Below are 57,007 nucleotides of genomic sequence, written 5' to 3'. Positions count from 1 at the left end.
TTCGCCAGCGCCGCGGTGGCGTCGCCCGGAGCCCAGGCCGCCTTGGTGGCGGCGCCGACCCGTTGGAGCGCCTTCGCGAGCGCGTTCGCGTGTTCCGCCAGGTGCGGCCGGTGCAGCGCCGCCTCGATCGTCGCGTTGATGCGGCCGGCCAGCAGCTGCAGGCCGCGGCCACCTTCCATCACCACCTTGCGCCCCAGCAGGTCGGCGGCCTGGATGCCGTGCGTGCCCTCGTGGATCATGTTCAGCCGCTGGTCGCGCCAGTACTGCTCCACCGGGAAGTCGCGGGTGTAGCCGTAGCCGCCGTGGACCTGGATGGCCAGCGAGTTGGCTTCGAGGCAGTTCTCGCTGGGCCAGCTCTTGGCGATGGGCGTCAGCACCTCCAGCAGCAGGCGCGCCTCGTCGGCCGCCTCGGGCGAACCGGTGTGCTGCTCGTCCACCAGCCGGGCGCAGTACAGCATCAGGGCCAGCGCGCCCTCCCCGTACGACTTCTGCGCGAGCAGCATGCGCTTGACGTCGGCGTGTTCGATGATGCGCACCTGGGGCTGCGCCGGGTCCTTGCCCGCGGGTCCGACCGGCCGGCCCTGGGGACGCTGCTTCGCGTAGTCCAGGGAGGCGTAGTAGCCGGCCAGGCCCAGCGCCGTGGCGGCCATGCCGATGCCGATGCGGGCCTCGTTCATCATGTGGAACATGCAGCGCAGGCCCTGGCCCGGCTGCCCCACGAGGTAGCCGATGGCGCCCGCGCCACCGCGAACCGGGAACTTGCCTTCGCCGAAATTCAGCAGCGTGTTGGTGGTGCCGCGCCAGCCCAGCTTGTGGTTCAGGCCGGCCAGCGCGATGTCGTTGCGCTCACCCGTGAGCTGGCCGTCCGGGCCGACCAGCTTCTTGGGCACGACGAAGAGCGAGATGCCGCGCGTGCCGGGCACCAGCTTGCCGTCCTCGCCCGGGATCTTGGCCAGCACCAGGTGGACGATGTTCTCGGTGAGCTCGTGCTCGCCGGCCGAGATCCACATCTTGTTGCCGCGCAGCCTGTACCGCGGCCCCAGCGGGTCGCTCTCGAAGTCCGCACCGTCGGGCGTCGCCCGCGTGGCCACGTCCGAGAGCGAGGAGCCGGCCTGCGGCTCGGACAGGCACATGGTCCCGGAGAAGCGGCCGTTGAACTCGTTGAGCGCGAAGACTTCCTTCTGCAGGTCCGTGCCGTGCGCCATCAGCAGGTTGGCGTTGCCCACCGTGAGCAGGCCGCCGCCGATGCTGACCGAGGCCACGGCGAAGAAGGCGCCTGCCGCCGCTTCCACGGTGTAGGGCAGCTGCATGCCGCCCACGTCGTAGTCCTGCGCGGCGCTGAGCATGCCGGACCCGGCATAGGCCTGCCACGCGGCCTTCGTTGCGGCCGGCAGGACCACCTTCTCGCCGTCCAAGCGCGGCTCCTCGGTGTCCACCAGCCGGTTGTGCGGCGCGTACTTCTCGCGGGCGATGCGCTCGCAGGTGTCGAGCACCGCGTCGAAGGTCTCTCGCGTGTGCTCGGAAAAGCGCGGGCGCTGCGAGAGCTGGTCGACCTGGAGCCAGTCGTACAGCAGGAAGTCGAGGGTGGGACGGAGCGAGGACATGTCTCTTTCTTCGTCATCCCCGCGGAGGCGGGGATCCAGGGCTTCCCTTCGACGCGGCCGGAAGGCGGGAGCCCTGGATTCCCGCCTTCGCGGGAATGACGGGTTGGGGCGTGGTTGGCGGTTGGCGTCAGAGGACTTCGAACACGCCGGCCGCGCCCATGCCGCCGCCGATGCACATGGTCACCACGACCTTCTTCGCGCCGCGGCGCTTGCCCTCGATCAGGGCATGGCCGGTGAGTCGCTGGCCCGAGACGCCATAGGGGTGGCCCACGGCGATGGCGCCGCCGTTGACGTTCAGGCGGTCGGCCGGGATGCCCAGCTTGTCGCGGCAGTAGAGCACCTGCACCGCGAAGGCTTCGTTCAGCTCCCACAGGTCGATGTCGTCCACCTTCAGGCCCAGCTTCTTGAGCACCTTGGGGACGGCGAACACCGGGCCGATGCCCATCTCGTCGGGCTCGCAACCGGCCACCGCGAAGCCGAGGAAGCGGCCGATGGGCTTGAGGTTGTGGCGGCTGGCGTACTCCTCGCTCACCACCACGCAGGCGCCGGCGCCGTCGGAGAACTGGCTGGCGTTGCCGGCAGTGATCACGCCGCCCGGCAGGGCCGGCTTGATGCCGGCGATGCTTTCCTGGGTGGTGCCGGGGCGCAGGCCTTCGTCCTGGCTGACCGTGACCTCCTTGGTGCGCAGGCCCATCTGCGGGTCGGCCACGCCGGCCTTGACGGTGATCGGCGCGATCTCGTCCTTGAACTTGCCGGCCTCCTGGGCCGCGCAGGCCCTCTGCTGGCTGGCCGCGCCGTACTCGTCCATGCGGTCGCGGCCGATGTTGTAGCGCTTGGCCACCTGTTCGGCGGTCTGCAGCATGGACCAGTAGATCTCGGGCTTCTTCCTGTCCAGCTCGAGGTCGCGCAGCATGTGCTGGTTCATCTCCTGCTGCACGCAGGAGATGCTCTCCACGCCGCCGGCCACGTAGACGTCACCCTCCCCCGCGATCACGCGCTGGCTGGCCATGGCGATGGTCTGCAGGCCCGAGGAGCAGAAGCGGTTGACGGTGGCGCCCGACACCGTGATCGGCAGGTCGGCCATCAGCGCGATCTGGCGGGCGATGTTGGCGCCGGTGGCGCCCTCGGGGTTGGCGCAGCCCATCAGCACGTCCTCGATGGCGCCGGGTTCGATGCCGGCGCGCTGCACGGCGTTCTTGACGGCGTGGCCGCCCAGCGTGGCGCCGTGCGTCATGTTGAACGCGCCCTTCCAGCTCTTGGTCAGGGGCGTGCGGGCGGTGGAGACGATGACAGCGTTGGTCATGGTGGGCCTTTCGTGGGAGGAATCAGGTGGGCTGCGCGTTCAGGTTGCGCAGGAGCTGGTGATAAAAGCGCACCAGCTCGGCCAGGTTGGCGGTGGAGATGCGTTCGTTGATGCCGTGCAGGCGGCTCAGGTCGTCGGACTTCACGCGCACCGGCGCAAAGCGGTAGATGTGGTCGGCCACGGGCTCGTAGTGGTGCGAATCGGTGCCGGTGAGCACGAGGCTGGGCGACACCACGATGCCGGGGAACTGCGAGCGCAGCGTCCGCGCGAGCGCCTGGAAGGCCGGCGTGTCGGTGCGCGAGATGCGCGAGGGGTTCCCGGCGCCGGGCAGCAGCGTCACCTGCACGTCGGGGCCGGCCTTGCTTCGCACGTGCTCCACCATACCGGCGGTGGTGTCACCGGGCAGCAGCCGGAAATTGACCACCGCCTCGGCCTGGCCGGGCAGCACGTTGTCCTTGTTGCCGGCGTTCACGATGGTCAGGGCCGTGGTCGTGCGCAGCAGGGCGTTGGTGGAATGCGCCTTCTCCAGCTGCCGCCGCACGACCGGCTCGAACAGCCAGAGGTTGGACAGGGCCACGCGCTGGAAGCCGGCGAACTCCGGGGCCAATGTCTCGAACATCTCGCGGCCCACGCCCTTGAGCGCGGCGGGCCGCTGCTCGGTGTCCAGCCGGTGCAGCGCGGCGGCGAGCTGGCCGATGGCGCTGGTGCCGCCCACCGGCGGCATCGACGAGTGGCCGGGCGTGCCGCTCGACTTGAGCGCCACGGAGGCGTAGCCCTTCTCGGCCAGGCCGATCAGCGCGACCGGCCTGGTGATGCCGGGGATGATGCCCTCGGTGATCACCGAACCTTCGTCGAGCACGAACTCGAGGCGCACCTGCCGCTGCTGCAAGTGCTTGACGATGGCCAGCGCGCCGCGCAGTCCGCTGATCTCCTCGTCGTGGCCGAAAGCGAGGTAGATGCCCTGCCGCGGCTGGAAGCCATTGGCCAGCAGCATCTCGACCGCCTCGAGCTGCGCGATCACGCGGCTCTTGTCGTCCCAGGCGCCGCGGCCCCAGACGAAGCCACCCTGGATGGCGCCGGCGAAAGGCGGGGCCTGCCACTTGTCTTCGGTGCCGGGCGACACGGGCACCACGTCCTGGTGCGCCATCAGCAGCACCGGCGGGGCCTTGGGGTCCGTGCCGGTCCAGGTGTAGAGCAGGCTGTAGCCGCCCACCACTTCGAGCTTGAGCTGCTGGTGCACGCGCGGGAAGCGCTCGCGCAGGAAGGCGTGGAGCTTGCGGAACTCGTCGGCGCTGGCATTGGGGTCGTCGTGGCTGGCGATGGTCCGAAAGCGCACCGCGCCGGCCAGCTTCTCCGCGACCGCCTTCTCGTCGACCGCCAGCGCCGCGGCCGGCGGCACGTCGAGCTGGCGCGAGCCCTGGCGCCAAGTGTTCGCGGCCACGCCTGCCACGAGCAGCAGCAGCAGGCCGAGGACCGCGAGGAGGGTGCGCTTGATCATTCAGGCTTGGCGGGCCGCGCCGGCCCGCCGGGCGTCGTCAGGCGGTGAATCCCTTGCCTTCGGCCACCAGCTTCTGGATCAGCGGGGCCGGCTCCCAGAACTTGGCGTCGTCGCGCGGGTTCTGCTGGAAGCGCTTCATGGCCTGCACCACGTTGAACAGGCCCACCTGGTCGGCGTACATCATGGGACCGCCGCGGTAGACCGGGAAGCCGTAGCCGGTGAGGTAGACCATGTCGATGTCGCTGGCCTTGGAGGCGATGCCTTCCTCGAGGATGTGCGCGCCCTCGTTGACGAGCGAGAACACCAGGCGCTGGACGATCTCCTCGTCGGAGATCTTGCGCGGCTCGATGCCCAGTTCCTTGCGGTGGGCGGCGATCATGTCGTCCACCAGCTTCGAAGGGATCGCATCGCGCTTGCCTTCCTGGTAGTCGTACCAGCCGGCGCCCGTCTTCTGGCCGAAGCGGTTGAGCTGGCACAGCTTGTCGGCCGTCTTGCTGTACTTCATGTCCGGGCGTTCCTGCGAGCGGCGCTTGCGGATCGCCCAGCCGATGTCGTTGCCGGCCAGGTCGCCCATGCGGAACGGGCCCATGGCGAAGCCGAACTTCTCGATGGCGCGGTCCACCTGCTGCGGCGTGGCGCCTTCATCGAGCAGGAAGCCGGCCTGGCGGCTGTACTGCTCGATCATGCGGTTGCCGATGAAGCCGTCGCACACGCCCGAGACCACGGCGGTCTTCTTGATCTTCTTGGCGAGGGCCATCACCGTGGCCAGCACGTCCTTGGCGGTCTTCTCGCCGCGCACCACCTCCAGCAGCTTCATCACGTTGGCCGGGCTGAAGAAATGCAGCCCGACCACGTCCTGCGGCCGCTTGGTGAACGAGGCGATCTTGTCGACGTCCAGGGTGGAGGTGTTGCTGGCCAGGATGGCGCCGGGCTTCATGGTCTTGTCCAGCGCCTCGAACACCTTCTGCTTGACGCCCATCTCCTCGAACACGGCCTCGATCACCAGGTCGGCGTCCTTCAGGTCGGCGTAGTTCAGGGAGGTCGAGAGCAGGCCCATGCGCTGCTCGTACTTGTCCTGCTTCAACTTGCCCTTCTTGACCTGGGACTCGTAGTTCTTGCGGATCGTGGCCAGGCCGCGGTCCAGCGCCTCCTGCTTCATCTCGAGCATGGTCACCGGGATGCCGGCGTTCAGGAAGTTCATCGAGATGCCGCCGCCCATGGTGCCGGCGCCGATGACCGCCACCTTCCTGATCTCGCGCTTGGGCGTGTCCTCGGCGACGTCGGGGATCTTGGACGCGGCGCGCTCGGCCATGAAGATGTGCCGCAGCGCCCGGCTCTCGGGCGTGAGCATCAGGTTCATGAAGAGCTCGCGCTCGAAGACCATGCCGTCGTCGAACTTCTTCTGGGTGGCGGCCTCCACGGCATCGACGCACTTGACCGGCGCCGGGAAGTTCTTGGCCATGCCCTTGACCATGTTGCGGGCGAACTGGAAGAAGGCGTCGCCCATCGGGTGCTTGCACGGCAGGTCGCGCACGCGCGGCAGCGGCCGCTTGCCGGCCACCTCGCGGGCGAAGGCCACCGCCTCTTCCGCCAGCGACTCGGGCGACGACGCCATCTTGTCGAAGAGCTTCTGGCCAGGCACCTGGGCCAGGATCTCGCTCTTGACCGGCTCACCCGAGACGATCATGTTCAGCGCGACCTCCACACCCAGCGCGCGCGGCAGGCGCATCGTGCCGCCGGCCCCGGGGATCAGCCCCAGCTTCACCTCGGGCAGCGCGACGTTGGTGCCGGGCGCCGCGATCCGGTAGTGGCAGCCCAGCGCCAGCTCCAGGCCGCCGCCCATGGCGATGGAGTGCAACGCCGCGACCACCGGCTTGGAAGAGTTCTCGACCGCCGAGATCACCGACAGCAGGTTGGGTTCGGCGATCGCCTTGGGCGAGCCGAACTCGCGGATGTCCGCTCCGCCCGAGAACGCCTTGCCCGCGCCGGTGATCACGATGGCCTTCACGGCCGCATCGGCCTGGGCCTTCTCCAGCCCGGCGGTGATGGCCTGCCGGGTGGCCAGGCCCAGCCCGTTGACCGGCGGGTTGTTCATCGTGATCACGGCGACGTCGCCCTGCACCTTGTATTCAGCGGTCATGGATGCTTCCTTCGGAAAAGAGAAAAGAACGATCGTTCTATTTCGGAATTCTAGGGACCTCATGTTGCCCCGGAACCAGGCGCTTGTCGCGGGAGGGACAAACCCGACCGGCGCCAGCACCGATGCGCCGGACACCGTTGAGACAGAGAATGGCTGGGTGTCGGCATTCTCGGCACCTAACACACCCAAACCAGGAGAGAGAAAAATGGAATTTCGCAACAACACCCTTCGCGCAGGCTTCCCGGCTCCGTGGTCCATGGGCGACACGCCCTGGCAGGGTCCGGACGAACTGAGCGCGACGGTGTTGAGCAGCGCGGCGGACCGCCGGCTCGTGACCCACCTGCGGCAACAGGCCGACGTGCAGACCGAGTACGAGGTGGACCCCGGCATGGCCGCGCTCGAGGACGTCAAGGACGACCTGGGCGTGGTGCTGGCCATCATGCGCGGCGCCGAGCCCATCGGCACCATCCGCTTCATCCCCGCCGGCCATGGCGTGACGCTGACCGAGCGCTTCTGGTCGCACGCCAGCGCCGGCACCGTGCTGGTGGGCGCGGACAGCTGGGAGGTCGGCCGCCTGATCATGGCCCCGGAGCACCGCAACGCGGAGCTGCTCCCCCGCTGCATGACGCTGGCCTTCCTGGAACTGCTGCAGAACGCCGAAGTCCAGCACCTGCACGCTTCCTGCCACATGCGCATGACGCGGTTGTTCCGCCGCTTCGGTTTCAAGATCCACACCACCTGCACCACCGGCACCGGCAAGGATTGCGCCCTGATCCATGGCGAGGTGAATGCGGTCGCCGCCGCGCTGAAGGTCGCCTCGCCCGGCATGGTCCCGGCCCAGCGTCAGATGCTGCACGCGTGAACGAATGGCGTACGGGAACCGTAAGCTGGAACTGCTAGAGTCAACAAGCAAAGAGGAGCTCAGGCTCCCCGGGGGGGAAGGATGTACGGGCTCGTCAAGCGCCTATTCGAGCGTTACCGCTCATACCACGACATGGACCGGCCGATCCTGCAATGGATCGGCGTCATGGGCGCGATCGGCTTCCCCCTTTTCTACATGCTCCGGCGCACTTCCATGGTGCCGCCGCGCTACGACGACCTGGAACTTCGCGCCGCGGCCACCCTGCTGTGCGTCGGCCTGGCATTGCGGCGTTGGTGGCCGGCATCGTGGAAGCGCTTCTATTTCGCCTACTCGTATGGCGTCGTTTTCTACTGCCTCTCGTTCCTGCTGTCCTTCACGTCGCTGAAGAACCAGGGCGGAACGCTGTCGGTCGTCAACATGGTGATGGCGACGATCCTGATCATCCTGGTGGCCGACTGGCGCAATGCCGTGGTGATGCTGGCCGCGGGCTATGCCGGCAGCCTCGTCGCGTACATGGCCACCGAACCCCCCGGCACCCCCATCCCGTCGGGCTTCGCCGTCGCGGCGGTCACCTCCATCCTGGTCGTGGCGGCGGGCGCCTTGTCCCACTACGGCCAGCAGCGCGCCGAAATGGCACGCATGCGGCGGCTGTACTCGGGCCTGGCCGGCTCCATCGCCCACGAGATGCGCAATCCCCTGGCCCAGGTGCGACACGCCCTGGACAGCATCGCCGCTTCGCTCGCCCCGCACCAGGCGAGTGGGGGCGCCCGGCTGGCCGCGGAACAGCTGCACGCCGTGATGGCCACCGTCCAGCAGGGCCGCAATGCCGTGAGCCGCGGCCTGCAGGCCATCGAACTGACGCTCCAGCAACTGCAGCCCGCGCCCATGGACCCGGCCACCCAGCGGCCGGTCCAGGCCCTGGCCTGCGTGGAGCGGGCGGTCCAGGCCTACGCCTACCAGGATGAAGGGCAGCGCGCCCGGGTGCGGATCGAGGCCCGCGGGGACTTCAGCTTCCGGGGCGACCCGACGGCGCTGGAGCTGGTGCTGTTCAACCTGCTGAGGAACGCGCTGTACTACGTTCCACTGCATCCGGCGATGGCCGTCACGATCACCGTCGAAGGCGGTCTGGCGCCGCGCATCGTGGTCCGCGACACCGGCCCCGGCATCGAGCCGGACCTGCTCTCCCGTCTCTTCCAGGAATTCCAGACCGCGGGCAAGGCGGAAGGCACCGGACTGGGCCTGGCGTTCTGCCGCCGCGTCATGGAAGGCATGGGCGGCCGGATCGCCTGCCGCTCGCAATACGGGGAATTCACCGAATTCACGCTCGGCTTCCCGCCGGCGGAAGGCGCCGTGCAATCCGAGGCCCTGGCGCCGCAGGCCGCGCAAGCCTCGCTGGCCGGCCGCACCGTGCTCGTGGTGGACGACCAGGCGCTCAACCGCTCCATCCTCCGCGCCCTGTGCCTGACGCTGGACATGCGGGTGCTCGAGGCCGAGCACGGCCAGCAAGCGCTCGACCTGCTGGGCAGCGGCACGGTGCCCGACGCCGTGCTCATGGACGTGGACATGCCGGGCCTGGACGGCATCCAGACCACGCGGGCCCTGCGCGCCCTGCCCGGCCGCGCCGGGCGCGTGCCGGTGGTGGCCGTGACCGCCAACGACTCACCCGCCGTGCAGCAGGTGGCTTCGGCCGCCGGGCTGCAGGCCGTGCTGGGCAAGCCGGTCGACGCCGCCATGCTCGGCCGCACGCTGGGCCGGGTGCTGGCGTCCGAACACGACCCTGCCGCGCCGTTGCCGGCACCTGCGGCGGCCCCGTCGCCCGCCCCCTCCGCGCTGCTGGACCTGCCGCGCCTCGAGGATTTCCGCCGCATGGGCCTGATGGAGGAGCTCTTGCCGGAATCCCTGACCGGCATGCGGCGGCTGCTGCAGGACATCGGCGACTGCCTGGCCCGTGATGACGCCGAAGGGGCCAAGTCGGCCCTGCACACGCTGGTGGGGGTGAGCGGCGAAACGGGAGCGCAGGCGCTGCACGCCATGCTCAAGCGCAAGTACCGCGACTGGCTGGAATCACGGCCGCCCGAAGGCACCGGCTGGATCGACGAGGCCCGGGCCCTGCTCGCGGCCACCGAGGAGGCCCTGCGCCGGCAGTACGGCGTGGTCGCCGCCATCCCCGCTCAGACTTCCAGCGATTCCCTGCGCGTGTAGGTATCGCTGCGCGGTTCGGCTACGCCGATTCGCGTTTACGGGAGGCACGCGGTGCTGTAGCTCCCATCGCTGTTCACCCCGGGTTGGGTCCGGCAGACGCGAACTCGGGCCGGATTCTCCGGCGGGTTGGCTTGCAGGAGCAGCTGAAACTTCAGCCCTTGATGGGGATCCACGAAGATGGGCGACTCCGCGGTCAGTCTCTTGATCCACACGTGGTGGGCGTTGTCGGATCCCATGCCCTGTATCGTCCGCGCCACCTTGCGCACGTCCACGCCGACCTTCAGCAACTGGCCGGGAGCACCGCTCAACGATCCGTTGAACCCCGTCAAGGTGGAGTAATCCAGAACATAGGAAAACGGCGAAAAGCCGGGAGTGCCGCCCCAGAAGTCCCACGGAATGCGCGCCATCTTCGTCCCCAATCCGGGTTGATCGTTGGCGTAGAGGGAGATGACCTGGTTGGCCCCATCCGTCAGGAGCCGCTCCTGGTTTGCGGGCAGCCATCGGACCAAAAGCTTTTCGAAGGCGGAGAGATGGAGCAGATGCTCCTGGCCCATGGGCGTGTACTCGTCTCCGTAGGCGACGACGTCGCATCCGAATGCACCGTCGGCCTGGCTGCGGCCGACCTCGCCGACGCCGGGGTTCTCACCTGGCGCATTACCCGGTGGCGGGCAAAGTAGACCATCCGAGTGGTAGAGGCCGAACGCATGTCCCAACTCATGGACGAAGTTCTTGGTGAGTGACCGCACCGGTTCGCTGTCCGTGGTGCCGACGATGATCTTTCGGGGTACGCCCGTTGAACCGAAGGAAAAGCCACGATCCATCCTGTCCACGAAGATGGCCGCGATGTCCCAGGCGGTGTGGCCGGGATGGAGGGCCAGGACATCCTGGACGATGTCCTGCACGACGCAGCCGGCCCAGACGCCGTTGAGCAGGGTGCATCCGTACTGGCTGGCTGTCTGGGGAAGCCTGGTCCATCCGTACGTGGCTTCCCAGTAGAGATTGGCTCGGCCTCCCGAAACTTCCGCAAGCCAGGCCTGGGCATTGTCGGGTCCGCTGCCACTCGCATTGAAGATGGCCCGCTGCATCTTGTTCAGGTCGGTGGGTGGCCGAGGCTCGCCGTCGAAATAGACACCGACGATTCCGACCCCGCTTTGGCCTGTGGAGACACCTCCGCACTCCGGCGTGGTCACCGAGAGTGCCGGACTCGGGCTCGACAGATTGCCGGCCTTGTCGATGGCACGCGCGACGTACTGATACGGCTTGCCGGGCTCCAGCCCCGCGAAGTCGACGTGGTCGGTCCATCCTCCGATCCCCCTCGCTGAGTACCCCGCGAGCACATTGTTGCGATACCAGTAGAAGCCATCCACTTCCAGGAAGCTGCTCACGCGGGTCCTGAGGACGAGTTCATGACAACTTCTGCTTTCCTGGAGCGTGGGTCTTTCGGGCACGGCCGGCGGTGCCGTGTCCAGGCAAGCAGGGGCGTTCGATGCGAGCGTCGTGACCATCGGGAACAAGGCTTGCGGCGATTCGTTGCCGGCGAAGTCGATGGAGGTGACCGAAAACCGATACGTCTGGCTCGGATTGAGCCCGCTCACCTTGTAGCGACGAACTGACAGGCCGTCCCGAAAAGCTGCATCGGGCAAAGGCGTGCCTCGGGTGGTGGCGTGGTACACGCCATCCTTGTAGATCTTGTAGTCGCGCAATCGCGAGCCGTAGTCGTACCCTCTTTGCCAGACGAGTTCGACCGTCCTGCACAGGTCGACTTCGGCGCGGATCACCTCAGGCATCTTCGGGGGCGTGGTGTCTGCGTAGGCCCTCTCATGCCCGAAAAAGATGGCTGCGGCCAGGAGCATTGCCGTGCGCAGCCAGGGTTCTGACGCGCCCTCCCGTGCTCGCGGGGAACGCAGTGCCAGTATTTGGATCATTCGGCTCTCCTCAAGGAGCCGAGAAGCTAGCGACGTGATCGCTGCAACTGAAGCCTGTTGGTCATGAAAGCCCCAGCACCGGGGCGGCACTCATGCCAGCGCCAGCGCCAGGGGCCCCTGCTACGCCTCAGACCTCCAGCCACTCCTTGCGCGTGTAGGCGTCGGCGCGCAAGGCGTCGGGCGTGCCCTGGAACACGATGCTGCCGTGGCCCATCACGAGGGCCCGGTCGGAGATGGCCATGGCGATGGTGAGCTTCTGCTCGATCAGCAGCACCGAGATGCCACGCTCCTTGAGCTTCTTCAGGTAGCCCGCCACCAGTTCGACGATCTTGGGCGCGAGGCCCTCGGTGGGCTCGTCGATGATGATCAGGTCGGGGTCGCCCATGAGCGTGCGGCACAGCGTCAGCATCTGCTGCTCGCCGCCGGACAGCACGCCGGCCTCGGTGTGCTGGCGCTCCTTCAGGCGCGGGAACATCGCGTACATGTCGTCGAACGACCAGCGGCCCTGCTGGTTGGCGCGCTTCTGGCCGAGCATCAGATTCTGGTGCACCGTGAGCTTGGGAAAGATGTCGCGGTTCTCCGGCACGTAGCCGATGCCCAGGTGGGCGATCTCGTAGGGCTTGCGGCCCAGGGCCTGCTGGCCCTTCCACTCCACCTGGCCGGTGCAGTCCACCATGCCCATGATGGCCTTGGCGGTGGTCGAGCGGCCCGAGCCGTTGCGCCCCAGCAGCGCCACGATCTCGCCCGGCTGCACGTCGAAGTGCACGCCGTGCAGCACGTGACTCTTGCCGTAGAAGGCGTGGAGGTTCTCGACCTTCAGCATGTTCAGTGGCCCCCCACCTGCGCATCGGCCACATGGGAGCCCAGGTAGGCTTCCTGCACCCGCTGGTTGGCCCGCACCCTCTCGGGCGTGTCGAAGGCGATCACCTCCCCGTAGACCACCACCGCGATCTTGTCGGCCAGGCCGAACACCACGCCCATGTCGTGCTCCACGGTCAGCAGCGTCTTGCCCACGGTGACTTCCTTGATCAGCTCGATGAAGCGGCGGGTCTCGCTCTTGCTCATGCCGGCAGTGGGCTCGTCCAGCAGGATGACGCCGGCGCCGCCGCCGATGGTGACGCCGATCTCCAGCGCACGCTGTTCGGCGTAGGTGAGGTTGACGGCCAACACGTCCCGCTTCTTGTCCAGCCGGATCATGCGCATCAGCTCCTCGGCGCGCTCGTTGGCGTCGTCCAGGTCGGCCAGGAACTTCAGGAAGGTGTAGCGGTAGCCCAGGCTCCACAGCACGCCGCAGCGCAGGTTCTCGAAGACGCTGAGCTTGGGGAAGATGTTGGTGATCTGGAAGCTGCGCGACAGGCCCAGGCGGTTGATCTCGTACGGCTTCTTGCCGTTGATGCGGCGGCCATTGAGCAGCACGTCGCCGCTGGTGGGCTCGAAGCGGCCGCTGATGAGGTTGAACAGCGTGGACTTGCCGGCGCCGTTGGGCCCGATCACCGCCACCCGTTCGCCGGGGCTCACCGTCAGGTTGGCGCCGCGGATGATCTCGGTCTTGCCGAAGCTCTTGCGCAGGTCGCGCAGTTCGAGCGCGAAGGACGAAGCGTCGTTCATGCCAGGGCCTCCCGCCGCTTGAGCTCCTTCTCGATGTACTCCTGGATCTCGCCCCACTGGTGCACGAAGTGGCGCCGCGTGAGTTCGAACAGGCCGATGCCGGTGAGCATCACGAACGCGCAGCCGAACCAGCTGTTGAGGCCGTGCGCATCGAGCGTGGCACCCAGGAACTTCAGCTGCGGACCGAGCGCCGGATTGAGCTTGAGGTGGTAGACCATCTCGATCATCCCGGCCGCCCCCAGCAGCACGATGAGGGCGATCACCCCGAGGGCCAGGTAGCTGACCCACAGCTCCCGCAACCGCCCGAAGGCCGCCACGCGCAGGTTCATCATGATCAGGCTGGCGATGCCGCCGGGCGCGTACATCACCATGAAGAGGAACACCAGGCCCAGGTACAGCAGCCAGGCCTTGGTGAGCTCGGACAGCAGCACGAAGGCCAGCACCATCAGCACGGCGCCGATGATGGGGCCGAAGAAGAACGTGGCGCCGCCCAGGAAGGTGAACAGCAGGTACGCACCGGAGCGCGGGCCGCTCACCACCTCGGAGGTGACGATCTCGAAGTTGAGCGCCGCCAGCCCGCCCGAGATGCCGGCGAAGAACGCCGCCACCACGAAGGCGATGTAGCGCACCACCTGGGTGTTGTAGCCGACGAACTCCACCCGCTCGGGGTTGTCCCGCACCGCGTTGAGCATGCGGCCGAGCGGCGTTCGCGTGAAGGCGAACATCGCGGCCGTGCAGACGAAGGTGTAGACCGCGATCAGGTAGTACAGCTGGATCTGCGGCCCGAAGGTGATGCCCAAGGGCTTGGGACCGGTGACGCGGTTGCTGGAGATGCCGCCCTCGCCGCCGAAGAACTCCGGGAACATCAGCGCCGAAGCCCAGACCAGCTCGCCCACGCCCAGCGTGATCATGGCGAAGGGCGTGGCGGCCTTCTTGGTGGTCACCCAGCCGAACGCGACCGCGAAGACCATGCCGGCCAGTCCGCCGGCGATCGGGATCAGGCTCACCGGGATCGGCAGCTTGTTGCCTGCCACCAGGTTGAGCGTGTGGATGGCCAGGAAGGCGCCCATGCCCGAATACACGGCATGGCCGAAGCTGAGCATGCCGCCCTGCCCCAGCAGCATGTTGTAGGAGAGGCAGACGATGATGGCGATGCCCATCTGGCTCAGCATGGTGTGGGACAGCGAGCTGGTGAACAGCATCGGCGCCACCAGCAGCAGCGCAGCGAACAGGCCCCAGACGATCCAGCGGCCGATGTTGTACGGCTTGAACTCGTAGTAGCCCTCGTGCGGGCCTTGCGCCGGGATCGGCGCAGGCGCGGTGCCGGGCACCGCCATGGGCACGCCGGTGGTGGTGTTCTCGCGGCTGGCCGCCGGCGACTGGGAGTCGGTCAAGGTGGACATGGGTTCAGCCCTCCCGCGTGCCGAGCAGGCCCTTGGGCCGGAAGATCAGGATGAGGACCAGGAAGACGTAAGGCAGGATGGGCGCAATCTGGCTGATCTTGAGCTTCCACAGCGCAAAACCGAAGGTCGAGGGCGTGATGTTGACGCCGACCGAGTTGAGCGCGCCCATCAGCGAGGCGTCGATGCCGACGGCGAAGGTCTGGATGATGCCGATCAGCAGCGAGGCCACGAAGGCGCCCGAAAGCGATCCCATGCCGCCCACCACCACCACCACGAAGATGACCGAGCCGACCACGGCCGCCATGCCCGGCTCGGTGACGAAGGCGTTGCCGCCGATCACGCCCGCCAGCCCCGCCAGCGCGGCCCCGCCGCCGAAGACCAGCATGAACACGCGCGGCACGTTGTGGCCCAGGGACTCCACCGTGTCCGGATGGGTGAGCGCGGCCTGGATGACCAGGCCGATGCGGGTTCGGGTGAGCAGCAGCCAGATGGCGATGAGCATCAGCACCGCCACCAGCATCATGAAGCCCCGGTACATGGGGAAGTTGGTGCCGTACAGCGTGAAGAGCGGGCCGTCCAGCATCGCCGGCACGCGGTAGTCGACCGAGCTGGTGCCCCACACCAGCTGCACCATCTCCAGGATGATGAAGGACAGCCCGAAGGTGATGAGCAGTTCCGGCACGTGCCCGAACTTGTGCACCCGGCGCAGGCAGTACTTCTCGAACAGCGCGCCCACCAGCGCCACCACCAGCGGCGCGACGACCAGCGCCGGCCAGTAGCCCACCAGCTGGGCGACGGTGAACGCGAAGTACGCACCCAGCATGTAGAAGCTGGCGTGGGCGAAGTTGAGCACGCCCATCATGCTGAAGATCAGCGTCAGGCCGGAACTCAGCATGAACAGCAGCAGCCCGTAGCTGATGCCGTTCAGGAGCGAGATCGTGAAGAACTCCATGGACCCTCGGGAAGTGCGGGCACAAAAAAGCCGGGACCGCTGGCGGAACCCGGCTCGTGGGGATCGCCTGCGGTCAGCCCGCCGGACGCTTCATCTGGCAGCTGGTGGGCGTGCTCGACACGTACGGGTCCATCTGCTTGATGGGCACGAACGTGAAGTCGGTGTTCTCCACCTTGTACTCGCCCGGCTTGGCCTTCTGCCACTTGGTGATGAACATGCTCTGCTGGAGCTGGTGGTCGGTGGCGCGCATCTGCGCGTCGCCGGCGAAGCTCTTGAACGACAGGCCTTCCATCGCCTTGGCCACGCGCACCGGGTCCGCCGAGCCGACCTTGGCCATGGCGTGGCCGAGCAGCTGGATGCCGTTGTAGGTGGCGTAGGTGTAGTAGTCGTCGTTGAACTTCTTCTTGAATTCAGCGGCGAACTTGCCGATCTCGCCCGTCTGGTTGGCGTGGCCATACGCCACCACGTACACCTCGCTGTCGCCGCCGCTGGCCAGCGCCGTCGGCGTGCCGGTCACCCCGGCGTAGTAGGTGTACATCGGCACCTTGAGGCCGGCGTCGTTCATGGCCTTGACCAGCAGCGTCAGGTCCTGGCCCCAGTTGCCGGTGACGACGGTGTCGGCGCCGGACTGCTTGATCTTGGCGACGTACGGCGCGAAGTCCTTGACCTGGCCGATCGGGTGCAGGTCCTCGCCCACCACCTTCACGTCGGGGCGCTTGCGCGTGATCGCGTCCTTGAAGTACTTGGCGACCTGGTGGCCGTGCGAGTAGTTCTGGTTGATCAGGAAGACGTTCTTGACCTTGGGCTGGTCCTTCATGAAGGTGGTCAGCGCCTCCATCTTCATGGACGTGTCGGCGTCCAGGCGGAAGTGCCAGTAATCGCACTTCTCGTTGGTCATGGCCGGGTCGACCGCGGCGTAGTTGAGGTAGACCACCTCCTTGCCGGGGTTGCGCTCGTTGTGCTTGGCCACCGCGTCGAGGATGGCCAGGCCGGCACCCGAGCCGTTGCCCTGCGTGACGTAGCGGAAGCCCTGGTCGATGGCGGCCTTGAGCGTGTTCAGGCTTTCCTGCGGCGAGCCCTTGTTGTCGAAGCCGACCACCTCGAACTTGACGCCGGCGGGCGTCTTGCCCGACAGCTGCTCGGCGGCGAACTGCCAGCTCTTGAGCTGGTTCTGCCCGACGTTGGCGAACGGGCCGGACAGCGGGTCCATGAAAGCGATGCGGACCGACTGGCCCTTGAGCGCGCCGCCACCCGCAGGAGCCGCCGCCTGCGCGGCGGGCGCGGCCGGTGCGGCCGCCGGCTTGGCGGGAGCCGTCTGGGCGAACGCGAACCCTGCACCCGTCAGGGCCAGGACGGCGGCGACGGTGACATGCCTCAGCGCGAAATTCATCTTGCGTCTCCTGGGTGTTGGAATGCGCGCAGGGTACAAGTATTCGTCCAGTGCAATGGTCAGGGAATGCCCGTAAGCTGGAGCGCTGCTATCGCGCAGGCGACACGCGTGCTCAGGCCGTCGGCAGGCGGTAGTCCTTCAAGGTCTCGCGCAGCCTGGTCTTGAGCATCTTGCCGGTCGCGCCGAGCGGGATCGCGTCGACGAACACCACGTCGTCGGGCACCTGCCACTTGGCGATCTTGCCGTCGTAGAACTTGAGCAGCTCCTCGCGCGTCACCTCGGCGCCCGGTCTCTTCACCACGGCGATGATCGGCCGCTCGTCCCACTTGGGGTGCGGCATGCCCACGCACGCCGCCATCTGCACCGCCGGATGCGACATCGCGATGTTCTCGATGTCGATCGAGCTGATCCACTCGCCGCCGGACTTGATCACGTCCTTGCTGCGGTCGGTGATCTGCATGTAGCCCTCGGCGTCGATGGTGGCGACGTCGCCGGTGGGAAACCAGCCGCCCACCAGCGGATCGCCGCCCTCGCCCTTGAAGTACTCGCGCACGACCCAGGGGCCCTTCACGTACAGGTCGCCGTAGGACCTGCCGTCCCAGGGCAGCTCCTTGCCGCCGTCGCCCAGGATCTTCATGTCCACGCCGAAGATCGCGCGGCCCTGCTTGAGGCGGATCTTCATCTGCTCGTCGGGGGGCAGCGGCAGGTGCTTGTTCTTCAGCGTGCACAGCGTGCCCAGCGGACTCATCTCGGTCATGCCCCACGCGTGCAGCACGTCCACGCCGTAGTCCTCGCGGAAGGCCTGGATCATCGCGGGCGGGCAGGCGGAACCGCCGATGACGGTGCGCCGCAGCGTGGAGAAACGCAGGCCGCCCGGCTTCATGTGGCCGAGCAGCATCTGCCACACGGTGGGCACACCGGCCGCGTACGTCACCTTCTCCGCCTCGACCAGCTCGTAGACCGACTTGCCGTCCAGCGCCGGGCCGGGGAACACCAGCTTGCAGCCGGTGAGCGCGGCCGAATACGGGATGCCCCAGGCGTTGACATGGAACATCGGCACCACCGGCAGCACCGAGTCGCGCGCCGAGATGCCCATCACGTCCGGCAGCGCCGCGGCGTACGCGTGCAGCAGGGTCGAGCGGTGGCTGTAGAGCGCCGCCTTCGGGTTGCCCGTGGTGCCGCTCGTGTAGCACATGCTCGACGCGGAGTTCTCGTCGAAAGTCGGCCAGTCGTAGGCGGTCGACTGGCCGCCGATCCAGTCCTCGTAGCCGACCAGATTGGGGATGCCGCTGTCCCGGGGCACCTTGCCCGAGTCGCACAGCATCACGTACTGGCGGATGGTCGGGCACCGGGCATGGATCGCCTGCACCAGCGGCAGGAAGGTGGCATCGAAGCACAGGACCTGGTCTTCCGCATGGCTGGCGATCCAGGCGATCTGCTCGGGGTGCAGGCGCGGGTTGATGGTGTGCAGCACGCGGCCGGAGCCCGACACGCCGAAGTACAGCTCCAGGTGCCGGTAGCCGTTCCAGGCCAGCGTGGCGACGCGGTCGGAGAACAGCAGGTTCACCGAGTCGAGCGCGTGGGCGACCTGCCGGGACCGCGCGGCCACGTCGCGCCAGGTGTAGCGGTGGATGTCGCCCTCCACCCGGCGCGAGACGATCTCGCCGTCGCCGTGGTGGCGCTCGGCAAAGTCGATCAGCGACGAGATCAGCAGGGGTTGGTTCTGCATCAGGCCCAGCATGGCGTCTCCTTGTGCGGCGTTCTTGTGGGGAAAGCGCAGATGCTACGACCAACCGCGCCCGTCGCGGGGCGGCGTCGAACCGGGGACGCGGGGCGTCAGGCCCCCGGGGAGGCTTCGATGGGCTGCACGGCGCGCTCGAACTGCAGCAGCACCGTCGTGCCTTCGCCGAGCGTGGAGTCGATCCGCACCGAGCCGCCCGCGGCCTGCATGACGCGCTGGCAGAACATCAGGCCCATGCCGTTGCCGCCGCTGCCGGCGCGGGTGGTGACGGGCTCGCGCGTCAAGCGGGCCAGGACGTCGGGCGGGATGCCCGCGCCGTTGTCGACGAAGCGCAGCCAGCCGCGCGCGCCTTCGGCGCCGCCCTCGCAGCCCGCCTCGATGCGCAGGCTGGGCCGGGGGCGCCCGCGCAGCGCCTGCAGCGCGTTCTTGGTGAGGGTGCACAGCACCAGGTACAGCAGGTCGCGCCGGCCCGGCAGGCGGAAGTCCCGCGCCACGCGGCGGGTGACCCAGACCCGCTCCTGCTCCTCGAAGGGGAATTCGTCCAGCGCCCCCAGCAGCGCGGAGGCGCTGACGGTCTGCGGCGCCGCGCCGGGATAGGCATCCCGGGCCGACTGCAGGAAGGTGGCCACCAGCGACTGGCAGTACTGGGCGCGGCGCTCGGCCCGTTCCAGCGCGGCCAGCAGTTCGCCGGGCTGGTGCTCCTCGAACTCCGCGACGCCGGCGCGCGACCCGGCGCCGTTGGCGATGGCGCGGGCGGCCACGGTGCTCACGCAGCCGCGCACCGTCGCCAGCGGCGTGTTCAGCTCGTGGGCCAGGAAGCCCAGCGTCTCGCGCAGCGTGGCGGCGCGGCTCTCGTTCAACGCGCGCTCCAGAGCCTGTTGGCGGTACAGCGCCAGGGCCTCGCGCAGCGCCTCTCGCGTGGGCTCGTCCTCGAGCGGCTTTTCCAGGATGCGCAGCACCTTGCCCTGGTTGACCGCGGCGATCGCGACGTCCTTCTCGGCGTAGGCCGTGGCCAGCAGGCGCACGATGTGGCGGTGGTCGTGCTGCACCCGGCGCAGCAGCTTCATGCCGTCCTGCTCGGGCATGCGGTAGTCGGTGACCAGCGCGGCGAACTCGTCGCCCCGCTGCGCCAGGATGGCCATGGCGTCGTCGGCGCTGGCCGCGGTGGCCACGTCGAACTCGCCTCCGAAGCAGCGGGCGAACCACTTGCGCGACGGCGCCTCGTCGTCGACGAACAGGATGGAACGCGCTACGTGCGGCATCTCTGGACCTTACCCCTCGGTGGCGCGGGCGCCCGAGTGGCGCGCGCCGTACTCGCGCAGCGCCTGCTCGGTGCGCACCGCCAGCGCCTGGGCCTTGGGCAGCCACTCGTCCGCCGGCGGCCAGCGGCCCTCCTCGAGCACGGGAACATACACGCCGCGCACCCACTGGTACAGCGCCAGCGCCCCCGCCTCGCCGCTCATGCCCAGCAGCGAGTGCAGCGTGTCCTGTGCGCGCGGCAGGTCCTGCGCGGCCACTGCCTGTTCCAGCGCGCCCATCAGCCGGGCGATCTCGGGCAGGTAGTCGGCCAGCAACTCCTCCAGCAGCCCCAGCCGCTGGTAGCTCTCCAGCCGCGCGAGGTTGAGCAGCGCCTCCTCGTCCGGCGGGGAAGGTGGAACAGTGGGCTGCGCGAGCGGTGACGGCGCGACCGGGCCGCGCGGGACGGCTGTGAGTTCGGCCACCACCTCGTACAGCTGGGCCGCCTCGACCGGCTTGACCAAGAAGCCGTTCATGCCGGCATCGCGCGCGCCCTGCACCGCCGGCGAGTCCGAATGGGCCGTGAGCGCGATGATGGGAAGCGTCGACCACGCCTCGTGGCTGGCGCGGATGGCGCGCGAGGTGTCCAGGCCGCCCAGGCCGGGCATGTTCAGGTCCATCAGCACCGCATCGAAGGCGGCGCCGGCACGGAGCGCGGCCAGGACAGCCTCCCCATGGTCGACCTCCACCACGGACGCGCCCGCGTCGCGCAGGTAGGCGGCGACGGCACGGCGGTTGTAGGCGCTGTCGTCGGCCAGCAGCACGCTGCGGGCGGCCAGCGGACGCCCGCCCGCCGGCGAGGCGGTGCTGCGCCGCTCCAGCGCCCGCTGCAACGCCTGCACCAGCGGCAGCTGGGCCGAGGGCTTGGCGACGAAGCCGTCCATCCCGGAGCGCTGCGTCTTCACCCGGGCCAGGTGGGCCGGCTCGCTGGTGTGGGCCACGATGCGCACGTAGCGGTTGGCCGGCACCTGGCCCTGGCGCACCTTCTGGGCGACCTGGTAGCCGTCGAGCACGGGCATGTTCAGGTCCAGCAGCACCAGGTCGTAGGCGTGGCGCGAGAGCATTTCCAGCGCGCGCTGGCCGTCGGCCGCCTCGTCGATGACCAGGCCCAGCGAGCGCAGCTTGTGGCGCGTGGTCACGCGCTGGGCGGCGTCGTCTTCGACCACCAGCAGGCGCTTGTCGGCCAGCACGGCGCGCGCCGAATCGAGCACCTGCTGCCGGTGCTCCTCCCGCGCCTGCTCGCCGGCCGGCGGGAACTGCATGGTGAATTCGGTGAAGGCCCCCGGCTGCGAGTGGCAGCGGATCTCGCCGCCGAAGGCCTTCATCACGCGCTGGCAGTAGGCCAGCCCCAGGCCGGTGCCGCCCGACTTGCCCACCGACCGGAAGGGCTCGAACAGCGTGGGCAGCACCTCGGGGGCGATGCCCGGACCGTTGTCGCGCACGGTCACCTGCTGGCCGCCGACGGTGATCGTCACCGCCGTGCCCGGGTGCAGCCGCAGGTAGTACAGGGCGTTCTTGATCAGGTTGAACAGCACGAACAGGTAGGCGGTCTCGTCGCCGAGGAACTGGAAGTCCTCGTCCACCTTGACCGAGACGGCGGCACGCGCGTCGTCGCCGTCGTAGCCGTACTCGTCGACCGCCTTGCGCACCACCTCGGCCGCCGACAGGTAGGAGAAGCTGACCGTGTCCAGCGGCTTGGCGCTGACCTCGTCCAGCGTCATGGAGATCACCTGCAGCCCGCGCTGCACGGCCTGCTCGCCGTGCGCCAGGTGGCGGTAGAGCGTGTCGACCTCGGCCGGCCCGACCGCGGCCAGCTGGCCGGGCACGCCGGGCGCGGGCAGCACCTTCTGCATGCGCTCCAGGCTGTGGCGCACCTGGGCCAGCGGGTGCCGCAGCTCATGCGCGATCGAACCCGCCAGGGCCTGGGTGGCGCGCAGCTTGCGCTCCGCATCGATCTGCTCGGTGGAGAACTTGAACAGGTTGCCGCCGATCACGATCAGCGTGTACGCGGGCAACTGCGCGATCAGGTCCAACGGCAGCCGCGGATCGTCGACCGTGAGCGCGTAGTAGCCCGCGGCCAGCGCCGTGCCGACGGCCAGCATCGCCAGCGTGTTGCGCCAGTCGGTGAGCATCACCAGGAAGCACAGCACGATGAAGGCGTTGGAGATGGCAGGCACCCCGCCGCCGCGCTCCAGCGCGACCAGGATGGTGAAGGTCGGCAGGCAGTACAGCAGCACCAGGTACGAGTACCGGATGTAGTACGGCTTCAATCGGGCCGGCCAGAACTCCTTGAGCCCCAGCCCCAGGAACAGCAGCACCGCGACGGCGCGAAACGGCAGGTCGTCCCAGAGGTCCGGGTTCTTGCGGGTGAACCGCAGGAAGAAGAAGGCGATGTAGGTCACCGCCCCCAGGTAGCCCATGTACTTGAGGCGCGGTGGACCATAGGCGTGGTACGCCTCGTAGTGCGCGAACAGGCGCGAGAACCAGCCGGTCATGGAGGAAGGACTCAGTTGGGCCGCAGCATCGCCAGCCGGCTTTCGGCCAGCTCGCGCTCGCGGTCGCTGCCCGCCAGGGCGCGAAACACCGTCGGCACGTCGCCGTGGATCAGCGAGTAGCTGCCGCCCTCTCCCTGGCAGGCGTCCTTGACCAGGACGGAAAAGCCGAAGCGGCGGTACAGCCGGCTCAGCACGGGGGTGCAGGTGGCGTACAGGTTCTCGATCTGCAAGGTGTCGACCAGGTGGGCCAGGGTGAGGAACAGGCAGCGCTTGAGCGCTTCGGGCCCGGTGCGGTATTCGGGGGCCAGCACGAGCCGGCCGACTTCCCAGGCCGCCGGCATCAGGTGCGGCGACGAGTCCTGGTTCACCAGGAGGTTCTCACACGGCGCGAGGCCGAGCCCGAGCGGGATGAGGCGGATAGTTCCAATAAACTGGCCGCGCCAGCGAAAACCGGCGACAAAACCGTGCTGGTCTCTTTTTTTTCGCGAGAAATGAATGCCGGGTCCGCCAACGCGGCGGCCGGCAGGTTGATCTCGCTGCGCAGGTGGACGACTTGCGCGATCTCGGCCATGCCGCGCAGGTGCTGGATCTCCAGCTCATCCAGGGGCAGTTCGCGGCTGCCGGCCGGGATGACAGGTTCGGGCGCCACCGGGATCTGCGGCCTGGCCATCGGCGGCATCTGCGGCATGACGCCCAGCGAACGGTGGATCAGTGACATGTCGCTCATTTTTCTTGCCCTCCCTCGTGCACCTGTGGCGGCGCTCAGCAGCTAAGGAATTATCCCGGCGGTGTCAACGGTCGCGCCATAAGGCTTTCGCCTAGGCCGGCAAGGGGTTGGCGGCCCGGGGGACAATCGGCGGATGGATTCCCTGGCCGACGCCCCGCCCCGCCTGTTCGACCTGGGGGTGGGCTGGAAGCACAGCTTCGCCGCTCTCGGTCCTGCCTTCTTCACCGACCTGGTCGCGGCACCGCTCCCCTCGCCTTACCTCGTCGGGGTCAATCCCCGGCTGGCCGCCGACCTGCGCCTGCCGACCGACCTGCTGCAATCCGAAGACGGCGTGAGCGCCCTCACCGGCTCGCTGCCGATCGCCGGCACGCGCCCATTGGCCAGCGTCTACAGCGGCCACCAGTTCGGCGTCTGGGCCGGTCAGCTCGGCGATGGCCGAGCCCTGCTGCTGGGCGAGGTCGAGTCGGCCACCGGCCCGCAGGAACTGCAGTTCAAGGGCACCGGTCGCACGCCCTACTCGCGCATGGGCGACGGGCGCGCGGTGCTGCGGTCCAGCATCCGCGAGTTCCTGGGCAGCGAGGCGATGCATGGCCTGCGCATCCCGACCACGCGGGCCCTCAGCGTCACCGGCTCCGACGCGCCGGTGCGCCGCGAGGAGATCGAGACGGCCGCCGTGGTCGTGCGGGTGGCGCCCAGCTTCATCCGCTTCGGCCACTTCGAGCATTTCGCCTCGCGCGAGCAGTACGGCGAGCTGCGCACCCTGGCCGACTACGTCATCGACCGCTTCTATCCCGAGTGCCGCGCCACGGAGCGCTTCGGCGGCAACGCCTATGCCGCCTTCCTGGAGCAGGTGAGCGAGCGCACCGCCGCCCTCCTCGCCCGCTGGCAGGCCGTGGGCTTCTGCCACGGCGTGATGAACACGGACAACATGAGCATCCTGGGCCTGACGATCGACTACGGCCCGTTCCAGTTCCTCGACGCCTTCGACCCCAACCACATCTGCAACCACAGCGACGAGAGCGGCCGCTATGCCTACAACCGCCAGCCCAACGTCGCCTACTGGAACCTGTTCTGCCTGGGCCAGGCCTTGCTGCCGCTGATCGGCGACGAGCAGCTCACGCTCGCGGCGCTGGAGTCTTACAAGACGATCTTCCCCAGCGAGCTGGAAGCCTGCATGCGCGGCAAGCTCGGCCTGCCCGACGCCCACGAGGACGACCGGGTGCTGGTCGAGCGCGTGCTGCAGCTGCTGGCCAAGGACCGGGTGGACTACACGATCTTCTGGCGGCGCCTCTCGCACGCGGTTGCGACCGGCGATCCTGAACCAGTGCGCGACCAGTTCCTGGACCGCGAAGGCTTCGACGCCTGGTGGCGCGACCATTCGGCCCGCCTGCCGGCCGAGCGGGGCGCCACGGCCCTGGGAATGCTGCGAACCAACCCCAAGTTCGTGCTGCGCAACCACCTGGGCGAGCTGGCGATCCGCCGCGCCAAGGTGAAGGATTTCGGCGGCGTGGCCGACCTGTTGAAGGTCGTCCACGCGCCCTTCGACGAACATCCCGCGCTCGAAGACCTGGCCGGCTTCCCGCCCGACTGGGCGTCCCACATCGAGATCAGCTGCTCCTCATGACCTACCCCATCCAGAAGACCGAGGCCGAATGGAAGGCCCTGCTGGCCGAGAAAGGCGCCGAGCGCGGCGCCTTCGAGGTCACCCGCCACGCCGCCACCGAGCGCCCCTTCACCGGCAAGTACGAGCGGGTGTGGGCCGACGGCAGCTACCACTGCATCTGCTGCGGGAACAAACTCTTCGACTCCGGCACCAAGTTCGATGCCGGCTGCGGCTGGCCCAGCTTCTCGCTGGCGGCGCCCGGCGCCATCAAGGAGATCCGCGACGCCAGCCACGGCATGATGCGCACCGAGACCGTCTGCGCGCAATGCGGCGCGCACCTGGGCCACGTGTTCCCGGACGGCCCCGCCCCCACCGGGCTGCGCTACTGCATGAACTCCGCCTCGCTGGACTTTCAAAAGACCGAATGAAACTGCTCATCGATTTCCTGCCCATCGTCGTCTTCTTCGTCGCCTTCAAGCTGTTCGACATCTGGGTGGCCACGGGCGTGGCCATCGCCGCCACGGTGGCGCAGATCGCCTGGTTGCGCTGGTCCACCGGCAAGGTCGAACCGATGCAATGGCTGAGCCTGGGGGTGATCGTGCTGTTCGGCGGGGCCACCCTGCTGTCGCACAACGACACCTTCATCAAGTGGAAGCCCACCGTGCTGTACTGGCTTATGGGCGGTGCGCTGGCCATCGGCCAGCTGGTGTTCCGCCGCAACCTGCTCAAGTCGCTCATGGGCGCGCAGATGTCCCTGCCCGATGCCGCCTGGCGGGTGATGAACTGGAGCTGGATCGCCTTCTTCGCCGTCATGGGCGTGGCCAACCTCTGGGTCGCCTACAACTTCGAGACCGACACCTGGGTGAACTTCAAGCTGTTCGGCGGCCTCGGGCTGATGATCGCCTTCGTGCTGGCGCAGGCGGCCTACCTGTCACGCTTCATGAAGACCGAGACGGAATAGCCATGCCGACCGGGATCACCGCCGAGGCCCTGCACCGGCGCCTGGCCGAGCGGCTGGCGCCGACCCGGCTGGAAGTCATCGACGAAAGCGGCGCCCATGCGGGCCATGCGGGGGCCGACGGCACGGGCTCCGGCACCCATTTCCGGGTCCGCATCGACTCCCCGCTCTTCAGTGGGAAGGCCCGGCTGGCGCGACATCGCCTTGTGTATGATGCGTTGCAGGATTACATCGACGCCGGGCTGCATGCGCTGGCCATCGAAACCTCCTGACCACTCCCCCGCTTCCGATTCGACCCTTGAGAGGGACCTCCCCCATGAAAAAGCAAATCGTTGCGGCGTTGGCCGCAGCTCTCTTGTGCGCCGCGCTTCCGGCAGCGGCCCAGAACGTCGCCATCGTCAACGGCAAGCCGGTGCCCAAGGCCCGCGTGGACGCCCTGGCTTCGCAGCTGGCCAAGTCCGGCCGGCCGATCACGCCCGACGTCGCCGAGCAGCTCAAGGAAGAGGTCATCGCGCGCGAGGTCTTCATGCAGGAAGCCCAGAAGCGCGGCCTGGACGGCAGCGACGACTTCCGCACCCAGATGGAGCTGGCCCGCCAGACCCTGCTGATCCGCGAGCTGTTCGCCGATTACCAGAAGAAGAACCCGGTGACCGATGCCGACATCAAGGCCGAGTACGACAAGTTCGTGGCGGCCAACGGCGGCAAGGAATACAAGGCCCGCCACATCCTGGTGGAGAAGGAAGACGAGGCCAAGACCATCATCGCCAGCCTCAAGAAGGGCGGCAAGTTCGAGGACATCGCCAAGAAGCAGTCGAAGGACCCGGGCTCCGGCGCCAACGGCGGCGACCTCGACTGGGCCAACGCGGCCAGCTACGTGCCCGAGTTCTCGCAGGCCATGATCAAGCTCAACAAGGGCCAGACCACCGATGCCCCGGTCAAGAGCCAGTTCGGCTGGCACGTGATCCGCGTGGACGACGTGCGCGAAGCGCAGCTGCCCAAGATGGACGAGGTCAAGCCACAGATTGCGCAGGCGCTGCAGCAGCAGAAGCTGGCGAAGTTCCAGCAGGACCTGCGCACGGGCGCGAAGGTGGAGTAGCACGCCACACCTTCTCGTCATTCCCGCGCAGGCGGGAATCCAGGAAGCGGCCGCGAGGCCGCTTTTCTTTTGGCGGATTGGAAGCACTGGATTCCCGCCTCCGCGGGAATGACGGCGGAAGGGGGTCGGGTCGACGTCGTCCGGGACGGGAGCGGGTCAGCCGTTCAGCGCACCAGCGCCGCCACCACCGTCAGCACCCCGATCAACACCGGCTGGTGCAGCATGTACCAGGTCAGGCTCCACCGCCCCATCCAGGCCAGCGCGCCGGCACCGGGCGCCATCAGCCGCCCTTGCAGCAGCGCCGGCCTGCGCGCCAGCAGCCATTGCCCGGCCGCCATCCCCCACCACATCACCCCCAGCCACGGGAAGACCGGCACGTAGTCCTCGGTGACCGGCTTGCGGCTGATAAGCCCCAGCCAGTGGAACGGCCCTCGGTTGAGGAACTCCAGCGACGGCCAGGCGGCGTGCGCCATGGGCGCCAGGGCCCAAAGTCCGATGGCCGCGGCGCCGGCGAGCCACAGCCCCCGTCCCCACCCCGCGGTCAGCCGCACCACGAGGAGCATCGCCGCGATCCCGTGCAGCACGCCGAAGAAGATGTAGCTGCGCGGGAACATGTACCAGGACCCGATCGTCACCAGCAGCGCGCAGGCGGCGATCTGCCCCCAGCGCCGCCAGAACCGAGGCCAGGACTGGCCCTGCGCATGCGCCACCGCCTGCGACAGTCCGGCGCAGAACAGGAACAGGCTGACGATGGCGGTGCGCTGCCAGGTCCAGACCGGGTCGGCGTAGAAGTCCTGGCGGATCCAGCGGAAGTGGTTGAGGTCGAAGCAGAAGTGGTAGACCGTCATCCAGACGATGGCGGCGCCCCGCAGGGCGTCGAGGCGGTCGTAGCGGGCGCTGGGCATCGCGGCAGAGTTTAGGCCCCGGGTCGGGGCGGTCGCCGGCCAGCAGGGCGACCGGCGAGAAACCGGCTAGCGGTCGTTCTTGCCGATGCGCTGGAAGGGATCGAGGTCGTCCATCTGGCTGGGACGTCCCTCGCGCACCCGCACCGAATCGGCCGGCGACAGGCCGCCCATCTGGCTGTCGAGCTGGAACTGGGACTGCTCCCACAGGTCCCAGGCCGATTCGTCGTGGTCTTCCCGCACCTCAGGCACCGGGGGCGGTTCCGGCACCAGCGGAAGCGACCGCGGCCGCGCCGACGCCCGCGCGGCCGGGGCCGCGGGCTTGCGTTCGGGTTTGGGAGGCTCGGCGCGTCGGAACAGCTTGAACATCTTGAGGCCTTTGTCCGGTGGGGCCCGCCCGCTTCCTGCTGCGAGGCGCGCGTAACCCGGCGTTACATTGAACCTCTGCGGCAGGGGACGGTCAAGGGGGCAATCGCGCGCCGCTGCCGCTGACCGACAGGGACTTACCCCACCCACTTCCTGGCGTTTCGCCAGATCCGCAGCCAGGGGCTGAACTCGCTCTTGTCGCCCCCCGTCCACGACATCTGGACGTTGCGGAACACGCGTTCGGCGTGCGGCATCATGGCCGTGAAGCGGCCATCGGCCGTCGTCACCGCCGTCAGCCCGCCCGGGCTGCCATTGGGGTTCAGCGGGTACTGCTCGGTCGGCTGCCCGTGGTGGTCGATGAAGCGCATCGCCGCGATCGCCCGGGCCGGATCGCCCCGCTGCGCAAAGTTCGCATAGCCCTCGCCGTGCGCCACCACGATCGGCAGGCGGCTGCCGGCCATGCCGTCGAAGAACAGGCTGGGCGACGGCAGCACCTCCACCTGCGACAGCCGCGCCTCGTAGCGCTCGCTGCGGTTGGTGGTGAAACGCGGCCAGGCCTGGGCGCCCGGGATGATGTCGGCCAGCTCGGCCAGCATCTGGCAGCCGTTGCACACGCCCAGGGCGAAGGTGTCGTCGCGGCCGAAGAAGGCCTGGAACTGCTCCGACAGCTTCGGGTTGAACGTGATGCTGCGGGCCCAGCCGATGCCGGCGCCCAGCGTGTCGCCGTAACTGAAGCCACCGCACGCGACGAAGCCCTTGAACTGGGGCAGTTCGGCGCGGCCCGACTGCAGGTCGGTCATGTGCACGTCCACCGCCTCGAAGCCGGCCAGGTCGAAGCAGTACGCCATCTCCACGTGCGAGTTGACGCCCTGCTCCCGCAGGATGGCCACGCGGGGACGGGCCAGGTTCAGGTACGGGGCGGCCACGTCCTCGCGCGGATCGAAGGCCGGCGCGAACTGCAGGCCCGGATCGGCCGGGTCGCCGGCGGCCGCGTGCTCGGCATCGGCGCCCGCCGGGTTGTCGCGCTGCTGGCAGATCTTCCAGCTGACGCTGTCCCACACCTGGTGCAGGTCGGCCAGCCTGGCGGAGAACACCGCCTTGGTGTCGCGCCAGACCTGGACCTCGCCCTTGCCCACCTCGATGGCGGACGAGGCCGGCCGGGTCTTGCCCACGAAGTGGCTGAACTTGGACAGCCCGTGCTCGCGCAGCACCTGCATGACTTCGTTGCGCTCGTCGGTGCGCACCTGCAGCAGCACGCCCAGTTCCTCGTTGAACAGGGCGCGCAAGGTGAGCTCCTCGCGGCGCGCGCTGACCTGCGAGGCCCAGTTCTTGGCATCGCCGTACTCGGCGCGGCTGTCGCTGATGCCGTCGCCTTCGGTGACCAGCAGGTCCACGTTCAGGCTCACGCCGACCTGGCCGGCGAACGCCATCTCGCAGGCCGCCGCCAGCAGGCCGCCGTCGCTGCGGTCGTGGTAGGCCAGCACGCGGCCCTGAGCGCGCAGCGCGTTGACCGCCGCCACCAGGTTCACCAGGTCCCGCGGATCGTCCAGGTCGGGCACGTCGCCGCCGGGCTGCGCCAGCACCTGCGCCAGGATGCTGCCGCCCATGCGGCCCCGTCCCTTGCCCAGGTCCACCAGCACCAGCGTCGTGTCCTCGGTCGCCGCAAGTTGCGGCGTGAGCGTGGTGCGCACGTCGTCGATGCTGGCGAAGGCGGTCACGATCAGGCTGACGGGCGAGACCACCTTCTTGGCCGCCCCGCCCTCCTGCCACTGGGTGCGCATCGACAGGCTGTCCTTGCCGACCGGGATGGACACGCCCAGGGCCGGGCACAGCTCCAGGCCGACGGCCTTCACCGTCTCGTACAGCGCCGCGTCCTCGCCCGCTTCGCCGCAGGCGGCCATCCAGTTGGCCGACAGCTTCACGCGGGGCAGTTCGATGGGGGCGGCCAGCAGGTTGGTGATGGCCTCGGCCACCGCCATGCGGCCCGAAGCGGCGGCGTCGGTGGCCGCCAGCGGCGTGCGCTCTCCCAGGCTCATGGCCTCGCCCGCGAAGCCCTGGAAGTCGGCCAGCGTCACGGCGCAGTCGGCCACCGGCACCTGCCAGGGGCCCACCATCTGGTCGCGGTGCGACAGACCGCCCACGGTGCGGTCGCCGATGGTGATCAGAAAGCGCTTGGAGGCGACCGTCGGGTGCGCCAGCACCTTGATCACCGCGTCCTGCAGGTCGACGCCGGTCAGCTCGATGGGCGGCACTTCGCGCTTCAGGCGCTGCACATCGCGGTGCATCTTGGGCGGCTTGCCGAGGAGGACGTCCATCGGCATGTCCACGGCGTGGCTCCCTGCCCCTCCGGACGAGGCCTGGAGGTTCTCGCCGACGATCAGCTGCCGCTCCTCGGTCGCGACGCCGACCACCGCGAACGGGCACCGCTCCCGCTCGCAGAACGCGCGGAACTGCTCCAGCGACTGCGGCGCTATGGCCAGGACGTAGCGCTCCTGGCTCTCGTTGCACCAGATCTCCTTGGGCGCCAGGCCGGACTCCTCCAGCGGCACCTCGCGCAGGTCGAAGCGCGCGCCGCGGCCGGCGTCGTTCGTGAGCTCGGGGAAGGCATTCGACAGGCCGCCGGCACCCACGTCGTGAATGGCCAGCACCGGGTTGGCCGCGCCCAGCGACCAGCAGTGGTTGATGACCTCCTGCGCGCGCCGCTCGATCTCCGGGTTGCCGCGCTGCACCGAGTCGAAGTCCAGCTCCGCCGCGTTGGTGCCCGTCGCCATCGAGCTGGCGGCGCCGCCGCCCATGCCGATGCGCATCCCCGGCCCGCCCAGCTGCACCAGCAGCGTGCCGGCGGGGAAGCGCTCCTTGTGCGTCTGCCCGGCCTCGATGCTGCCCAGGCCGCCCGCGATCATGATGGGCTTGTGGTAGCCGCGCGCCACGCCGGCCACGTCCTGTTCGTACTCGCGGAAGTAGCCCAGCAAATTGGGCCGGCCGAACTCGTTGTTGAACGCGGCGCCGCCCAGCGGACCCTCGGTCATGATCTGCAGCGCGCTGGCGATGTGCGCCGGCCGGCCGTTGGGGTTGTCCCAGAGCCGCGACACCGAAAAGCCCGTCAGGCCCGCCTTGGGCTTGGCACCACGGCCGGTGGCGCCCTCGTCGCGGATCTCGCCGCCCGCGCCCGTGGAGGCGCCCGGGAAAGGCGAGATCGCCGTCGGGTGGTTGTGCGTCTCCACCTTCATCAGCACGTGGTGCAGCGCCGCCTGGCGCGCATACGCCGCGGGACCGTCGCCGCGCGCCGGCGCGAAAGCCTCCACCCGGGCGCCCTCCATGACGGCGGCGTTGTCCGAGTAGGCCACCACCGTGTGCTGCGGATTCGTGCGGTGCGTGTGCCGGATCATCCCGAACAGGCTGTGCTCCTGCCGCTGGCCGTCGATGGTGAAGTCCGCGTTGAAGATCTTGTGCCGGCAGTGCTCGCTGTTGGCCTGCGCGAACATCATCAGCTCGACGTCGGTCGGGTTGCGGCCCAGGCCGCGGAAGGCGTCGAGCAGGTAGTCGATCTCGTCCTCGGCCAGCGCCAGGCCGAACTGCAGGTTGGCCTTCTCCAGCGAGGCGCGGCCGCCCCCCAGCACGTCCACCTCTTCCATGGGCGAAGGCGCCAGTTCGCTGAACAGGCGGTGCGCGCCGGCGCGGTCGGCCAGCACGCTCTCGGTCATGCGGTCGTGCAGCAGGCCGGCGATGGCCTCGCGCTGGGCCGCCGACAGCTGAGCCTGGCCCAGCAGCGGCGACTTGAGCGCCACGCGCCACTCCACCGCGCGCTCGACCCGTCGCACCGCGATGCCGCAGTTGTGGGCGATGTCGGTGGCCTTGGAGGCCCAGGGCGAGACGGTGCCCAGGCGCGGCGAGACGACGAACAGCTCGCCCTGCGCGGCGCCCTCGAAGGGCTCGCCGTAGGTCAGCAGCGCGGCCAGTCGCTCGCGCTCGGCGCCGGAGGGCGGGTGGTCCCACGCCGCCACGTGGACGAAGCGGGCTGACACGCCGCTGACCTTGTCGTGCACTTCCTGGAGCCGGGGGAGCAGTTGCCGGATGCGGAACTCGCTGAGGGCGCGGCCACCCTCGAACTCGGTGATGTGCAGGGTCACTGTGAAAGCCTGTGTGGGAGAGGAAGGCGCCGCCGCTGACTGGGGCGGCGCCATGAGCCCCGGCATTTTACCGGGCACCGCCCACGCCCCTGCGAGGCCCGGGGGCCTCTGGGATAATTCGCTCCATGAGCATCACGTACAAGGACGCGCAAGGCATCCAGGGCATGCGCATCGCCGGCCGGCTGGCGGCCGAGGTGCTGGACCACCTCACCCCCCACATCAAGCCGGGCATCACCACGCGGGAGATCGACCGGCTCGCGGCCGAGTACATGAAGAAGCAGGGCACGACCTCGGCGACGCTGGGCTACCAGCCGCCGGGCTACCCGCCCTACCCGGCTTCGCTGTGCACCTCGGTCAACCACGTGGTCTGCCACGGCATCCCCAACGACAAGCCGCTGAAGAAGGGCGACATCGTCAACGTCGACGTCACCGTCATCAAGGACGGCTGGTACGGCGACACCAGCCGCATGTTCGTGGTGGGCGACGTCTCCATCGCCGCCCGGCGGCTGGTCAACTTCACCTACGAGGCCATGTGGCAGGGCATCGTCAAGGTGCGCCCCGGCATCCACCTGGGCGACATCGGCTGGGCGATCCAGCAGTTCGCCGAGAAGAACGGCTTTTCCGTCGTGCGCGAGTTCTGCGGCCACGGCATCGGCCGCAACTTCCACGAGGAGCCGCAGGTGCTCCACTACGGGAAGCCCGGCACGCTGGAGAAGCTGGAGCCGGGCATGACCTTCACCATCGAGCCGATGATCAACGCCGGCCGCAAGGAGGTGAAGGAGTTCGGCAACGACGGCTGGACCATCGTCACCAAGGACCATTCGCTGTCCGCCCAGTGGGAGCACACCGTGCTGGTCACCGAGACCGGCTACGAGGTCCTCACCCTGTCGGCCGGCAGCCCGCCGCCCCCGCCCTTCGTCAACGCCGCCTGACCGGCGCGTCCCCGGCCATGGCCTCGGCCGTCCTCCAGCCCCCGCCGGACACCTCGACCGCCGCCCTGCGCGAGCAGCTCAAGGCGCAGAAGGCGGCCCTCACCGCCGCGCTGCTGCGCGAGGGCAACCCCACCCGTTCCATCGGCACCGTGCTGCGGCGGCTGGCGCGCCACGTCGATGCAGCGCTCGGGGCGCTGTGGCAGGCCTCGGGCTTCCCGGCCGAAGTCGCGCTCCTGGCCGTCGGGGGCTACGGCCGCGGCGAACTGTTCCCGCATTCCGACGTCGACGTTCTGGTGCTGCTGCCCGACGGGGTGCAGGCCGACGGCGACGGCAACGGCGAGCTCAAGCAGCGCCTGGAAAGCTTCATCGGCCGCTGCTGGGACATCGGCCTGGAGATCGGCTCCAGCGTGCGCACGGTCCGCGAATGCGTGGCCGCCGCCGAGGCCGACGTGACCATCCAGACCTCGCTGCTCGAATCTCGCCTCCTTTGCGGCGACCGCGGGCTGTTCGCGACCTTCCAGGAGCGCTTCCGCGCCACGCTGGACCCGCGCGCCTTCTTCATCGCCAAGACGCTGGAGATGCGCCAGCGGCACACCAAGTTCGAGAACACGCCGTACTCGCTGGAGCCCAACTGCAAGGAGTCGCCCGGCGGCCTGCGCGACCTGCAGGTCATCCTGTGGGTGTCCAAGGCGGCCGGCTTCGGCGGCAGCTGGGACGAGCTGGCCGCCAACGGCCTGGCCACCCCGCTGGAGGCGCAGCAGATCCAGCGCAACGAGGCGCTGCTCAGCCTGATCCGCGCGCGGCTGCACGCCATCGCCGGCCGGCGCGAGGACCGGCTGGTGTTCGACCTGCAGACCGCGGTGGCCGAGTCGTTCGGCTACCGCACCGCCACCAGCCCGGAAGGCCGGGTCCTCCAGCGGGCCAGCGAGGCGCTGATGAAGCGCTTCTACTGGGCCGCCAAGGCCGTCACTCAGCTCAACCAGATCCTGCTGCTGAACATCGAGGAGCGCATCAACCCCAGCGGGCACGAGCCGGTGCCGATCAACCCGCGCTTCGCCAACAAGGCCGGCATGCTGGAGGTCGCCAGCGACGACCTGTACCAGCAGGAACCGCACGCCATCCTCGAGACCTTCCTGCTGTTCCAGACCACGGTGGGCATCAACGGCCTGTCGGCCCGCACGCTGCGCGCCCTGTACAACGCGCGCGGCGTGATGGACTCGAAGTTCCGCAACGACCCGGTGAACCACGCCACCTTCAAGGCGATGCTGCTGCAGCCCTCGGGCATCACGCACGCGCTGCGGCTGATGAACCAGACCTCGGTGCTGGGCCGCTACCTGTGGGTGTTCCGCCGCATCGTGGGCCAGATGCAGCACGACCTGTTCCACGTCTACACGGTGGACCAGCACATCCTGATGGTGCTGCGCAACGTGCGGCGCTTCTTCATCGCCGAGCACGCGCACGAGTACCCGTTCTGCTCGCAGCTGGCGGCCGGCTACGACAAGCCCTGGATCCTGTACGTCGCGGCCCTCTTCCACGACATCGGCAAGGGCCGCGGCGGTGACCACTCGGTGATCGGCGCGGCCGAGGTCCGCCACTTCTGCAGGCAGCACGCCATCGAGGCGGACGACTGCCGGCTGATCGAATTCCTGGTGCGCGAGCACCTCACCATGAGCCGCATCGCGCAGAAGGAGGACCTGAGCGACCCGGCCGTGATCTCCGCCTTCGCGCAGAGGGTGGGCACCGAGCGCAACCTGACGGCGCTGTACCTGCTGACCGTGGCCGACATCCGCGGCACCAGCCCCAAGGTGTGGAACGCCTGGAAGGGCAAGCTGCTGGAGGACCTGTACCGCGCCACGCTGCGCGCGCTGGGCGGCCATGCGCCGGACAAGGCCGCCGAGATCGAGGCCCGCAAGCGCGAGGCGCTGGTGCTGCTGCAGCTGTTCGCCCTGCCCTTCGAGGTGCACAAGAAGCTGTGGGACACGCTGGACGTGGGCTACTTCATGCGCCACGACGCCGGCGAGATCGCCTGGCACACGCGGCACCTCTCGCGCCACGTGGGCACGGCCAGGCCGGTGGTGCGTGCGCGCATGTCGCCCGTGGGCGAAGGCCTGCAGGTGCTGGTGTACACGCCCGACCAGCCCGACCTGTTCGCCCGCATCTGCGGCTACTTCGACCAGGCCAGCTTCTCCATCCTGGACGCGCGAATCCACACGGCCAGGAACGGCTTTGCGCTGGACACTTTCCAGGTCGTCACCTCCATGCTGCCCGAGCACTACCGCGAGCTGGTCAGCATGGTCGAGTCGGGCCTGGAACAGACGCTGGAGCGCGCCGGGCCGCTGCCCGCGCCCAGCCGCGGCCGCGTCTCGCGCCGCGTCAAGAGCTTTCCGATCGCACCGCGCGTGCAGCTCACGCCCGACGAGCGGGCCCAGCGCTGGCTGCTCAGCGTCTCGGCCAGCGACCGCGTGGGCCTGCTCTATTCGATCGCCCGCGTGCTCGCGCGGCACAAGATCAACCTGCAGCTCGCCAAGGTCAGCACGCTGGGCGAGCGGGTCGAGGACACCTTCCTGATCGACGGCGCCGAGCTGCAGCAGAACCGCCGGCAGATCCAGATCGAGACGGAGCTGCTGGAAGCGCTGGCGGCTTCGTAGGAAGCCCCGTCAGCCGGGACTAATCGTCCTCGGCAGCGTCGATCTCCGGGAACAGCACCTCGGTGAAGCCGAATTTCGTGAAGTCGCGAACCCGCATCGGGTACAGCTTGCCGATGAGGTGGTCGCACTCGTGCTGCACCACGCGGGCATGGAAGCCGTCGACCGTTCGGTCGATGGGGTCGCCGAACGGGTTGACGCCCGTGTAGCGGATCGTCTTCCAGCGCGGCACCACGCCGCGCAGGCCGGGGACGGAGAGGCAGCCTTCCCAGCCCTCCTCTTCCTCGTCGCCCACCGGCGTGATGACGGGGTTGAGCAGCACGGTGCGGGGCACCACCGGTGCGTCGGGGTAGCGCGGATTGGGCGCGTCGGTCCCGAAGATCACAAGCTGCAGGTCCTCGCCGATCTGGGGGGCGGCCAGGCCGGCGCCGTTGACGGCCCGCATGGTGTCGAACATGTCGGCGACCAGCAGGTGGATCTCGTCGGTGTCGAAGCGCTGCACGGGCTGGGCCACGCGCAGCAGCCGCGGGTCGCCCATCTTCAGGATGTCTCGGATCGCCATGGGACGAGCATAGCCGCAAGCGACAATGCCGCATGGCGCCGCCCCCCGTGGATCACCGCCTGGCCACCGGTCCTGCCCGCTGGCTGTTCCTGCTGCTGGCCGTGGCCAGCCTGGTGCTGGGCATCATCGGCGTGTTCCTTCCCGTCCTGCCCACCGTGCCCTTCGTGCTGCTGGCCGCCTGGGCGGCGGCGCGCAGTTCGCCGCGGCTGCTGAACTGGCTGGAGTCGCACCCGCATTTCGGTGCGCACCTGCGCGACTGGCGCAGCGGCGGCGTGGTGCGTCGCCGCGCCAAGTGGCTGGCCAGCGCGCTGATGGCGGCCAGCGCCACCAGCATGCTGTTCTGGATGGGCCCGCGCTGGTACGTGCTGTCCGTGATCGGCGGGATGGCAATCGTGCTGGCCTGGCTGTGGCGCCGGCCCGAGTCCGCGCCGGATCAGGCCTCTCCCCCGGACAGCAGCCGGCGCAACCCGTCCTCGTCCAGCACCGGCACGCCCAGCTCCTGAGCCTTGTCCAGCTTGCTGCCGGCCTCGGCGCCGGCCACCACGTAGCTGGTCTTCTTGCTCACCGAGCCGGCCACCTTGGCGCCGGCCGCTTCCAGCAGGTCCTTGGCCTCGTCCCGGCTCAGGGTGGGCAGCGTGCCGGTGAGCACCACGGTCTTGCCGGCCAGGGGCTTGGGCGCCTGGGCCGTCGGTTCGGTGTCCTCCCAGTGCACGCCGCAGGCGCGCAGTTGCTCGGCCACCTCGCGGTTGTGCGGCTGGGCGAAGAAGGTGTGGATGCTCTCGGCCACGATCGGGCCCACGTCGGGCACCTCCAGCAGCCGCTCGGCGCTGGCGTCCATGATCGTGTCGAGCTGGCCGAAGTGCCGCGCCAGGTCGCGCGCCGTGGCCTCGCCCACGTGGCGGATGCCCAGCGCGTACAGGAAGCGCGGGAGCGTGGTGTTCTTGGACTGCTCCAGGCCGGCCAGCAGGTTCTGCGCCGACTTCTCGCCCATGCGGTCCAGCGCCACCAGGTGGGCCAGGCCCAGCCGGTACAGGTCGGGCAGCGTGCGCACCACGCCGGCATCGACCAGCTGGTCGACCAGCTTCTCGCCCAGGCCCTCGATGTCCATGGCGCGGCGCTGGGCGAAATGCAGCAGTGCCTGCTTGCGCTGGGCGCCGCAGACGAGGCCACCTGTGCAGCGGTAGTCGGCCTCGCCCTCCTCCCGCACCGCGTCGCTGCCGCAGACCGGGCAGTGCGTGGGCATGGTGAAGGGCTGCGCGCCCGCGGCGCGCTTGTCGGGAACGACGGCGACGACTTCGGGGATCACGTCGCCCGCACGCCGCACGATCACCGTGTCGCCCACGCGAACATCCTTGCGCCGCGCCTCGTCCTCGTTGTGCAGCGTGGCGTTGGTGACCGTCACGCCGCCGACGAACACCGGCTGCAGCCGCGCCACCGGCGTCAGCTTGCCGGTGCGGCCCACGTAGACGTCGATCGACTCCACGGTGGTGAGCTGCTCCTGCGCCGGGTACTTGTGCGCCACCGCCCAGCGCGGCTCGCGGGTGACGAAGCCCAGGCGCTTCTGCAGCGCCAGGCTGTCCACCTTGTAGACCACGCCGTCGATGTCGTAGGGCAGCTGGTCGCGGCTGGCGCCGATGGACTGGTGGAAGGCCACCAGCTCCTCGGCCCCGCGCGCCCGGCGCGTGTGCTGCGACACCGGCAGGCCCCAGGCCCGCATCGTCTCCAGCAGCTCGTACTGGGTCTCGAAGGCCGGCCCGCCCACGATCTCGCCCCAGCCGTAGGCGAAGAAGCTCAGGGGCCGCTGGCGGGCGATGGCGGGATCGAGCTGGCGCACCGCTCCGGCCGCCGCATTGCGCGGATTGACGAACGTCTTCTCGTTCTTCGCGCCGCGGGCGATCTTCTCGCGCTGCTGCTCGTTGAGCCGCTCGAAGTCGTCGCGGCGCATGTAGACCTCGCCACGCACCTCCAGCACCGGCGGCACCGGCGGCGTGCCCTTGCCGCGGGCCGACAGCCGCAGCGGCACTTGGCCGATGGTGCGGATGTTCTGCGTCACGACCTCGCCGATCTCGCCGTCGCCGCGAGTGGCGGCCTGCACCAGCACGCCGTCCTCGTAGCGCAGGCTGATGGCCAGGCCGTCGAATTTCAGTTCGGCGACGTATTCGACGGGCGGATCGCCCTCGCCCAGTCCGAGCTCGCGCCGCACGCGGGCGTCGAAGCTGCGCGCGCCGCTGGCCTCGATGTCGGTCTCGGTGCGGATGGACAGCATCGGCACCTTGTGCCGCACCCGGGCGAAGCCCTCCAGCACGCCGCCGCCCACGCGCTGGGTGGGCGAGTCGGGCGAGCGCAGTTCGGGATGCGCCTCTTCCAGCGCCTGCAGCTCCTGGAACAGCTTGTCGTACTCGGCGTCCGGGATCTCCGGCTCGTCGAGCACGTAGTAGCGGTGGGCGTGGTGGTGCAGCAGTTCCCGCAGCGCGTCCACGCGCTCCTGCACCTTCGGGGAGGCGGACATGCTCGAAACCTAGTTGAAGAGTCGGCGCGCCTGCGGCGAGCCGGCCGCGAGGTCGCGCGCCTCCAGGGTGTCGTAGAGCATTTCCAGGTCGGCGCCGACCACGTCCAGCGCCTCGACCTGGATGGGCTGGCCGTTGTCGTCGGTGATCACGCCGTCCATGCCCTCGGCCAGGCCCAGGGCGGCATCGCGCATGCGCGCGAACGGCTGCTCGGCGCGGTGCACCTGCGGCACGTCCAGGCTCAGCGTGACCTCGCGGATGGCCGACTGGGCCGGGTCCTCGGACAGCGCGGCCTGGGTGTCGAACGACAGCACCAGCAGCGGATGGCCCGGCTGCGAGGCCGGCAAAACCAGCCGGCCGGGAATGGCGCCCGAGACGAAGCCGAAGCGGGACGCGTTCTGGTGGACGTAGCCCGGGCTCCAGGCCGCGTTGCGGGCGCGCAGGGTGAAACCCAGCTGCGCGTCGTGCTGGCTGGCGAACTGGTCGAGTTCGCGGGCGCGGGCCACCTCGTGCAGCATCTCGGGGAACTCGGGCGCGCCGTTCACCGCGTCGGCGAAGGCCTGGGCCTTGACCACGAACTCGGAGAACTCGATCTCGTTGAGCGCGCCCGTGCGGTTGGCCAGCTGCACGCCGGCCTGGAAGGCCGCGTAGCGCTCGCCCGGGTGCGGCGTCTCCCAGTGCTGGGTGGCGTCGTTCAGGCCCTCGATGGCGAAAGGCTTGCTGCCCGCGCGGCGCGTGGCCGGCAGGGCCGCGACGGCCGCTTCACCCGAAACCGGCGACTCCACGGCGATCGGCGCGAGGACGTCGATCAGCGCGTCGAGGCCGGGCTTGCGCTCGGGCATCGGCAGCGGCGGGACCGGTTCGGTGTCGAACACCGGTTCGATCGGGTTGTCGGGGTCGATCGGGCCGCCGCCGCGCGGATCCTGCCGGGGCGGCTGCTGCGCCTGCCGCGGGGCCAGCTTGCGGGTGGTCCAGGCGTTCCAGGCCACCAGCAGGGCCAGCACCAGGCCGCCGAGGATGACCAGGCCGAGGGTGAAGCCGGACATCAGGCGGTCCTTTCGCGCCGTTGTCCGGCCCTCATGCCGTTTCCACCATCGACACCGCCGATTCCATGTCCACCGCGACGATGCGCGAGACACCCTGCTCCTGCATGGTGACGCCGATCAGCTGCTCGGCCATCTCCATCGCGATCTTGTTGTGGCTGATGAAGAGGAACTGCGTTTCCTTGCTCATGCTGCTCACCAGCTTGGCGTAGCGCTCGGTGTTGGCGTCGTCCAGCGGCGCGTCGACCTCGTCCAGCAGGCAGAAAGGCGCCGGGTTGAGCTGGAAGATGGCGAACACCAGGGCGATGGCCGTCAGCGCCTTCTCGCCGCCGGACAGCAGGTGGATGGTCTGGTTCTTCTTGCCGGGCGGCTGCGCCATCACCTGCACGCCGGAATCCAGGATCTCCTCGCCCGTCATCACCAGCTTGGCGTTGCCGCCGCCGAACAGCTCGGGGAACATGCGCCCGAAGTGGTCGTTGACGACCTTGAAGGTGCCGGCCAGCAGCTCGCGCGTCTCGCCGTCGATCTTGCGGATGGCGTCTTCCAGCGTGGTGATGGCCTCGTTCAGGTCGGCCGACTGCGCATCCAGGAACTGCTTGCGCTCGCGCGCCGTGGACAGCTCCTCCAGCGCCGCGAGGTTGACCGCGCCCAGCGCCGCGATCTCGCGGTGCAGCCGGTCGATGTCGCCCTGCATGCCCGCCAGGCGCACGTTGCCCTCGGCGATGGACTTGCCCACGGCCTCCAGGTCGGCATTGGCGTCGGCCAGCTGCTGGCTGTACTGCTCCAGGCCCAGGCGGGCGGCCTGCTCCTTGAGCTGCAGGTCGGTGATGCGCTGGCGCAGCGGGTCCAGCTCGCGTTCGAGCTGCAGGCGGCGCTCATCGCTGGCGCGCAGCTTGGCGGTCAGGTCGTCGTACTCGCTGCGCTTGGCGCCCAGCGACGTCTCGCGCTCGGACTTGAGCTGCAGCGCGTTCTGCAGGCCGGCCTGCGCGGCCGCGTCGGTCAGTCGCGCGAGCTCGGTATGTGCGCGTTCCTCTTCCTGGGCGATGGCGCCGGCCTGCTGGCTGGCGGTCTCGATGGCGCGCTGCAGTTCGGCGCGGCGCGCCTCCAGCGACCGCTGGGAGAACTGCGCCTCCTGCGCCTGCCGCTCCAGGCTGCGCTGCTGCTCGCGGGCCTGGGCCAGCTTGCGCTCGGACTCGATCACGCGTTCGTCCAGCTGGGCGTGGCGCTCCTGGCTGTCGGCCAGCTGCATGTCCAGCTCCTCGAAGCGCCCTTCGGCGGCCACGCGGCGCTCCTGCAGCTCCTCCAGCAGCGCGTCGACCTCGGCCAGGTCGCCGGCGATCTGTTCGCTGCGGGCGCGGGTCTGCTCGGCCAGCTGCGTCAGGCGCAGGGTCTCCACCTGCAGTTCGTGGGCGCGGCTCTGGGTGTCGGCGGCCTCGCGGCGTGCGGCCACCAGGCGCTGGGAAGCGTCGCTGTACGCGGCCTCGGCCCGCACCAGCGCGAAGCGCGCCTCCTCGGTGATCAGGGCCTGAGCGCGCAGCTGCTTCTCGAGGTTCTCGATCTCCTGCTGGCGCGCGAGCAGGCCGGCGCGCTCGGAGTCCTGCGCGTAGAAGCTCACGCTGTGGGCCGTGACGCAGTGGCCGGACTTGACGTAGATCGCCTCGCCCGGCTTGAGCTTGTCGCGGGCGGACAGCGCTTCGTCGAAGCTGGCGGCGGTGTAGCAGCCGGACAACCAGTCGGCCAGCAGCGCCTTCTGGCCGGCGTCGTTCAGGCGCAGCAGGTCCGACAGGCGCGGCAGCGCGCCGGCCGCCTCGGGCACGGCGGCTGCCGGCGGCGTGTAGAAGGCCAGCTTGGCCGGCGGCGCGTCGGCGGCGAAGGCCTTGACCATCTCCAGGCGCGAGACCTCCAGCGAGGACAGGCGCTCGCGCAGCACGGATTCCAGCGCGTTCTCCCAGCCTTGCTCGATGTGGATGCGGCTCCACAGCGCCTGCAGGCCGTCCAGGCCGTGGCGGGCCAGCCAGGGCTTGAGCTTGTCGTCGGTGCGGACCTTCTCCTGCAGCGCCTTGAGCGCCTCCATGCGGGCCGACAGGTCGGCCTGCTTGTGGCCCTCGCTGTTGACGGCCTGCTGCTTCGCGCGGCGGTCCTCGTCCAGCTGCGGCACCTGCTCCTGCAGCTCGTGCAGGCGCGCATCGGCGGTCTCGGCGGTCTCCTGCGCCGCGCCCAGCTGCTGCTGGAGGTTGGCCAGGCGCGCCTCGTCGGGCGCGGCCAGCGCGTTGCGGTCGGCCACCAGGCGCTCGCGCCGCTGCGAGAGCTGGCGGCTCTGTTCCTCGATGTTGCGCTGGTCGGCCGCCAGCACCTGGATCTGCTGCTGCACCTGGGCGACGCCGGTGCGCTGCTCGGCCGACTTGCCCTGGGCCTGGCGCAGCGCCTCCTCCAGGTCGGGCAGCGCCATGGCCTGCTCCTCGACCTGGGCGGCCAGCAGCGTGGCCTTTTCCTCGGCGTCGACCGCCTGGCCGGCCAGCGTCTCGACCTCGGCGGCGGCATCGTCCTTGCGCGCAGCCCACTGGGCGGTCTGTTCCTTGAGCTGCTGCAGCCGCTGCTCCACCCGCTGGCGGCCCTCGACCACGAAGCGGATCTCCGCCTCCAGCCGGCCGACTTCGGCACTGGCCTCGTACAGCTGCCCCTGGGCCTGGTTGACCGTGTCGCCGGCCGCGTAGTGCGCCTGGCGGATGGTCTCCAGCTCGCTCTCGACGTGGCGCAGGTCGGCCAGGCGCGACTCGAGGTCGTTCACGGCCTTGTCGGCATCGGTCTTGATGCGGACCTGGTCGGTCTCGGCTTCGGCGCGCTTGAGGAACCACTGCTGGTGCTGCTTGAGCGTGACCTCGGCCTGCAGCGAGTTGTACTTCTGCGCCACCTCGGCCTGCTTTTCCAGCTTGTCGAGGTTGGCGTTGAGCTCGCGCAGGATGTCTTCCACGCGCGTGAGGTTCTCGCGCGTATCGGACAGGCGGTTCTCGGTCTCGCGCCGGCGCTCCTTGTACTTGGAGACGCCCGCCGCCTCCTCGAGGAACAGGCGCAGCTCCTCGGGCTTGGATTCGATGATCCGGCTGATGGTGCCCTGGCCGATGATGGCGTAGGCGCGCGGTCCCAGGCCGGTGCCCAGGAACACGTCCTGCACGTCGCGGCGGCGCACCGGCTGGTTGTTGATGTAGTAGCTGCTGGTGCCGTCGCGCGTGAGCACGCGCTTGACCGCGATCTCGGCGAACTGGCTCCACTGGCCGCCGGCGCGGTGGTCGGCGTTGTCGAAGATCAGTTCGACCGACGACCTCGAGGCCGGCTTGCGGGTGGTCGTGCCGTTGAAGATGACGTCCTGCATGGACTCGCCACGCAGTTCGCTCGCCTTCGACTCCCCCAGCACCCAGCGCACCGCATCCATGATGTTGGACTTGCCGCAGCCGTTGGGGCCGACCACCCCGACCAGCTGGCCGGGCAACATGAAGTTGGTGGGTTCGGCGAAGGACTTGAATCCGGAAAGCTTGATGGAGGTGAGACGCACGGCGGCAAGCCCGGTGGAGGATTCGTTCAGCGGGGGGCCGCCACGGGCGGCCCGTCGGAAAGTGGGTCGCATGATACCGTGCTGAGCCACGCCGGCCCCCCGGGGAAGGGGCCCCCGCCGCCTGAAACAGGCGGTAAGGGCCGACGCCGCAGCCCGGCTGTTTTTGCTAGACCGGGCGCATGGCGGGCAAGGTGTTCATCGGCGTCTCGGGCTGGCGTTACACGCCCTGGCGCGGCAACTTCTACCCGCGGGGCCTGGCCCAGGCCCGGGAGCTCTGGCACGCGGCCCGCCACTTCAACAGCATCGAGCTCAATGGCTCGTTCTATTCGCTGCAGCGGCCTTCCAGCTACGCGACCTGGGCCGCGCAGACGCCGCCGGGCTTCGTCTTCGCCGTCAAGGGTGGGCGGTTCATCACGCACATGCTCAAGCTGCGCAACATCGAGGCGGCGATGGGCAATTTCTTCGCTTCGGGGCTGTTCGCCCTGGGCGACAAGCTGGGGCCGATCCTGTGGCAGTTCCCGCCCCAGATGCGGCTGGACCTGGGGCTGTTCGAGCAGTTCTTCGCTTCGCTGCCCAGGACCACCGCGGCGGCGGCCAAGGTGGCGTTACGGCACGACCACCGCCTCAAGGGGCGGGAGATGGTCGAGCCGCAGCACCGGCAGCGCCTTCGCCACTGCGTGGAGGTGCGGCACGACTCCTTCGTCCAACCGGCCTTCATCGCGCTGCTGCGGCGGTTCAACGTCGCCTGGGTGGTGGCCGACACGCCCAACCCCTGGCCGCTGTACGAGGACGTGACGGCCGATTTCGTCTACATGCGGCTGCATGGTTCGACCGAGCTGTACAAGAGCCGGTATTCGCCGGAGCAGATCGCGGAGTGGGGCGCGCGGATCGATGCGTGGCGGAATGGAGGGCAGCCGGCGGATGCGCGGCTGATCTCGAAGCGCGCGCCGGCGAAGCGGGAGGCGCGGGATGTCTATTGCTACTTCGACAACACCGACAAGTTGCATGCGCCGGAGAACGCGCGGGAGTTGATGGCGGTTTTGGGGGTGCCGCTTTCACCGTTGGAGGGGAATGGCTGGGGGGCGTAGTTGTTCGGGGGGTGGCTCTGGTCGCGGCTCATTGCTGTCAGTGGCATGCGGCATGGGGTCTCCGGCGGCCCGCTGCCCCTCACCGTCATTTCGCTCGCCACGTCCGTCATTCCCGCTCTCCACGTCCCGTCATTCCCGCGAAGGCGGGAATCCAGAGCGTCCGCCTCCAGCGGACTTCGGGGAAGCACTGGATCCCCGCCTTCGCGGGGATGACGGTGGCGACAAAGGCGATGGCGGTGGCGGTGGCGGGGCGCAGAGGTTTCCTGTTGTCACCCGCACCCTGCCCCCACGCGGCAGGCACCGCCTGCCGCGTGGGCGCCCCGCCCAATCAGGCCTTGTCCTGGTGCAGGCAGAGGCAGTTGCCCTCGGTGTCGTAGAACCACGCGGCCTTCTCGGCGCCGAGATCGCAGATGTGGTTCACCGTCTTGAGCCCCGGCAGGTCGTAGTCCTCGAACTTCACGCCCGCCTTCTCCAGCTGGCCGATCTCCGACGCGAGGTCGCGCACCTCGAAGCTCATCGCCGTGTGCTCGGCCTTGGTCGGCGTGTCGCGCTGGTACAGGGCGATGGCCGCGGCGCCGCAGTGGTAGAGCGTATTGCCGTTGGGCTGGGCCTCGGGCCGCAGGCCCAGCTTGCCCTCGTAGAAGGTCCTGGCGCGCTGCATGTCGACGACGGGCAGCATGGTGGTCACGGTGCTTTCGGACAGCATGGGGGCTCCTCACGCAAAGGGACGACAAGGATAGGCGCGAGGCTCGTCCCTTTTCAAGGTGCGCAGCTCGACCGCGTGAAAGAGGCCGGCGCAGCGCATCCGATAATCGCTGCCCATGAATCCCCTCCTGGCCCGCCTTCAGCCCTACCCCTTCGAGCGGCTGCGGCAACTGTTCGCGGGCGTGACCCCGAACCCCGCTTTCCGCCCGATCAGCCTGGGCATCGGCGAGCCCAAGCACGCGACGCCGGCCTTCATCAAGCAGGCGCTGTCGCAGGCGATGGAGACGCCGGGCGCCGACCTGGCCGGCTACCCGCCCACCATCGGCACGCCGGCCCTGCGCGAGGCCTTCGCCGGCTGGCTGCAGCGCCGCTACGGCCTGGCGGTGGACCCGGCCACCCAGGTGCTGCCGGTGAACGGCTCGCGCGAGGCGCTGTTCGCCTTCGCGCAGACCGTGGTCGATCCGTCCAGGCGGCCGGTGGTGGTCTGCCCCAATCCGTTCTACCAGATCTACGAAGGCGCGACCCTGCTGGCCGGGGCCGAGCCGTACTACGCGCCGTCCGATCCGGCGCGCAACTTCGCGGTCGACTGGGACAGCGTGCCCGCCGACGTCTGGGCGCGAACGCAGCTGCTGTACGTCTGCTCCCCGGGCAACCCCACCGGCGCCGTGATGCCGATCGACGAATGGCGCAAGCTGTTCGAGCTGTCGGACCGTCACGGCTTCGTGATCGCCTCGGACGAGTGCTACAGCGAGATCTACTTCCGCGACGAGCCGCCGCTGGGCGGCATGGAGGCGGCGGCCCGGCTCGGGCGCGGCGACTTCCGCGGGCTGGTGTCTTTCATCAGCCTGTCCAAGCGCAGCAACGTGCCGGGCATGCGCAGCGGCTTCGTCGCCGGCGACGCCCAGCTGCTCAAGGCCTTCGCGCTCTACCGCACCTACCACGGCAGCGCCATGGCGCCGCCGGTGCAGGCGGCCAGCATCGCGGCCTGGGGCGACGAGCAGCACGTGGTGGACAACCGGGCCCAGTACCGCCGCAAGTTCGCGCAGGTGACGCCCGTGCTCGAGCAGGTGCTGGACGTGCGCCTGCCCGACGCCAGCTTCTACCTCTGGGCCGGCGTGCCCGGCGGGGACGACCAGGCGTTCGCCCGCGACCTGCTGGCTCAATACAATGTGACGGTCTTGCCGGGCAGCTACCTGGCCCGCGAGAGCGGCGGCCGCAACCCCGGCGCCGGCCGCGTGCGCATGGCCCTGGTGGCGCAGACCGCCGAATGCCTGGAAGCCGCGCAACGCATCGTCCAATTCCTCCAGAACACTTCCTCCTCGAACCGTCCATGACCGCACAACTTCAACAGACCATCGATGCCGCCTGGGAAAACCGCGCCAGCCTGTCCCCGAAAGGCGCGCCCAAGGACGTCAGCGAGGCGGTCGAACACGTCATCGCCGAGCTGAACCACGGCCGCCTGCGCGTCGCCACGCGCGAAGGCGTGGGCCAGTGGACCGTGCACCAGTGGATCAAGAAGGCAGTGCTGCTGTCGTTCCGCCTGAAGGACAACGAGCTGATGAAGTCGGGCGACCTGGCCTTCTTCGACAAGGTGCAGACCAAGTTCGCCCACCTCACGCCCGAGGAGATGGCGGCCACCGGCGTGCGCGTGGTGCCGCCGGCCGTGGCCCGCCGCGGCAGCTTCGTCGCCAAGGGCGCGGTGCTGATGCCCAGCTACGTCAACATCGGCGCCTACGTCGACGAAGGCACCATGGTCGACACCTGGGCCACGGTGGGCTCCTGCGCCCAGGTCGGCAAGAACGTGCACCTGTCCGGCGGCGTGGGCCTGGGCGGCGTGCTCGAGCCCCTGCAGGCCAACCCGACCATCATCGAGGACAACTGCTTCATCGGCGCCCGCTCCGAGATCGTCGAAGGCGTGATCGTCGAGGAGAACTCGGTGGTCTCCATGGGCGTGTACATCGGCCAGAGCACCCCGATCTACGACCGCGCCACCGGCGAGGTGAGCTACGGCCGCGTGCCGGCCGGCTCGGTGGTGATCTCGGGCAGCCTGCCCAAGGACGGCGGCAAGTACAGCCTGTACGCGGCCATCATCGTCAAGCGGGTCGATGCCCAGACCCGCGCCAAGACCAGCCTGAACGACCTGCTGCGGCCCTGAGGGCCCGTCCGCGCGGACCGGTGACGCCCGCAGGCTGCGCGGGGGTGACCGAATCCGCGCCCGCGCGGTCCCCTCGATTTGTCATCGGGCCGTCGAGCCGCGATGATTCGGTCATCCGGATGGAGTGAGGTGAATCAAATGAGCACGATGGAGCGCATCCTGCGCCTGATGGGCGAGAAGAAGGCGTCGGACGTCTACCTGTCCGCCAATGCGCCGGCCCTGATCAAGATCAATGGCCAGTGCGTGCCGATCAACAACCAGCTGCTGCCGGCCGACGCGCCGAAGGCGCTGCTGGCCGAGGTGCTGCCGGCCCGGCGCATGACCGAGCTGGAGGAGACCGGCGAGCTGAACATGGCGCATGCCATCGAGGGCGTGGGCAACTTCCGCTTCTCGGCGATGCGCCAGCGCGGCACCTACGCGGCCGTCATCCGCTACATCACCACCGAGATCCCGCCGCTGGAGTCGCTCAACGTGCCCATGATCCTGGGCGAGCTGATCATGGCCAAGCGCGGCCTGCTGCTGATGGTGGGCGCCACCGGCGCCGGCAAGAGCACCACGCTCGCGTCGATGATGGACTTTCGCAACGAGAAGTCGTCGGGCCACATCCTGACCATCGAGGACCCGGTCGAATTCCTGTTCAAGAACAAGAAGTCGGTGGTCAACCAGCGCGAGGTGGGCAGCGACACGCAGTCGATGCAGACCGCGCTGAAGAACGCGCTGCGCCAGGCGCCCGACGTGATCCTGATCGGCGAGATCCGCGACCGCGAGACCATGTCGGCCGCCATCGCCTACGCGCAGTCGGGCCACCTGTGCCTGGCCACCATGCACGCCAACAACAGCTACCAGGCGCTCAACCGCATCCTGTCGTTCTACCCCGTCGAGGTGCGTCCCACCATGCTGGGCGACCTGGCGGCGGCGCTCAAGGGCGTCGTCTCGCAGCGGCTGCTGCGCACCGTGCACGGCGGCCGCACGCCGGCGGTGGAGGTGATGCTCAACACCAAGCTGGTGTCCGAGCTGATCGAGAAGGGCGATTTCTCCGGCGTGAAGGAGGCGATGGAGAAGTCCATGGCCGAAGGCTCGCAGACCTTCGAGCAGGCCATCGCCAAGCTGATCGTCGACGGCGTGGTGGACAAGAAGGAAGGCATCGCCAACGCCGACTCGCCCACCAACCTGCAATGGCGCCTGCAGAACGACTTCGGCCCCGGCGCCGGTGCGGCCCGGGCGGAGGAAGGCGCAAGCGAGGAAGACCTGGCCGACGAGCCCTCGTTCACCGAGATCACGCTGGACGTGAAGCATTGATGTTCGTTCCGTCATCCCCGCGAAGGCGGGGATCCAGGCGGCGCGCAGCAGAATGCGGGGGCACTGGTCCCGCCTTCGCGGGAATGACTGCATGAAGACCCTTCACCTTACCGAACAGTTGATCTCCCGCCGCTCCGTCACGCCCGAGGACGGCGGGTGCCAGCAGGTGCTGCGCGACCGGCTGCGGCCGCTGGGCTTCGACTGCGAAACCATCGAGAGCGGCCCGCAGGACTTCCGCGTGATCAACCTCTGGGCCAGGCGGAACTCCTCGAAGCCCGGCGCGCCCACGCTGGTCTTCGCCGGCCACACCGACGTGGTGCCCACCGGCCCGCTGGACCAATGGAGCAGCGACCCCTTCGTGCCGGCGCACCGCGACGGCAAGCTCTATGGGCGCGGCGCCGCGGACATGAAGACGTCGATCGCGGCCTTCGTGGTGGCGGTCGAAGAATTCCTCGCGGCCCGCCCCGATCCGGCCCTGTCCATCGCCCTGCTCATCACCAGCGACGAGGAAGGCCCCGCCGTCGACGGCACGGTGGTCGTGTGCGAGCAGCTCAAGGCGCGCGGCGAAAAGCTGGACTTCTGCATCGTCGGCGAGCCCAGCTCGGTCACGCGGCTGGGCGACATGATCAAGAACGGCCGCCGCGGCAGCCTCTCGGGCAAGCTCGCGGTGCTGGGCGTGCAGGGCCACATCGCCTATCCGCAGCTGGCGCGCAACCCGATCCACCAGGCCATGCCGGCGCTGGCCGAGCTGGCCGGCATCGAGTGGGACCGCGGCAACGAGTTCTTCCCCCCCACCAGCTTCCAGGTGAGCAACATCCACGGCGGCACCGGCGCCACCAACGTGATCCCGGGCCAGGTGGTGGTGGACTTCAACTTCCGCTACTCCACCGAATCCACGCCCGACGCGCTCCGGCAGCGGGTGCACGAGGTGCTGGAACGCCACGGCCTGGAGTACCGGCTGGACTGGACGCTGGGCGGCCTGCCCTTCCTCACCCGCCCCGGCCGGCTGGTCGACGCGGCGAGCCGCGCCATCCACGAGGTGGTGGGCGTGGAAACCCAGCTGTCGACCACCGGCGGCACCAGCGACGGCCGCTTCATCTCGCAGATCTGCCCGCAGGTGGTGGAGCTTGGGCCGGTGAACGCGACGATCCACAAGATCGACGAGCACGTGGCGGTAGCGGACATCGAGCCGCTGAAGGACATCTACCGTCGGACGCTGGAGTTGCTCGCCACCTGATCGTCGTCCCCGCGAAGGCGGGGACCCAGGGGGCGCACGGCAGAATGCGGACGCACTGGATTCCCGCCTCCGCGGGAATGACGAAATCTTGCGCTCCATGACCACCCTGATCGAACTCATCGAGCACTCCGCCGCCCGCCTGGACCAGGCCGGCGTCGCCTTCGGCCACGGCACGGCCAACGCCTTCGACGAAGCCGCCTGGCTCGCGCTCTGGAAGCTGGGCCTGCCGCTCGACGACCTCGACGGCCATGCCGACGACGACCTCGCGCCGGACCAGGTCCGCGGCGTCGAAGCCCTGGTCGAGCAACGCATCGCCACCCGCAAGCCCGCCGCCTACCTGACCGGCGAGGCCTGGCTGCAGGGCGTGCCCTTCCACGTGGACGAGCGCGCCATCGTGCCGCGCAGCTTCATCGCCGAGCTGCTGGCCGACGGCACCCTGGACCCCTGGCTGGGCGAACATACCCGCCGCGTGCTGGACCTGTGCACCGGCAACGGCAGCCTGGCCGTGCTCGCGGCCATGGCCTACCCGGACGTCACGGTCGACGGCGCCGACCTCTCGGCCGAGGCGCTGGAAGTGGCCCGCCTCAACGTCGAGCGCCATGGCCTGCAGGAGCGAATCCGCCTGCTGCGCTCGGACGGCCTGCAATCCGTCGAAGGGTCCTACGACCTCATCCTCTGCAACCCGCCCTACGTCAACAGCACCAGCATGGCCGAGCTGCCACCCGAGTACCGCGCCGAGCCCGAGCTGGCCCTGGCGGGCGGCGCGGACGGCATGGACTTCGTCCGAGCCCTCCTGCAAGTCGCGCCGGCCCGCATGTCGCCCCAGGCCGTGCTGGTGCTGGAGATCGGCAACGAACGCCCGAATTTCGAGCGCGCCTTCCCGCGCCTGGAAGCCGTGTGGCTGGACACCAGCGCCGGCGCCGACCAGGTGCTGCTGCTGACGCGCGAGGCCCTGGTGCGACAATCGCCCTCCTCCCCCTGATCTGCGCGCGGGCAACGCAAGCCGTCGCCGCGCCTGCCTCCCCAAGATTTCCGTTTTCCAATGATCACGCTGCGCAACCTGACCCTGCGCCGCGGCGCCAAGGTGCTGCTGGACAAGGTGTCGGCCACCCTCAACCCCGGCGAGAAAGTCGGCCTCGTCGGCCGCAACGGCGCCGGCAAATCCAGCCTTTTCGCCCTCTTCAACGGCAGCCTGCACGAGGACGCCGGCGAGTTCTCGGTCCCCGCCCACTGGCGCCTCTCGCAGGTGGCCCAGCACATGCCGGAGACCGGCGAGAGCGCCACCGACTTCGTGCTGGGCGGCGACACCCGCCTGATGACGCTGCGCGAGGAGCTCGCGCAGGCCGAAAACTCCGAGGACGGCATGCGCATCGCCCACGCGCATTCGGACCTGGCCGATGCCGGCGAGCACGACGCCATGCCGCGCGCGCAGGCCCTGATCCTGGGCCTTGGATTCAAGGTCGCGGAGCTGCACCTGCCGGTCAACAGCTTCTCGGGCGGCTGGCGGATGAGGCTGCAGCTGGCGCGCGCGCTGATGTGCCCGTCCGACCTGCTGCTGCTGGACGAGCCCACCAACCACCTGGACCTGGACGCGCTGGTCTGGCTGGAGGCCTGGCTGCAGCGCTACCCCGGCACCATGGTGGTGATCAGCCACGACCGCGAGTTTCTCGACGCGGTGACGAACGTGACGCTGCACATCGAGCAGAACAAGCTCACCCGCTACGGCGGCAACTACAGCGCCTTCGAGACGCAGCGCGCCCAGCAGCTGGAACAGCAGCAGTCCGCCTTCGGCCGCCAGCAGGAGCGCATCGCGCACCTGCAGAAGTTCATCGACCGCTTCAAGGCCAAGGCCTCCAAGGCCAAGCAGGCGCAAAGCCGCGTCAAGGCACTGGAGCGGATGGAGAAGATCGCCCCGGTGCTGGCCGAGGCCGAGTTCAGCTTCGAGTTCAAGGAGCCGGCCAACCTGCCCAACCCGATGCTGGTGGTCTCCGATGCGGAGCTGGGCTACGGCGAGAAGACGGTGCTGCGCGGCGTCAGCCGCTCGGTGCTGGCCGGCCAGCGCATCGGCATCCTGGGCGCCAACGGCCAGGGCAAGTCCACCCTGGTCAAGACCATCGCGCGCGAGATCCCGGCGCTCGCCGGCGACATCACCGAGGGCAAGGGCCTGCACATCGGCTACTTCGCCCAGCAGGAGCTGGACGTGCTTTCCTCCGACAGCAACCCGCTGGAGCACATGATCCGGCTGGCGCGCGACGTGGGCCCGCAGGGGCGCGAGCAGGAGCTGCGCAACTTCCTGGGCAGCTTCAACTTCTCCGGCGACATGGTGGCGCAGGCCGTGGGCACCATGAGCGGCGGCGAGAAGGCGCGGCTGGTGCTGGCCATGATCGTGTGGCAGCGCCCCAACCTGCTGCTGCTGGACGAGCCCACCAACCACCTGGACCTGGCCACCCGCGAGGCACTGTCGGTCGCGCTCAACGAGTTCGAGGGCACGGTGCTGCTGGTCAGCCACGACCGCGCGCTGCTGCGGTCGGTGTGCGACGAGTTCTGGCTGGTTGGCCGCGGGCGGGTCGGCCCCTTCGACGGCGACCTGGACGACTACCAGCGCTACCTGCTGGAGGAAGCGCGCCGGCTGCGCGAGGCGGCGCGGCTGGAATCGGCTGCGGCGGCAATTGCGGCCGCGCCGGTGGCCGCGCCCGAACCCGAGCAACGTCGGCCGGACCCCGCGGCGCAAAAGCAGGCCGCGGCCCGCGCGCGCCAGCTGAAGAAGGACCTCGCGCAGGCCGAACAGCAGATGGCGCGCCTGCAGGCCGAGAAGGAAGCCCTGGAGCAGCGGCTCGCGACGGGCCTGCCGCCGGCCGAGATCGCAGATGCGGGCCGCCAGCTGAAGGTCCTCACGCAGGACTTGGCCTCGGTGGAGGAGCGCTGGCTGGCGCTCTCCGGCGAGATCGAGACGATCGACGCTTCCGCCTGACCCGCGCGCAGCGCGGCTGCCGCAGAATGGGTGGCATGCCTACCGCGTTGCAACTGGCCGCCGGGGACCCTGCCCTGCTCGCGCGGGTGAAGCTCTGCCGGCGGCTGCTCAACCGGCGCGCCCTGGTCGGCGCGGCCGCCAGCGCCGTGCCGGTCCCGGGAGTGGACTGGGCCGTGGATGCGGCCCTGCTCAGCCGGCTGCTGCCGGAGATCAACTCGCAGTTCGGGCTGACCCCGGAACAGCTCGACCGGCTGCCCCACCACCAGCGCGACCAGGTGCAGAAGGCGGTCTCGGTGGTCGGCTCGCTGGTGATCGGCAAGGTGGTCACGCGCGACCTGGTGATCCGCGTGGCGCGCGCCGTGGGCCTGCGCATGACCGGCAAGCAGGCGGCGCGCTACGTGCCCTTCGCGGGCCAGGCCGTGGCGGCCCTGATGGGGTATGCGGCCCTGCGTTACCTCGGCGAGGAGCACATCAAGGACTGCGTGCGGGTGGTGCAGGAAGCGCGCCTGGCCCTGCCGCCGCCGCCGCCCGCGCCGCTCTCAATGGTTGAGCGACTGAGCTGAGAGCTCGCGCAGCACCTGCTCGTTGTCCAGCAGGCGGGCGACCAGCAGGGAGCCCTGGCGCAGCCAGCGCGAGTCGCGCTCGGTGCTGGCCACGTCGGTCACGGTGCTGACGCAGCAGAGCTTGCCCAGCACGCGGCCATCGCGCAGCACGACGGCGCACTCGAGCAGCGGGCGGCCCTCCACGTGGTGCGCCCCATCCATGGTGGCCAGCGCGGCCGCCGGGCCGTGACCGTGGCCCAGCGTCTCAACCACGCGGAAGCGGCGCGTGCCTTCGGTGTACTGCCCGACAAACACAACATCCATCCCGTGCTCGCGCAGCATTCCGAGGACCACGCGGATGGCCTCCTCCTGGCCAGGAACGGCAGCGGAGGCGAGAGAGCGGGCGGCAGTGGCTGAGGTGAGCATGGCGGTTTGGAGCGACATGGGAATCCTACCCATGCGACTTTCGGCCTGTGTGCCGTCGCGTAACAGCGTTGCCGCGCGTCGCAACAATATGGTTGAGCCGCGGCATCCGCGCCACGCCTTGGGGCGCCGAGGGTTCTGCTCATCGCGTGGGCAGGCGATGCGCCAGGCCAATGGATGAGCCTGGTTACTTCTGGGACACTCGTCCGGCAAGTTCGCAACGGGGGTTACGACAGCGAGCGGTCGGTTGACAGTCGCTTCGATCCCGAAACGAAAAAGGCCTGCCGCATCATCTGCGGCAGGCCTCGTCGTGTGGGTGGTAGGACGTGCGTGACTCGAACACGCGACCAACGGATTAAAAGTCCGCTGCTCTACCAACTGAGCTAACGTCCCACGCTCTCTGCCGCGAATGTTGTTCGCAGCAAAGCCCGCGATTATAGCCGGACTGCGGACGAGTTCCGGCGCACCAGCGTGTCGAGCACCCAACCGGCCGCGCATTGCCCGAAAGTCGCGGTGACCGCGACCACCGAGCCATAGCCGCTGCAGTTGAGCGAGCCGTCGCCTTCGATGGCGCACGAGGCATCGGGCGGCGCCACGGCCTCGCGGCTGAACACGCAGGCCACGCCGATACGCTTGCCTTCGCGCGGCGCGCCGTGGAACTTGCGCAGGCGGTAGCGCACCTGGGCCAGAAGAGGGTCGTGCGTGGTGCGCGAGAGGTCGTCGATGTCGACCTTGTGCGCCTGCCGCTTGCCCCCGGCGGCGCCGCAGGCGATGAAGGGCGTGCCTTCGCGCATCGCCCACGCCGCCATGGCCACTTTCGCCCGGGCTTCGTCGCAGGCGTCGATGACCGCGTCCACGCCGCGCGGCAGCAGCGCCGGCCAGTTGTCGGGCTCGGCGAATTCCTCCACGCAGTGCACCTGGCAGCCGGGATGGATCTGCGCGATGCGCTCGCGCATGGCCTGCACCTTGGCCTGGCCAACGGTGGCGTCCAGCGCATGTACCTGGCGGTTGATGTTGGATTCGGCCACGTGGTCGAGGTCGACCAGCACCAGCGAGCCGATGCCGCTGCGGGCCAGCGCCTCGGCGGCCCAGGAGCCCACGCCGCCGATGCCGACCACGGCCACGCAGGCCTGGCGCAGCGCGGCCGCGCCGGGAACGCCGTACAGCCGCTCGAGGCCCGAGAAGCGTCGCTCCAGGTCCGGGGCGGGGGCGTCCAGCGCGTGCTGCATCAGCGCAGGCGCGCGAGCCGCTCTTTCGCGGCGACCGCCGCTTCCGACTGCGGGTAGGCCTTGACCAGGTCTTCCAGCGTCCGCTTGGCCGCGGCGTTTTCCTTCAGCTCGATCTGGCAGTTGGCGATGGAGAGCACCGCCTCGGGCGCGCGCGTGTGATCCGGAGCGGCCTGGATCAGCGAGCGGAAGTTGCCCAGCGCGCCGCGGTAGTCGCGGTTGGCGTACTGCGCATTGCCCAGCCAGAACAGGGCCGACGGCCGGTAGCCGCTCTGCGGGTAGCGCCGCAGGAATTCTGCGAAGGCCGACTGCGCCGCCGGGAAGTCGGGCCGGCGGAACACCGCCAGCGCCGCGTCGAAGTCGCGCTGCTCGGTCGGGTCGGCCACGAACTCGCGGCCGTCGACGCTGACCTTGATCGGCTCGATCTTGCGCAGGCGCTCCTCGACCGCCACGGCCACGTCCTTCTGCCGGCGCTGGAGCTCCGACACCTCGCGCGCCAGCTGCTCGTCCTGCCCGCGCAGGCGGGCGATCTCGCCCCGCAGCGCGTCGAGCTGGGTGTTCAGCTCCAGCAGGCTGCGGCGCAGCTGGGCGTTCTCCTCGGTGGCGCGCTGCAGGTCCTGCTGCACGCGCTCGTCGAACTGCCGCTGCACCTCGATGCGCTGGCGCAGCTCGAGAATGGCCTTGCGGGCCTCGTCGTCGGAGAAGAACTGGGCCTGGCCGGCCAGCGGCGACAGCAGAGCCGCCGCGGCCAGGGCGCGCGCGAGGGTGGCGACGCGAATCATCGGTAGGAGATCTCGACCCGGCGGTTCTGCGACCAGGCGGATTCGTCGCTGCCGTTGGCGGCGGGCTTTTCCTTGCCGAAGCTCACCGCCTCCAGCTGGCCGTCGCCCACGCCCAGCAGGCCGAGCGCGCGGCGCACGGCTTCGGCGCGGCGCTGGCCCAGGGCCAGGTTGTACTCGCGGCCGCCGCGCTCGTCGGTGTGGCCCTCGAGTGCCACGCGCCGCTGGCCGTTGGTGCGCAGGAAGCGCGCATGCGCCTCGATGATCGGCTGCGCCTCGGGCTTGATCACGTAGCTGTCGTAGTCGAAGAACACCAGGCGCGACACGTTGGTCGGGCCGGCGATGCTGCTGGTGGCGGGATTGGCGTCCACCGGGGCCACCCGGCTCTGGGTGGCGCCGCCGGTCGAACCGCCGGGGCCGCCTGGGGCGACGGCGGTGGCGCTCTTGTCTTCCACCGGCACGTCATTGAGCTTGACGCCGGAGCTGCAGCCGGCCAGCGTTGCGGCGACCAGCAGGCTCGTCAGGATGCGTCGGGTCATATTGGAAATCCTCCTACTTCGAAAAACGAAAACTCAAAAAAATCAGCGCTGATAAGGACCCCAGTCGGGCTCGCGGATGTCTCCGCCCTGCCCGGCCAGACGCGCCTTGATCTTGCCATCCAGCGTGGTGGTCATCAGCGATTCCCGTCCCCCCTGCCGCGTGGCGTACACGATCAGGCGGCCGTTGGGCGCGAAGCTCGGACTCTCGTCGGCCGTCGTGTCGGTGATCGCCACCGCGGTGCCCGAGGGCAGCTCCATCACGTGGAGTTTGAAATTGCCCTGGACGCGGGATATGTAAGCGAGCCAGCGGCCATCCGGGCTGACTGAGGGGGAAATGTTGTAACCCCCCGTAAAGGTGACTCGCTCGGGAGTGCCGCCCGAAGCGGGCATCCGGTAGATCTGCGGCGCGCCGCCGCGGTCGCTGACGAAGTAGATGCTGCGGCCGTCGGGCGAGTACACCGGCTCGGTGTCGATGCCGGACGACTGCGTGATTCGGCGCGGCTCGCCGCCGGCGGCATCCATCACGAACAGTTGCGAGCCGCCCTCGCGGCTCAGGGTGACGGCCAGCGAGCGGCCGTCGGGCGCCCAGGCCGGTGCGCTGTT

At 69.3% G+C, this 57,007-nt stretch carries 46 protein-coding genes and 1 tRNA gene (2 of these 47 only partly in view); 18 read left to right on the top strand and 29 right to left on the bottom strand.

Annotated elements, in window-relative coordinates; all coding sequences use genetic code 11:
- From ASG30_RS12035 to ASG30_RS12020, 4 genes are all read right to left on the bottom strand, one after another.
- Window positions 1-1,604, bottom strand: the 5' portion of a protein-coding gene (locus tag ASG30_RS12035; RefSeq protein ID WP_055896520.1) for an acyl-CoA dehydrogenase. Its footprint begins 229 nt before the window's first position; the window shows 1,604 of its 1,833 coding nt (coding positions 1-1,604); it begins with the start codon at window positions 1,602-1,604; its stop codon lies beyond the left edge, outside the window.
- A 127-nt stretch (window positions 1,605-1,731) separates the two neighbouring features.
- Window positions 1,732-2,907, bottom strand: a complete 1,176-nt coding sequence (locus ASG30_RS12030; RefSeq protein WP_055896517.1) for an acetyl-CoA C-acyltransferase — start codon at window positions 2,905-2,907, stop codon at window positions 1,732-1,734.
- 22 nt (window positions 2,908-2,929) lie between these two features.
- Complete coding sequence (locus tag ASG30_RS12025) at window positions 2,930-4,405, bottom strand: M20 family peptidase (RefSeq protein WP_055896514.1); 1,476 nt, start codon at window positions 4,403-4,405, stop codon at window positions 2,930-2,932.
- A gap of 37 nt (window positions 4,406-4,442) precedes the next feature.
- Window positions 4,443-6,545 (bottom strand): 3-hydroxyacyl-CoA dehydrogenase NAD-binding domain-containing protein, encoded by a 2,103-nt coding sequence (locus ASG30_RS12020; RefSeq protein WP_055896511.1) that lies wholly within the window; start codon window positions 6,543-6,545, stop codon window positions 4,443-4,445.
- Between the two features lie 205 nt (window positions 6,546-6,750).
- Here ASG30_RS12020 and ASG30_RS12015 point away from each other — a divergent pair, with 205 nt between their 5' ends.
- Window positions 6,751-7,407 carry an N-acyl amino acid synthase FeeM domain-containing protein gene (locus tag ASG30_RS12015; RefSeq protein ID WP_055896509.1) on the top strand — a complete coding sequence of 219 codons (657 nt, stop codon included), beginning with the start codon at window positions 6,751-6,753 and terminating at the stop codon, window positions 7,405-7,407.
- A gap of 132 nt (window positions 7,408-7,539) precedes the next feature.
- A complete protein-coding gene (locus ASG30_RS12010; RefSeq protein ID WP_162243731.1) occupies window positions 7,540-9,609 on the top strand; it encodes a hybrid sensor histidine kinase/response regulator in 2,070 nt (689 codons plus the stop codon).
- A 35-nt stretch (window positions 9,610-9,644) separates the two neighbouring features.
- On the opposite strand, the gene ASG30_RS12005 is transcribed toward ASG30_RS12010, so the two are convergent.
- The 11 genes from ASG30_RS12005 to ASG30_RS11955 all read right to left on the bottom strand — a co-directional run bounded on the left by ASG30_RS12005 (window position 9,645) and on the right by ASG30_RS11955 (window position 23,137).
- Window positions 9,645-11,534: a hypothetical protein gene (locus ASG30_RS12005; RefSeq protein ID WP_156385505.1), complete on the bottom strand. Its 1,890-nt coding sequence runs from the start codon at window positions 11,532-11,534 to the stop codon at window positions 9,645-9,647.
- A 127-nt stretch (window positions 11,535-11,661) separates the two neighbouring features.
- Entirely contained in the window at window positions 11,662-12,357 is a 696-nt protein-coding gene (locus ASG30_RS12000; protein WP_055896502.1) for an ABC transporter ATP-binding protein, read from the bottom strand.
- A gap of 2 nt (window positions 12,358-12,359) precedes the next feature.
- Complete coding sequence (locus ASG30_RS11995; protein WP_055896498.1) at window positions 12,360-13,142, bottom strand: ABC transporter ATP-binding protein; 783 nt, start codon at window positions 13,140-13,142, stop codon at window positions 12,360-12,362.
- On the bottom strand, window positions 13,139-14,479 hold the full coding sequence (locus ASG30_RS11990) for a branched-chain amino acid ABC transporter permease (protein WP_055897481.1): 1,341 nt from the start codon (window positions 14,477-14,479) through the stop codon (window positions 13,139-13,141). The genes ASG30_RS11995 and ASG30_RS11990 overlap by 4 nt, the downstream gene beginning before the upstream one ends.
- 70 nt (window positions 14,480-14,549) lie before the next feature.
- Window positions 14,550-15,497: a branched-chain amino acid ABC transporter permease gene (locus ASG30_RS11985; protein WP_055896495.1), complete on the bottom strand. Its 948-nt coding sequence runs from the start codon at window positions 15,495-15,497 to the stop codon at window positions 14,550-14,552.
- Window positions 15,498-15,570: 73 nt separating this feature from the next.
- Window positions 15,571-16,887 (bottom strand): branched-chain amino acid ABC transporter substrate-binding protein, encoded by a 1,317-nt coding sequence (locus tag ASG30_RS11980; RefSeq protein WP_055896492.1) that lies wholly within the window; start codon window positions 16,885-16,887, stop codon window positions 15,571-15,573.
- 112 nt (window positions 16,888-16,999) lie between these two features.
- Entirely contained in the window at window positions 17,000-18,628 is a 1,629-nt protein-coding gene (locus ASG30_RS11975; RefSeq protein ID WP_055896489.1) for a 3-(methylthio)propionyl-CoA ligase, read from the bottom strand.
- 95 nt (window positions 18,629-18,723) lie between these two features.
- Window positions 18,724-19,890, bottom strand: coding sequence for a hybrid sensor histidine kinase/response regulator (locus tag ASG30_RS11970; protein WP_055896478.1), 1,167 nt, complete (start codon window positions 19,888-19,890; stop codon window positions 18,724-18,726).
- A 9-nt stretch (window positions 19,891-19,899) separates the two neighbouring features.
- Window positions 19,900-22,419: a hybrid sensor histidine kinase/response regulator gene (locus ASG30_RS11965; RefSeq protein ID WP_055896475.1), complete on the bottom strand. Its 2,520-nt coding sequence runs from the start codon at window positions 22,417-22,419 to the stop codon at window positions 19,900-19,902.
- 11 nt (window positions 22,420-22,430) lie between these two features.
- Window positions 22,431-22,787 carry an N-acetyltransferase gene (locus ASG30_RS11960; RefSeq protein WP_200947301.1) on the bottom strand — a complete coding sequence of 119 codons (357 nt, stop codon included), beginning with the start codon at window positions 22,785-22,787 and terminating at the stop codon, window positions 22,431-22,433.
- Window positions 22,784-23,137 carry a hypothetical protein gene (locus ASG30_RS11955; RefSeq protein ID WP_156385504.1) on the bottom strand — a complete coding sequence of 118 codons (354 nt, stop codon included), beginning with the start codon at window positions 23,135-23,137 and terminating at the stop codon, window positions 22,784-22,786. The genes ASG30_RS11960 and ASG30_RS11955 overlap by 4 nt, the downstream gene beginning before the upstream one ends.
- 142 nt (window positions 23,138-23,279) lie before the next feature.
- On the opposite strand from ASG30_RS11955, the gene ASG30_RS11950 reads away from it, so the two are divergent.
- The 5 genes from ASG30_RS11950 to ASG30_RS11930 are packed head-to-tail and all read left to right on the top strand — an operon-like array spanning window position 23,280 to window position 26,803.
- Entirely contained in the window at window positions 23,280-24,770 is a 1,491-nt protein-coding gene (locus tag ASG30_RS11950; RefSeq protein WP_055896461.1) for a protein adenylyltransferase SelO, read from the top strand.
- Complete coding sequence (gene msrB, locus ASG30_RS11945) at window positions 24,767-25,177, top strand: peptide-methionine (R)-S-oxide reductase MsrB (RefSeq protein ID WP_055896458.1); 411 nt, start codon at window positions 24,767-24,769, stop codon at window positions 25,175-25,177. Before ASG30_RS11950 ends, msrB begins: the two co-directional genes overlap by 4 nt.
- Window positions 25,174-25,710, top strand: coding sequence for a septation protein A (locus tag ASG30_RS11940; protein ID WP_055896456.1), 537 nt, complete (start codon window positions 25,174-25,176; stop codon window positions 25,708-25,710). The genes msrB and ASG30_RS11940 overlap by 4 nt, the downstream gene beginning before the upstream one ends.
- Before the next feature lie 2 nt (window positions 25,711-25,712).
- Window positions 25,713-25,979, top strand: coding sequence for a BolA family protein (locus tag ASG30_RS11935; protein WP_055896453.1), 267 nt, complete (start codon window positions 25,713-25,715; stop codon window positions 25,977-25,979).
- A gap of 44 nt (window positions 25,980-26,023) precedes the next feature.
- On the top strand, window positions 26,024-26,803 hold the full coding sequence (locus ASG30_RS11930; protein ID WP_055896450.1) for a peptidylprolyl isomerase: 780 nt from the start codon (window positions 26,024-26,026) through the stop codon (window positions 26,801-26,803).
- 164 nt (window positions 26,804-26,967) lie between these two features.
- On the opposite strand, the gene ASG30_RS11925 is transcribed toward ASG30_RS11930, so the two are convergent.
- From ASG30_RS11925 to purL, 3 genes are all read right to left on the bottom strand, one after another.
- Entirely contained in the window at window positions 26,968-27,708 is a 741-nt protein-coding gene (locus ASG30_RS11925) for a DUF1624 domain-containing protein (protein ID WP_055896447.1), read from the bottom strand.
- 66 nt (window positions 27,709-27,774) lie between these two features.
- On the bottom strand, window positions 27,775-28,074 hold the full coding sequence (locus ASG30_RS11920; protein ID WP_055896445.1) for a hypothetical protein: 300 nt from the start codon (window positions 28,072-28,074) through the stop codon (window positions 27,775-27,777).
- 134 nt (window positions 28,075-28,208) lie between these two features.
- On the bottom strand, window positions 28,209-32,201 hold the full coding sequence (purL, locus tag ASG30_RS11915) for a phosphoribosylformylglycinamidine synthase (protein WP_055896442.1): 3,993 nt from the start codon (window positions 32,199-32,201) through the stop codon (window positions 28,209-28,211).
- Window positions 32,202-32,326: 125 nt separating this feature from the next.
- On the opposite strand from purL, the gene map reads away from it, so the two are divergent.
- Both map and ASG30_RS11905 read left to right on the top strand, forming a co-directional pair.
- Window positions 32,327-33,133: a type I methionyl aminopeptidase gene (gene map, locus ASG30_RS11910; protein ID WP_055896438.1), complete on the top strand. Its 807-nt coding sequence runs from the start codon at window positions 32,327-32,329 to the stop codon at window positions 33,131-33,133.
- 17 nt (window positions 33,134-33,150) lie between these two features.
- The gene (locus ASG30_RS11905) at window positions 33,151-35,781 is read left to right on the top strand and encodes a [protein-PII] uridylyltransferase (RefSeq protein ID WP_055896437.1); all 2,631 of its coding nucleotides are present in this window, start codon (window positions 33,151-33,153) and stop codon (window positions 35,779-35,781) included.
- Window positions 35,782-35,800: 19 nt separating this feature from the next.
- Here the strand turns inward: ASG30_RS11905 and def are convergent, their stop codons facing one another.
- The gene (gene def / locus ASG30_RS11900) at window positions 35,801-36,340 is read right to left on the bottom strand and encodes a peptide deformylase (RefSeq protein WP_055896428.1); all 540 of its coding nucleotides are present in this window, start codon (window positions 36,338-36,340) and stop codon (window positions 35,801-35,803) included.
- Window positions 36,341-36,372: 32 nt separating this feature from the next.
- Between def and ASG30_RS11895 the strand changes: the two genes are divergently transcribed.
- A complete protein-coding gene (locus ASG30_RS11895) occupies window positions 36,373-36,843 on the top strand; it encodes a YbaN family protein (RefSeq protein WP_082522058.1) in 471 nt (156 codons plus the stop codon).
- Here the strand turns inward: ASG30_RS11895 and ligA are convergent.
- The 3 genes from ligA to smc are packed head-to-tail and all read right to left on the bottom strand — an operon-like array spanning window position 36,774 to window position 43,440.
- On the bottom strand, window positions 36,774-38,849 hold the full coding sequence (ligA, locus tag ASG30_RS11890) for an NAD-dependent DNA ligase LigA (protein WP_055896425.1): 2,076 nt from the start codon (window positions 38,847-38,849) through the stop codon (window positions 36,774-36,776). The genes ASG30_RS11895 and ligA overlap by 70 nt on opposite strands.
- A 9-nt stretch (window positions 38,850-38,858) precedes the next feature.
- A complete protein-coding gene (locus ASG30_RS11885; RefSeq protein ID WP_055896422.1) occupies window positions 38,859-39,893 on the bottom strand; it encodes a cell division protein ZipA C-terminal FtsZ-binding domain-containing protein in 1,035 nt (344 codons plus the stop codon).
- A gap of 31 nt (window positions 39,894-39,924) precedes the next feature.
- Complete coding sequence (smc, locus tag ASG30_RS11880; protein ID WP_055896420.1) at window positions 39,925-43,440, bottom strand: chromosome segregation protein SMC; 3,516 nt, start codon at window positions 43,438-43,440, stop codon at window positions 39,925-39,927.
- 179 nt (window positions 43,441-43,619) lie between these two features.
- Between smc and ASG30_RS11875 the strand changes: the two genes are divergently transcribed.
- The gene (locus ASG30_RS11875; protein ID WP_055896417.1) at window positions 43,620-44,528 is read left to right on the top strand and encodes a DUF72 domain-containing protein; all 909 of its coding nucleotides are present in this window, start codon (window positions 43,620-43,622) and stop codon (window positions 44,526-44,528) included.
- 328 nt (window positions 44,529-44,856) lie between these two features.
- Here the strand turns inward: ASG30_RS11875 and ASG30_RS11865 are convergent, their stop codons facing one another.
- Window positions 44,857-45,234 carry a VOC family protein gene (locus ASG30_RS11865; protein WP_055896412.1) on the bottom strand — a complete coding sequence of 126 codons (378 nt, stop codon included), beginning with the start codon at window positions 45,232-45,234 and terminating at the stop codon, window positions 44,857-44,859.
- Between the two features lie 115 nt (window positions 45,235-45,349).
- Here ASG30_RS11865 and dapC point away from each other — a divergent pair, with 115 nt between their 5' ends.
- From dapC to ASG30_RS11830, 7 genes are all read left to right on the top strand, one after another.
- Window positions 45,350-46,567 (top strand): succinyldiaminopimelate transaminase, encoded by a 1,218-nt coding sequence (gene dapC / locus ASG30_RS11860; RefSeq protein ID WP_055896409.1) that lies wholly within the window; start codon window positions 45,350-45,352, stop codon window positions 46,565-46,567.
- Entirely contained in the window at window positions 46,564-47,388 is an 825-nt protein-coding gene (dapD, locus tag ASG30_RS11855) for a 2,3,4,5-tetrahydropyridine-2,6-dicarboxylate N-succinyltransferase (RefSeq protein ID WP_055896406.1), read from the top strand. Before dapC ends, dapD begins: the two co-directional genes overlap by 4 nt.
- A gap of 138 nt (window positions 47,389-47,526) precedes the next feature.
- Window positions 47,527-48,687 (top strand): PilT/PilU family type 4a pilus ATPase, encoded by a 1,161-nt coding sequence (locus ASG30_RS11850; protein ID WP_055896404.1) that lies wholly within the window; start codon window positions 47,527-47,529, stop codon window positions 48,685-48,687.
- Between the two features lie 91 nt (window positions 48,688-48,778).
- Entirely contained in the window at window positions 48,779-49,924 is a 1,146-nt protein-coding gene (dapE, locus tag ASG30_RS11845; RefSeq protein WP_055896401.1) for a succinyl-diaminopimelate desuccinylase, read from the top strand.
- A 97-nt stretch (window positions 49,925-50,021) separates the two neighbouring features.
- On the top strand, window positions 50,022-50,906 hold the full coding sequence (prmB, locus tag ASG30_RS11840; RefSeq protein ID WP_055896392.1) for a 50S ribosomal protein L3 N(5)-glutamine methyltransferase: 885 nt from the start codon (window positions 50,022-50,024) through the stop codon (window positions 50,904-50,906).
- Window positions 50,907-50,966: 60 nt separating this feature from the next.
- Complete coding sequence (locus ASG30_RS11835) at window positions 50,967-52,895, top strand: ABC-F family ATP-binding cassette domain-containing protein (RefSeq protein ID WP_055896390.1); 1,929 nt, start codon at window positions 50,967-50,969, stop codon at window positions 52,893-52,895.
- A gap of 35 nt (window positions 52,896-52,930) precedes the next feature.
- Window positions 52,931-53,458 (top strand): hypothetical protein, encoded by a 528-nt coding sequence (locus ASG30_RS11830; protein ID WP_055896388.1) that lies wholly within the window; start codon window positions 52,931-52,933, stop codon window positions 53,456-53,458.
- Here the strand turns inward: ASG30_RS11830 and ASG30_RS11825 are convergent.
- From ASG30_RS11825 to tolB, 6 genes are all read right to left on the bottom strand, one after another.
- Complete coding sequence (locus ASG30_RS11825) at window positions 53,435-53,881, bottom strand: hypothetical protein (protein ID WP_156385503.1); 447 nt, start codon at window positions 53,879-53,881, stop codon at window positions 53,435-53,437. The two genes, ASG30_RS11830 and ASG30_RS11825, sit on opposite strands and share 24 nt — an antisense overlap.
- A 296-nt stretch (window positions 53,882-54,177) precedes the next feature.
- Window positions 54,178-54,253: transfer RNA gene (locus ASG30_RS11820), tRNA-Lys, on the bottom strand.
- Between the two features lie 41 nt (window positions 54,254-54,294).
- The gene (locus ASG30_RS11815; RefSeq protein ID WP_055896375.1) at window positions 54,295-55,089 is read right to left on the bottom strand and encodes a tRNA threonylcarbamoyladenosine dehydratase; all 795 of its coding nucleotides are present in this window, start codon (window positions 55,087-55,089) and stop codon (window positions 54,295-54,297) included.
- Window positions 55,089-55,868: a tol-pal system protein YbgF gene (ybgF, locus tag ASG30_RS11810; RefSeq protein WP_055896373.1), complete on the bottom strand. Its 780-nt coding sequence runs from the start codon at window positions 55,866-55,868 to the stop codon at window positions 55,089-55,091. The genes ASG30_RS11815 and ybgF overlap by 1 nt, the downstream gene beginning before the upstream one ends.
- Window positions 55,865-56,404, bottom strand: a complete 540-nt coding sequence (pal, locus tag ASG30_RS11805) for a peptidoglycan-associated lipoprotein Pal (RefSeq protein ID WP_055896370.1) — start codon at window positions 56,402-56,404, stop codon at window positions 55,865-55,867. The genes ybgF and pal overlap by 4 nt, the downstream gene beginning before the upstream one ends.
- 42 nt (window positions 56,405-56,446) lie before the next feature.
- On the bottom strand, window positions 56,447-57,007 hold the final stretch of the coding sequence (tolB, locus tag ASG30_RS11800; protein ID WP_055896367.1) for a Tol-Pal system beta propeller repeat protein TolB. 723 nt of this gene lie beyond the right edge of the window; the window shows 561 of its 1,284 coding nt (coding positions 724-1,284); the start codon falls outside the window, past its right edge; the stop codon is at window positions 56,447-56,449.

It is taken from the genome of Ramlibacter sp. Leaf400 (genome assembly GCF_001424545.1).
Lineage (GTDB): Bacteria > Pseudomonadota > Gammaproteobacteria > Burkholderiales > Burkholderiaceae_C > Ramlibacter.
Note: the sequence above shows the minus strand (reverse complement) of the source record. Positions and strands in the feature narration are given on the sequence as shown.

Excerpts from the sequence above, each read along its gene's own strand:
- ASG30_RS12030 (WP_055896517.1), bottom strand. The coding sequence starts at position 2,907 with ATGACCAACGCTGTCATCGTCTCCACCGCCCGCACGCCCCTGACCAAG.
- ASG30_RS12025 (WP_055896514.1), bottom strand. The coding sequence starts at position 4,405 with ATGATCAAGCGCACCCTCCTCGCGGTCCTCGGCCTGCTGCTGCTGCTC.
- ASG30_RS12020 (WP_055896511.1), bottom strand. The coding sequence starts at position 6,545 with ATGACCGCTGAATACAAGGTGCAGGGCGACGTCGCCGTGATCACGATG.
- ASG30_RS12015 (WP_055896509.1), top strand. The coding sequence starts at position 6,751 with ATGGAATTTCGCAACAACACCCTTCGCGCAGGCTTCCCGGCTCCGTGG.
- ASG30_RS12010 (WP_162243731.1), top strand. The coding sequence starts at position 7,540 with ATGGACCGGCCGATCCTGCAATGGATCGGCGTCATGGGCGCGATCGGC.
- ASG30_RS12005 (WP_156385505.1), bottom strand. The coding sequence starts at position 11,534 with ATGATCCAAATACTGGCACTGCGTTCCCCGCGAGCACGGGAGGGCGCG.
- ASG30_RS12000 (WP_055896502.1), bottom strand. The coding sequence starts at position 12,357 with ATGCTGAAGGTCGAGAACCTCCACGCCTTCTACGGCAAGAGTCACGTG.
- ASG30_RS11995 (WP_055896498.1), bottom strand. The coding sequence starts at position 13,142 with ATGAACGACGCTTCGTCCTTCGCGCTCGAACTGCGCGACCTGCGCAAG.
- ASG30_RS11990 (WP_055897481.1), bottom strand. The coding sequence starts at position 14,479 with ATGGCGGTGCCCGGCACCGCGCCTGCGCCGATCCCGGCGCAAGGCCCG.
- ASG30_RS11985 (WP_055896495.1), bottom strand. The coding sequence starts at position 15,497 with ATGGAGTTCTTCACGATCTCGCTCCTGAACGGCATCAGCTACGGGCTG.
- ASG30_RS11980 (WP_055896492.1), bottom strand. The coding sequence starts at position 16,887 with ATGAATTTCGCGCTGAGGCATGTCACCGTCGCCGCCGTCCTGGCCCTG.
- ASG30_RS11975 (WP_055896489.1), bottom strand. The coding sequence starts at position 18,628 with ATGCTGGGCCTGATGCAGAACCAACCCCTGCTGATCTCGTCGCTGATC.
- ASG30_RS11970 (WP_055896478.1), bottom strand. The coding sequence starts at position 19,890 with ATGCCGCACGTAGCGCGTTCCATCCTGTTCGTCGACGACGAGGCGCCG.
- ASG30_RS11965 (WP_055896475.1), bottom strand. The coding sequence starts at position 22,419 with ATGACCGGCTGGTTCTCGCGCCTGTTCGCGCACTACGAGGCGTACCAC.
- ASG30_RS11955 (WP_156385504.1), bottom strand. The coding sequence starts at position 23,137 with ATGTCACTGATCCACCGTTCGCTGGGCGTCATGCCGCAGATGCCGCCG.
- ASG30_RS11950 (WP_055896461.1), top strand. The coding sequence starts at position 23,280 with ATGGATTCCCTGGCCGACGCCCCGCCCCGCCTGTTCGACCTGGGGGTG.
- msrB (WP_055896458.1), top strand. The coding sequence starts at position 24,767 with ATGACCTACCCCATCCAGAAGACCGAGGCCGAATGGAAGGCCCTGCTG.
- ASG30_RS11940 (WP_055896456.1), top strand. The coding sequence starts at position 25,174 with ATGAAACTGCTCATCGATTTCCTGCCCATCGTCGTCTTCTTCGTCGCC.
- ASG30_RS11935 (WP_055896453.1), top strand. The coding sequence starts at position 25,713 with ATGCCGACCGGGATCACCGCCGAGGCCCTGCACCGGCGCCTGGCCGAG.
- ASG30_RS11930 (WP_055896450.1), top strand. The coding sequence starts at position 26,024 with ATGAAAAAGCAAATCGTTGCGGCGTTGGCCGCAGCTCTCTTGTGCGCC.
- ASG30_RS11925 (WP_055896447.1), bottom strand. The coding sequence starts at position 27,708 with ATGCCCAGCGCCCGCTACGACCGCCTCGACGCCCTGCGGGGCGCCGCC.
- ASG30_RS11920 (WP_055896445.1), bottom strand. The coding sequence starts at position 28,074 with ATGTTCAAGCTGTTCCGACGCGCCGAGCCTCCCAAACCCGAACGCAAG.
- map (WP_055896438.1), top strand. The coding sequence starts at position 32,327 with ATGAGCATCACGTACAAGGACGCGCAAGGCATCCAGGGCATGCGCATC.
- ASG30_RS11905 (WP_055896437.1), top strand. The coding sequence starts at position 33,151 with ATGGCCTCGGCCGTCCTCCAGCCCCCGCCGGACACCTCGACCGCCGCC.
- def (WP_055896428.1), bottom strand. The coding sequence starts at position 36,340 with ATGGCGATCCGAGACATCCTGAAGATGGGCGACCCGCGGCTGCTGCGC.
- ASG30_RS11895 (WP_082522058.1), top strand. The coding sequence starts at position 36,373 with ATGGCGCCGCCCCCCGTGGATCACCGCCTGGCCACCGGTCCTGCCCGC.
- ligA (WP_055896425.1), bottom strand. The coding sequence starts at position 38,849 with ATGTCCGCCTCCCCGAAGGTGCAGGAGCGCGTGGACGCGCTGCGGGAA.
- ASG30_RS11885 (WP_055896422.1), bottom strand. The coding sequence starts at position 39,893 with ATGTCCGGCTTCACCCTCGGCCTGGTCATCCTCGGCGGCCTGGTGCTG.
- ASG30_RS11875 (WP_055896417.1), top strand. The coding sequence starts at position 43,620 with ATGGCGGGCAAGGTGTTCATCGGCGTCTCGGGCTGGCGTTACACGCCC.
- ASG30_RS11865 (WP_055896412.1), bottom strand. The coding sequence starts at position 45,234 with ATGCTGTCCGAAAGCACCGTGACCACCATGCTGCCCGTCGTCGACATG.
- dapC (WP_055896409.1), top strand. The coding sequence starts at position 45,350 with ATGAATCCCCTCCTGGCCCGCCTTCAGCCCTACCCCTTCGAGCGGCTG.
- dapD (WP_055896406.1), top strand. The coding sequence starts at position 46,564 with ATGACCGCACAACTTCAACAGACCATCGATGCCGCCTGGGAAAACCGC.
- ASG30_RS11850 (WP_055896404.1), top strand. The coding sequence starts at position 47,527 with ATGAGCACGATGGAGCGCATCCTGCGCCTGATGGGCGAGAAGAAGGCG.
- dapE (WP_055896401.1), top strand. The coding sequence starts at position 48,779 with ATGAAGACCCTTCACCTTACCGAACAGTTGATCTCCCGCCGCTCCGTC.
- prmB (WP_055896392.1), top strand. The coding sequence starts at position 50,022 with ATGACCACCCTGATCGAACTCATCGAGCACTCCGCCGCCCGCCTGGAC.
- ASG30_RS11835 (WP_055896390.1), top strand. The coding sequence starts at position 50,967 with ATGATCACGCTGCGCAACCTGACCCTGCGCCGCGGCGCCAAGGTGCTG.
- ASG30_RS11830 (WP_055896388.1), top strand. The coding sequence starts at position 52,931 with ATGCCTACCGCGTTGCAACTGGCCGCCGGGGACCCTGCCCTGCTCGCG.
- ASG30_RS11825 (WP_156385503.1), bottom strand. The coding sequence starts at position 53,881 with ATGTCGCTCCAAACCGCCATGCTCACCTCAGCCACTGCCGCCCGCTCT.
- ASG30_RS11815 (WP_055896375.1), bottom strand. The coding sequence starts at position 55,089 with ATGCAGCACGCGCTGGACGCCCCCGCCCCGGACCTGGAGCGACGCTTC.
- ybgF (WP_055896373.1), bottom strand. The coding sequence starts at position 55,868 with ATGATTCGCGTCGCCACCCTCGCGCGCGCCCTGGCCGCGGCGGCTCTG.
- pal (WP_055896370.1), bottom strand. The coding sequence starts at position 56,404 with ATGACCCGACGCATCCTGACGAGCCTGCTGGTCGCCGCAACGCTGGCC.